This window comes from Paraburkholderia sp. CNPSo 3281 (assembly GCF_024206515.1).
GTDB classification, from domain to species: domain Bacteria; phylum Pseudomonadota; class Gammaproteobacteria; order Burkholderiales; family Burkholderiaceae; genus Paraburkholderia; species Paraburkholderia nodosa.
The window spans coordinates 1-51,845 of record NZ_JAMBPS010000054.1; the positions used below are offsets into that span (position 1 = coordinate 1).

General features: G+C 64.7%; 41 protein-coding genes and 3 pseudogenes. 12 read left to right on the top strand and 32 right to left on the bottom strand.

All coding sequences use genetic code 11. The annotated features are described in order from the left end of the window. Positions 1 to 177: pseudogene (locus M3I56_RS33095) on the top strand (IS256 family transposase); the annotation flags it as partial. A gap of 206 nt (positions 178 to 383) precedes the next feature. On the opposite strand, the gene M3I56_RS33100 reads toward M3I56_RS33095, so the two are convergent. Then, positions 384 to 1,799: an FAD-binding oxidoreductase gene (locus tag M3I56_RS33100; protein WP_254357584.1), complete on the bottom strand. Its 1,416-nt coding sequence runs from the start codon at positions 1,797 to 1,799 to the stop codon at positions 384 to 386. A gap of 330 nt (positions 1,800 to 2,129) precedes the next feature. Between M3I56_RS33100 and M3I56_RS33105 the strand changes: the two genes are divergently transcribed. From M3I56_RS33105 to M3I56_RS33115, 3 genes are all read left to right on the top strand, one after another. Next, entirely contained in the window at positions 2,130 to 2,993 is an 864-nt protein-coding gene (locus tag M3I56_RS33105; protein WP_254357585.1) for an IclR family transcriptional regulator, read from the top strand. Positions 2,994 to 3,190: 197 nt separating this feature from the next. Then, the gene (locus M3I56_RS33110; protein WP_254357586.1) at positions 3,191 to 4,828 is read left to right on the top strand and encodes a GMC family oxidoreductase; all 1,638 of its coding nucleotides are present in this window, start codon (positions 3,191 to 3,193) and stop codon (positions 4,826 to 4,828) included. A 138-nt stretch (positions 4,829 to 4,966) separates the two neighbouring features. Further along, entirely contained in the window at positions 4,967 to 6,286 is a 1,320-nt protein-coding gene (locus tag M3I56_RS33115; RefSeq protein WP_254357587.1) for an MFS transporter, read from the top strand. A gap of 52 nt (positions 6,287 to 6,338) precedes the next feature. Here M3I56_RS33115 and M3I56_RS33120 read toward each other — a convergent pair whose 3' ends face one another. The 4 genes from M3I56_RS33120 to M3I56_RS33135 all read right to left on the bottom strand — a co-directional run bounded on the left by M3I56_RS33120 (position 6,339) and on the right by M3I56_RS33135 (position 10,724). Next, positions 6,339 to 7,346 (bottom strand): GTP-binding protein, encoded by a 1,008-nt coding sequence (locus tag M3I56_RS33120; protein ID WP_254357588.1) that lies wholly within the window; start codon positions 7,344 to 7,346, stop codon positions 6,339 to 6,341. Beyond that, positions 7,343 to 9,019, bottom strand: coding sequence for an amidohydrolase (locus tag M3I56_RS33125; protein ID WP_254357589.1), 1,677 nt, complete (start codon positions 9,017 to 9,019; stop codon positions 7,343 to 7,345). The genes M3I56_RS33120 and M3I56_RS33125 overlap by 4 nt, the downstream gene beginning before the upstream one ends. A gap of 15 nt (positions 9,020 to 9,034) precedes the next feature. Continuing rightward, positions 9,035 to 10,447 carry a sodium:solute symporter gene (locus M3I56_RS33130; protein WP_254357590.1) on the bottom strand — a complete coding sequence of 471 codons (1,413 nt, stop codon included), beginning with the start codon at positions 10,445 to 10,447 and terminating at the stop codon, positions 9,035 to 9,037. A 73-nt stretch (positions 10,448 to 10,520) separates the two neighbouring features. Continuing rightward, positions 10,521 to 10,724 (bottom strand): DUF3311 domain-containing protein, encoded by a 204-nt coding sequence (locus M3I56_RS33135; protein ID WP_254357591.1) that lies wholly within the window; start codon positions 10,722 to 10,724, stop codon positions 10,521 to 10,523. Between the two features lie 253 nt (positions 10,725 to 10,977). Between M3I56_RS33135 and M3I56_RS33140 the strand changes: the two genes are divergently transcribed. Further along, positions 10,978 to 11,895: an NAD(P)-dependent oxidoreductase gene (locus M3I56_RS33140; protein WP_375541830.1), complete on the top strand. Its 918-nt coding sequence runs from the start codon at positions 10,978 to 10,980 to the stop codon at positions 11,893 to 11,895. 97 nt (positions 11,896 to 11,992) lie between these two features. Here M3I56_RS33140 and M3I56_RS33145 read toward each other — a convergent pair whose 3' ends face one another. From M3I56_RS33145 to M3I56_RS33155, 3 genes are all read right to left on the bottom strand, one after another. Beyond that, positions 11,993 to 13,375, bottom strand: coding sequence for an MFS transporter (locus M3I56_RS33145; protein WP_254357593.1), 1,383 nt, complete (start codon positions 13,373 to 13,375; stop codon positions 11,993 to 11,995). 77 nt (positions 13,376 to 13,452) lie between these two features. Then, positions 13,453 to 15,114: an AMP-binding protein gene (locus M3I56_RS33150; RefSeq protein WP_254357594.1), complete on the bottom strand. Its 1,662-nt coding sequence runs from the start codon at positions 15,112 to 15,114 to the stop codon at positions 13,453 to 13,455. Then, complete coding sequence (locus M3I56_RS33155) at positions 15,111 to 16,556, bottom strand: aldehyde dehydrogenase family protein (RefSeq protein ID WP_254357595.1); 1,446 nt, start codon at positions 16,554 to 16,556, stop codon at positions 15,111 to 15,113. Before M3I56_RS33155 ends, M3I56_RS33150 begins: the two co-directional genes overlap by 4 nt. A gap of 217 nt (positions 16,557 to 16,773) precedes the next feature. On the opposite strand from M3I56_RS33155, the gene M3I56_RS33160 reads away from it, so the two are divergent. Next, a complete protein-coding gene (locus tag M3I56_RS33160; protein ID WP_254357596.1) occupies positions 16,774 to 17,538 on the top strand; it encodes an IclR family transcriptional regulator in 765 nt (254 codons plus the stop codon). Positions 17,539 to 17,558: 20 nt separating this feature from the next. Here the strand turns inward: M3I56_RS33160 and M3I56_RS33165 are convergent, their stop codons facing one another. From M3I56_RS33165 to M3I56_RS33230, 14 genes are all read right to left on the bottom strand, one after another. Beyond that, positions 17,559 to 18,512 (bottom strand): DmsC/YnfH family molybdoenzyme membrane anchor subunit, encoded by a 954-nt coding sequence (locus M3I56_RS33165; RefSeq protein ID WP_254357597.1) that lies wholly within the window; start codon positions 18,510 to 18,512, stop codon positions 17,559 to 17,561. A gap of 54 nt (positions 18,513 to 18,566) precedes the next feature. Beyond that, the gene (locus tag M3I56_RS33170) at positions 18,567 to 19,301 is read right to left on the bottom strand and encodes a 4Fe-4S dicluster domain-containing protein (RefSeq protein WP_254357598.1); all 735 of its coding nucleotides are present in this window, start codon (positions 19,299 to 19,301) and stop codon (positions 18,567 to 18,569) included. A gap of 15 nt (positions 19,302 to 19,316) precedes the next feature. Beyond that, the gene (locus M3I56_RS33175) at positions 19,317 to 22,253 is read right to left on the bottom strand and encodes a molybdopterin oxidoreductase family protein (protein WP_254357599.1); all 2,937 of its coding nucleotides are present in this window, start codon (positions 22,251 to 22,253) and stop codon (positions 19,317 to 19,319) included. Positions 22,254 to 22,694: 441 nt separating this feature from the next. Next, positions 22,695 to 23,591: a LysR substrate-binding domain-containing protein gene (locus M3I56_RS33180; RefSeq protein WP_254357600.1), complete on the bottom strand. Its 897-nt coding sequence runs from the start codon at positions 23,589 to 23,591 to the stop codon at positions 22,695 to 22,697. A 32-nt stretch (positions 23,592 to 23,623) separates the two neighbouring features. Then, positions 23,624 to 24,349, bottom strand: a complete 726-nt coding sequence (locus M3I56_RS33185; protein WP_028207075.1) for an amino acid ABC transporter ATP-binding protein — start codon at positions 24,347 to 24,349, stop codon at positions 23,624 to 23,626. Between the two features lie 39 nt (positions 24,350 to 24,388). Next, positions 24,389 to 25,045, bottom strand: a complete 657-nt coding sequence (locus M3I56_RS33190; RefSeq protein ID WP_028207074.1) for an amino acid ABC transporter permease — start codon at positions 25,043 to 25,045, stop codon at positions 24,389 to 24,391. After that, complete coding sequence (locus tag M3I56_RS33195; protein ID WP_254357601.1) at positions 25,045 to 25,803, bottom strand: amino acid ABC transporter permease; 759 nt, start codon at positions 25,801 to 25,803, stop codon at positions 25,045 to 25,047. Before M3I56_RS33195 ends, M3I56_RS33190 begins: the two co-directional genes overlap by 1 nt. Positions 25,804 to 25,845: 42 nt before the next feature. Next, complete coding sequence (locus M3I56_RS33200) at positions 25,846 to 26,640, bottom strand: transporter substrate-binding domain-containing protein (RefSeq protein ID WP_375541833.1); 795 nt, start codon at positions 26,638 to 26,640, stop codon at positions 25,846 to 25,848. A gap of 87 nt (positions 26,641 to 26,727) precedes the next feature. Further along, positions 26,728 to 27,801, bottom strand: coding sequence for an ABC transporter ATP-binding protein (locus M3I56_RS33205; RefSeq protein ID WP_254357603.1), 1,074 nt, complete (start codon positions 27,799 to 27,801; stop codon positions 26,728 to 26,730). Positions 27,802 to 27,843: 42 nt separating this feature from the next. Further along, positions 27,844 to 28,686, bottom strand: a complete 843-nt coding sequence (locus M3I56_RS33210) for an ABC transporter permease (protein WP_254357604.1) — start codon at positions 28,684 to 28,686, stop codon at positions 27,844 to 27,846. After that, on the bottom strand, positions 28,683 to 29,609 hold the full coding sequence (locus M3I56_RS33215) for an ABC transporter permease (protein WP_254357619.1): 927 nt from the start codon (positions 29,607 to 29,609) through the stop codon (positions 28,683 to 28,685). Before M3I56_RS33215 ends, M3I56_RS33210 begins: the two co-directional genes overlap by 4 nt. A gap of 5 nt (positions 29,610 to 29,614) precedes the next feature. Continuing rightward, positions 29,615 to 30,712 (bottom strand): PotD/PotF family extracellular solute-binding protein, encoded by a 1,098-nt coding sequence (locus tag M3I56_RS33220; protein WP_254357605.1) that lies wholly within the window; start codon positions 30,710 to 30,712, stop codon positions 29,615 to 29,617. A 146-nt stretch (positions 30,713 to 30,858) separates the two neighbouring features. Next, on the bottom strand, positions 30,859 to 32,364 hold the full coding sequence (locus M3I56_RS33225; RefSeq protein WP_254357606.1) for an aldehyde dehydrogenase family protein: 1,506 nt from the start codon (positions 32,362 to 32,364) through the stop codon (positions 30,859 to 30,861). Continuing rightward, complete coding sequence (locus tag M3I56_RS33230; protein WP_254357607.1) at positions 32,361 to 34,055, bottom strand: 5-guanidino-2-oxopentanoate decarboxylase; 1,695 nt, start codon at positions 34,053 to 34,055, stop codon at positions 32,361 to 32,363. The genes M3I56_RS33225 and M3I56_RS33230 overlap by 4 nt, the downstream gene beginning before the upstream one ends. 326 nt (positions 34,056 to 34,381) lie before the next feature. On the opposite strand from M3I56_RS33230, the gene speB reads away from it, so the two are divergent. Then, the gene (gene speB / locus M3I56_RS33235; RefSeq protein WP_254357608.1) at positions 34,382 to 35,335 is read left to right on the top strand and encodes an agmatinase; all 954 of its coding nucleotides are present in this window, start codon (positions 34,382 to 34,384) and stop codon (positions 35,333 to 35,335) included. Positions 35,336 to 35,414: 79 nt separating this feature from the next. On the opposite strand, the gene M3I56_RS33240 is transcribed toward speB, so the two are convergent. Next, a complete protein-coding gene (locus tag M3I56_RS33240; RefSeq protein WP_028207065.1) occupies positions 35,415 to 36,197 on the bottom strand; it encodes an amino acid ABC transporter permease in 783 nt (260 codons plus the stop codon). A gap of 62 nt (positions 36,198 to 36,259) precedes the next feature. Further along, the gene (locus tag M3I56_RS33245; RefSeq protein WP_375541831.1) at positions 36,260 to 37,021 is read right to left on the bottom strand and encodes a basic amino acid ABC transporter substrate-binding protein; all 762 of its coding nucleotides are present in this window, start codon (positions 37,019 to 37,021) and stop codon (positions 36,260 to 36,262) included. A gap of 361 nt (positions 37,022 to 37,382) precedes the next feature. On the opposite strand from M3I56_RS33245, the pseudogene M3I56_RS41770 reads away from it, so the two are divergent. Next, positions 37,383 to 37,739: pseudogene (locus tag M3I56_RS41770) on the top strand (ABC transporter permease); the annotation flags it as partial. A 129-nt stretch (positions 37,740 to 37,868) separates the two neighbouring features. On the opposite strand, the pseudogene M3I56_RS41775 reads toward M3I56_RS41770, so the two are convergent. The 7 genes and pseudogenes from M3I56_RS41775 to M3I56_RS33285 form a co-directional block, all read right to left on the bottom strand. Next, positions 37,869 to 37,973 (bottom strand): annotated as a pseudogene (locus M3I56_RS41775) (alpha/beta hydrolase); the annotation flags it as partial. Between the two features lie 26 nt (positions 37,974 to 37,999). Next, positions 38,000 to 39,268 (bottom strand): FAD-binding oxidoreductase, encoded by a 1,269-nt coding sequence (locus tag M3I56_RS33260; RefSeq protein WP_254357609.1) that lies wholly within the window; start codon positions 39,266 to 39,268, stop codon positions 38,000 to 38,002. Positions 39,269 to 39,330: 62 nt separating this feature from the next. Beyond that, the gene (locus M3I56_RS33265; protein ID WP_254357610.1) at positions 39,331 to 40,920 is read right to left on the bottom strand and encodes an amino acid permease; all 1,590 of its coding nucleotides are present in this window, start codon (positions 40,918 to 40,920) and stop codon (positions 39,331 to 39,333) included. Positions 40,921 to 41,176: 256 nt separating this feature from the next. Next, on the bottom strand, positions 41,177 to 42,412 hold the full coding sequence (locus M3I56_RS33270; RefSeq protein WP_254357611.1) for an aromatic ring-hydroxylating dioxygenase subunit alpha: 1,236 nt from the start codon (positions 42,410 to 42,412) through the stop codon (positions 41,177 to 41,179). A 15-nt stretch (positions 42,413 to 42,427) separates the two neighbouring features. Beyond that, positions 42,428 to 43,417, bottom strand: a complete 990-nt coding sequence (locus tag M3I56_RS33275) for a LysR substrate-binding domain-containing protein (RefSeq protein ID WP_254357612.1) — start codon at positions 43,415 to 43,417, stop codon at positions 42,428 to 42,430. Beyond that, entirely contained in the window at positions 43,417 to 44,562 is a 1,146-nt protein-coding gene (locus M3I56_RS33280; RefSeq protein WP_375541832.1) for a porin, read from the bottom strand. The genes M3I56_RS33275 and M3I56_RS33280 overlap by 1 nt, the downstream gene beginning before the upstream one ends. Before the next feature lie 24 nt (positions 44,563 to 44,586). Beyond that, positions 44,587 to 46,032, bottom strand: a complete 1,446-nt coding sequence (locus M3I56_RS33285) for a cytosine permease (protein WP_254357613.1) — start codon at positions 46,030 to 46,032, stop codon at positions 44,587 to 44,589. Positions 46,033 to 46,430: 398 nt separating this feature from the next. Here M3I56_RS33285 and M3I56_RS33290 point away from each other — a divergent pair, with 398 nt between their 5' ends. From M3I56_RS33290 to M3I56_RS33305, 4 genes are all read left to right on the top strand, one after another. Continuing rightward, positions 46,431 to 47,579, top strand: a complete 1,149-nt coding sequence (locus M3I56_RS33290) for an aromatic ring-hydroxylating dioxygenase subunit alpha (protein WP_254357614.1) — start codon at positions 46,431 to 46,433, stop codon at positions 47,577 to 47,579. Positions 47,580 to 47,588: 9 nt separating this feature from the next. Further along, positions 47,589 to 49,049 (top strand): NAD-dependent succinate-semialdehyde dehydrogenase, encoded by a 1,461-nt coding sequence (locus M3I56_RS33295; protein ID WP_254357615.1) that lies wholly within the window; start codon positions 47,589 to 47,591, stop codon positions 49,047 to 49,049. Positions 49,050 to 49,129: 80 nt separating this feature from the next. Further along, positions 49,130 to 50,101 (top strand): PDR/VanB family oxidoreductase, encoded by a 972-nt coding sequence (locus tag M3I56_RS33300; protein ID WP_254357616.1) that lies wholly within the window; start codon positions 49,130 to 49,132, stop codon positions 50,099 to 50,101. Positions 50,102 to 50,323: 222 nt separating this feature from the next. After that, positions 50,324 to 51,421 (top strand): PAS domain-containing protein, encoded by a 1,098-nt coding sequence (locus M3I56_RS33305; RefSeq protein ID WP_254357617.1) that lies wholly within the window; start codon positions 50,324 to 50,326, stop codon positions 51,419 to 51,421. Positions 51,422 to 51,508: 87 nt separating this feature from the next. Here M3I56_RS33305 and M3I56_RS33310 read toward each other — a convergent pair. Then, positions 51,509 to 51,845 (bottom strand): isocitrate/isopropylmalate family dehydrogenase (locus tag M3I56_RS33310; RefSeq protein WP_254357618.1); only part of this gene is annotated, 337 nt, incomplete at its 5' end.

The window sequence follows — 51,845 nt, forward strand, 5'->3', positions numbered from 1 at the left end:
CGCAAGATCGTCAAGACGCGTGGGCACTTCCCCACGGACGAGGCCGCGACCAAACTGCTGTGGCTGGCCTTGCGCAATATCACGGCTGACTGGAGCCGTGCCGCACATGACTGGAAAGCCGCGATGAACCAGTTCGCGATCCTCTACGAGGATCGCTTCACCAGGAATCATTTGTAGAATGCAATTGATGACCTGCCAGACGGCAGGTTTTTATCTGCCTTGCACACAAAAATTCAGACACTTCCCAACCATGTCCCCATACACCTGTCAATCATGTCTCCGGTCTGTACACCGCGGCAAAGAAAAGTAGGTGCCGCCCCGCACAGGGGCAACGCCGCATACCGACGCGAAAACAAGGAAAAGCCAACAGCAAACGCACACCATCAAGCCTTCTCATCCCGCCTGAAATACTCCAAATAAAGCAACCTCTGCCCAATCCGCCGGAAAGGCGCAAACGGATGCCCAGGCAGCGGCGACGTAAAAATCGGCAGCGTGTGCTGTGCGCCCTTACCCGCGATGCGCTCAGCAAGCCGCCGCCCCGCCTGCTGCGAATAGGACACGCCATTCCCCCCATAGCCAAGCGCGTAAAACACCGATTGCCGGGGATCCGGCTGACACACACGGGGCATCATGTCGTGGCTCACATCCACCCAGCCCCACCACGAATAGTCGATCTGCACCCCGCGCAGCGCGGGGAACTTACGCGCCATACCTTCCTTGAGCAGATCGAGATGACGCGGATTAGGCGCATCATCGCCAGTAATCGCGCTGCGGCTGCCGATCTGCAACCGGCCGTCGGGCAAGAACCGATAGTAAAAGCGTAGCGTGCGCGTGTCCGTGAGCACCTGAGTCGTGCGAAAGCCGCACGCGGCGATCTCGGCTTCGGTGAGCGGACGCGTGACCATCGAATTCGAAAGGATCGGCATGACCTTGCTGCGCAGCGTGGGATGCAGCGTCTGCGCCGTGTACGCGCCGGTCGCGATGCCAACCGCGCGCGCCCGCACCACGCCGCCCGGCGTGCGCAAGTGATGCACGCCATTGATGGTCTCCCATCCCATCACCGGGCTGCTCGTGTGGACCTTCACGCCAGCGGCGCGTGCAAGGCGCAGATACCCGAACGCCAGCTTCAGCGCATGGATGCCGATCCCTTCGGGCTCGTGCAGCGCGCCGGCCGCCTCGTGGTCGTCGATGAATTCGCGGCGAAACGTCTGCGCGCTCAAAAGCTCCGACGGGTAGCCGAATACGTCCTTCCACACCTTCGCCTCGGCGGCGAGCTTCGCCATGATGCGCGGCCGGTGCGCGATCAGGAAGTGGCCGCCCGGCTGAGGATCGCAATCGATCTCGGCAACGAGTTCCTTGAAATGATCGAAGCCCTGCTGGATTTCGTCGTGCATTTTCAGGGCGACATCCTTGCCCCAACGCTCGATCCATTGCGAGCGCGAGAGGCGGCCCGAGGCGTTCTGCCCCTGTCCGCCATTGCGGCTGCTGCAGCCCCAACTCGTGCGGTTCGCCTCCAGCACCACGGCCTTGATGCCATGCTCGCGCGCGAGGCAGAGCGCCGCGGCGAGCCCCGTGTAGCCCGCACCGATGATCGCGACGTCCACGTCGAGATCTTTCGTGACGGGGCCGTCGTCGGGCGGCGGGCTGCCCGCCGTCGCGACCCAGTAGGTCGGTGCGTAATCCTTGCCGACCCCGGGGCCCGGCGAGACGAGCGGGTCGTACGTCGGGTCGTACTTCGTGGAGCCGGACTCGCTCGCGGCAAAGCCGGCGGCGGCGGAATCGACTGTGCTGTATCCCATGATCAATGCTCCACAGGCTTCGTGAAGACGCTTGCACGCTCCGCTGCGAGAGCGGTTCCTGCCGACTGCCTGTTCGTCATGCCTGTCTCCTTGCAAAGCTGTCGTCGTTCTTTGGCGCTCTGTTAGGAAAAATTCTAGGCAGACCAGAATTGCGCAGGTAGAGCCAGTGGACCGGTATCGCCTGGTACAGCGCGCGAATCACTCGCATGACGTATCGGGGTAATCCGCTACGTAACCCCGCGAACTTTGCGCTCATACTGAAAATGTGCCGGGAAACTCGAACAATTCGTTTCATTTCCACTGCCCTTCAGGACCTTCAGGAGGAAGCCGATGCGCGAGACAGCGCGAGAGACGACGCAAACCCCAACGCAAAACAGGGCGCAAGACAACGCCCCCGCGCTGCGCGAAGAATCGTCAGGGGACGACGCCCGGGTGCTGCGCGCGCTCGTGGTGCTGGAGCAACTGGCGTCCGCGGGCCAGCCGTATACGCTTTCGCAGTTGTCCGCCCGGCTGCATATTCCCAAGGCGACGCTGCTGCGGCTCATCGATTCGCTGGAAGCGCGCGGCTATGTGATCCACATGCCCGATTCGCGTGGGCACGACCGCAGCATCGCGCTGGGCCCGCGCGCAGCGCAGCTCGCGCTCGCCACACTCGCCAACAACACCTTCACGCGCTCGTGCCGCGTGCTGCTGCGCACCCTCGTGGAGGCGCTTGGCGAAACCTGCAATCTCACCGCGCTCGACGGCGACCGCGTGCTCTATATCGAGCGCGTCGAAACGACGGAGCCGCTGCGCATGGAGATGCGTCCGGGCATGCACGTTCCGCTGCACTGCACCGCGAGCGGCAAGCTCTTTCTCTCGCAGATGAGCGTGCTCGAGCGCAACGCGCTGCTCGAACGCCTCGTGCTGACAAAGATGACGCCCCGCACCCTGACCGCCCCCAGGGCGCTCGCTGCCGAGCTCGAACAGCTCGCGGTGCGCGGCATCGGCATCGACAACGAAGAGTTCGTGCGCGGCATGGTGGCGATTGCGGTGCCGGTGCGCGACCCCGCCAGCAAACGCGTGCTCGCCGCGCTCGCCGTGCATGCCCCGACTGCGCGCGCGACCCTCGAGGAACTGCTGGAGTCGGTGGGCCGCATGAAGCAAACGGCGACTAGACTCGCGCCGCTGCTCCAGGGGCTCTCGCTCGCCTGAGCGGGCGCCGGTGCGTCGCCGCTTCGGCGGCAAAACGGGCGCGCTGCGCCGTGGACTTCTGATTCCGTTTCGGCAGTTTCCGTTTCACTTTCGGCCCGTGCGCACGATCCCCGCTTGCGGTCGGCATCCCCTTCCCCGACATTGATCCGAAAACGCGGCGCATCATGCCGCTCCTGGATTTCGAGGAGACGGGATTCATGGACCATGAGGTCGACTACCTGATCGTCGGCGCCGGATCGGCCGGTTGCGTGCTTGCCCACCGGCTGAGTGCCGACGCGCGCAACGCCGTGCTGCTGCTCGAAGCGGGTGGCGAGGACAACAATCCGTGGATCCACGTCCCGGTCGGCTACTTCAAGACCATGCACAACCCCGCGCTCGACTGGTGCTACCGCACCGAGCCGGACGAAGGTGTGGCCGGCCGGCAGATCGACTGGCCGCGCGGCAAGGTGCTCGGCGGATCCAGCTCGCTCAATGGCCTGCTCTACGTGCGCGGGCAGCGTGAGGATTACGATCGCTGGGCGGAGCTCGGCAATCGCGGCTGGAGTTATGCCGACGTTCTCCCGTATTTCAGGAAGTCCGAGGACCAGGAGCGCGGCGCGAACACCTGGCACGGCGTAGGCGGCCCGCTGAAGGTCTCCGATCTGCGCTTGCGCCGGCCCATTGCCGATCATTTCATCGCCGCCGCGCAGGAAATCGGCATCCCGTTGAATGAGGACTACAACGGCGCGGTCCAGGAAGGGGTCGGCTACTTTCAGCAGACGGCCTATAACGGCTTTCGCTGGAGCACTGCGAAGGGTTTTCTCAAACCCGCGCGCAAACGCAGCAATCTGACCGTGGAAACGCGGGCGCAGGCGAGCCGGATACTGTTCGAAGGACGCCGTGCGGTCGGCGTGGAATATCTGCAGGACGGCGTGAAAAAGCGTGCGCGTGCGCGCGTCGAGGTCATTCTCGCTTCGGGCGCGATCGGCTCGCCGCAGATTCTTCAGCACTCCGGAGTTGGCCCGGCGCACGTGTTGCGCAACGCGGGCGTTGCCGTGCTGCACGACTTGCCGGGCGTCGGTCAGAACCTGCAGGATCATCTTCAGGTACGGCTCGTGTTCCGCACGCGCGAACGCACGCTCAACGACGAGGTCAATCATCCGTTGCGCAAGGCGTGGATCGGCTTGCAATACGCGCTCTGGCGCACCGGACCGCTCACACTGGCGGCCAGCCAGGTGGCGATCTTTACGCGATCGAACCCCGCGGCCGAGCGCCCCGACATCCAGTTCCACATGCAGCCGCTGAGCGCGGACAAGCCCGGCCAGGGCGCGCATCCGTTCTCGGCGTTCACGGCGTCCGTCTGCCAGTTGCGGCCCCATAGCCGCGGCAGCGTCGAAATCCGCGGCTCCGACCCGCTCCAGTATCCTGCCATTCGCGCCAACTATCTGTCCGATCCGCGCGACCATCCCGTCGTGATCGGCGGCATTCGCGTGGCGCGCCGCATCGCCGCCGCGCCCTCGCTGGCGCCGCACATCGTGTCCGAGTTCGTGCCCGGCGAGCGGTATCAGAGCGATGCCGAGCTGCTGGATGCGGCGCGCCAGTTCAGCCAGTCCATCTATCACCCCGCGGGCACCTGCAAGATGGGCCGCGACGCGACCGCGGTCGTCGACGAGCGCCTGCGCGTGTATGGCCTCGCCGCGCTGCGCGTCGTCGATGCGTCGATCATGCCGGAGCTCGTCTCAGGCAACACCAACGCCCCCGTGATCATGATCGCGGAGAAAGCCGCCGACATGATTCTCGAGGACCACGCGAGCCTTTCCCGGCTGCAACGGGAGCATGCCGAAGCCTACCCCTGAAGTCACCCGGCGCAAGGGCTCGAGTAAGTAGTATGCGCAGCACGGCAACGACACGCAGCAAACAAAGGATACCTTACGAAAATACCTGCTTTGCAAGAGACCGCATCGCTCCAGGTGCGCCCCAAAAAGGAGACAGCCATGAACGCATTGCCCCGCACCGACGCCCGGCAGATGAGGCGCGTGGTCGTCGCGAGCCTGATCGGCGCGACCATCGAGTGGTACGACTTCTTCCTCTACGGCGTCGTCGCCGGCATCGTCTTCAACAAGCTTTATTTCCCGAGCGGCGATCCCCTCATTTCGACGATGTTCGCCTACGGCACCTTCGCGGTGGGCTTCCTGAGCCGTCCGCTCGGCGGCATCGTCTTCGGGCACTTCGGCGACCGGCTCGGCCGTAAAAGCATGCTGATCATGACGCTTTCGATCATGGGCGTCGCCACCGTGTTGATCGGCACCGTACCGACCTACGCGCAGATCGGCCTGTGGGCACCCGCGCTGCTGCTTGTCCTGCGCATTGCGCAGGGCCTGGGCCTCGGCGGCGAATGGGGCGGCGCCGTGCTGATGTCGTTCGAATACGCGCCCGAAGGCAAGCGCGGCCTCTATGCGAGCATTCCGCAGATCGGTCTCGCGATCGGGCTCTGCCTCGCGTCGGGCGTGGTCGCCCTGCTCTCCTCCGTGCTCAGCAATGCGCAGTTTCTCGCCTGGGGCTGGCGCGTGGCGTTCTTCCTTTCCTTCGCGCTCGTGGCGATCGGCATGTATATCCGCCTGCGCGTGCTGGAAACGCCCGAGTTCGAACGCGTGAAGCAACAGGGCGCCGAGGTCCGCGTGCCGATCGCCGAGGTGCTCGGCCGCTATCCCGGCAACGTGCTCGCCGGCATGGGCGCCCGTTTCATCGACGGTGTGTTCTTCAACGTCTTCGCCGTTTTCACGATCGCCTATCTCACGCAGACGCTCAAGCTCTCGCGCACCGACGCCCTGCTTGCCGTCATGGCCGCCGCGTTCACGATGATCTTCACGATTCCGTTTTTCGGGCGACTTTCGGACCGCATCGGCAGAACCCGCATCTACTTCTGGGGCTCGCTCTTCACGGGCTTGTCGTCGTTCTTCGGCTTCTGGCTCATGAAGCACAGCGGCGGCTCGCCGGTGCTCGTGTGGATCGCCGTGATCATTCCGCTCGGCGTCATTTACGCTTCTGTCTATGGGCCCGAGGCGGCGCTCTTTGCCGAGCTGTTCGACGCCAACGTGCGCTACTCCGGCATCTCGTTCGTCTATCAGTTCTCCGGCATTTTCGCGAGCGGCATCAGCCCGATCATCGCGACCTGGCTTTTGCAGCGCAACGGGGGCGATCCGTGGCTCATTTGCCTCTATACGATGTTCGCGGGTCTCGTGAGCGCGCTCTCCGCCGCGTGGGTGGGCCGTCGGCATCACTCGCGGCAACTTGCCATGAGCGGGGCGCGGTGAATGGCTCGCCGCGCTTCACGCGCGGCATTGAATGCGGCACTACATGGCAACACTACGCGGCGGCACGCACGCAACACGCGAGCAGTCCGTCGCGCAACATCGCTTCGGTTTCCGAATCGATGAAGCCGATGAAGACGATGACGCTCTCCGTCCCGTTCGCCGCCTGCTCGCCCTGTGTGGGCGGCGTCATGCGCAGCCGGCGGCCCGCGACCTGGCACACGCGCGTGCTGACGCAACCTTCTGCATCCACCACGCGCACGAAGCCTTTTGCACGCAGGATCGTGCGCGGCAGCGCCTTGAGCCACGCGCGCAGGCGCCCCTTCTCCAATACGCCGGACGCGGCGAGCGCCACGCTCGTGAAGGTGGGGAACACGCTGGCGCCTTGCCCGAGCCGCCGGTGCTGCCAGCGGCCGGCATCGGCGAGCGCGCGTGCTTGCGGCACGCTCGCGTCGAACAGCAGCGCGAGCGGCACGCGGCCGTGATCCGCGGCCACGACGATATCGGTCGCGGCGAGCGCGCGCACGTCCGAGATGGCGCGCTCGCGCGACTCGGGCGCGATGAGGTCGAGTTTCGCCACGATCACCGCGCTCGCGCTGTCGATCTGCTGCTGCGCCATCGCGCCGACCAGCGGATCGACTAGCGTGCGCACCAGTTCCGGCGCGTCGACGACCACGAGCACGGCCGTGAGACGAAACGCGCTGTTGAGCAGGCCCACCTGGGCGATCTTCGCCGGGTCCGACACACCGCTCGCTTCGATCAGCAGGAGGTCCGGGCGATCCTCGCGCGCGGCGAGGCGCGCGAGTGCATCGACGAGCGCGCCGCCGATCGTGCAGCAGATGCAGCCGTTGTCGAGTTCGATCACGTCGTCGCTGCGCGCGCGCACGAGCCGGGCGTCGATATTCACGGCGCCGAAGTCGTTGACGAGCACCGCAATGCGCTTGCCGTGCGGCGCCTCCAGCAGATGGTTGACCACCGTGGTCTTGCCCGCGCCGAGGTAGCCGCCGATCACCGCGAGGTCGATTGGCGCGCGCGCGGTCGGCGACGTCGCATTGGCGTTCATCGCGGCGCGCGCATGACGCGTCCGCCGAGCACCGTGCCCCACACCGGCACGTCTTTCAGGCGCTCGGGCGCACAGGTGCTCGGGTCTTCGTCGAGCACCGCGAAATCGGCGAACTTGCCCACCTCGATGCTGCCGATCAGGTGATCGAGGCGCAGCGTGTACGCGGCGCCGAGCGTGATCGCATGGAGCGCCTCATCGACCGTGAGCCGCTCCGCCTCGCCCAGCACGCGTCCGCTGGCCGTTTCGCGCCGCACCGCGCACCACGCGGTAAAAAGCGGGCTCAACGCCGTGATGGGCGCGTCCGAATGAAGCGCGTAGGGAATGCCCATGCGCTGCGCCGAACCGGCCGGGTCCATGCGGTTCGCACGGTCCGGGCCCATGGTCTGGCTGTAGTGAGCGTCGCCCCAATAGTAAATGTGGTTCGCGAAGAAGTTCACGCACAGGCCCAGCGCGCGGATACGCCGCAATTGCGCCGCGTCAGCCATCTGGCAGTGCTGCAGCGTGTGCCGGTGATCGGGCCGTGGATGCCGCGCGAGCAGCGTCGCAAGCGCGTCGAGCACCACTTCGGTCGCTTCGTCGCCGTTCGTGTGGATATGCAGTTGCAGGCCTGCGCAGTGGTACGGCTCGAACACCTCGACCAGCTGCTCGGGCGGAATCAGCCACAGGCCGTTGGGCTGCCCGCCCGCGTAGCCGGGCCAGCGCACGCGCGCGGTGAAGCCCTGGATCGAGCCATCGACGATGAACTTGACGGGCCCGAAGCGCAGCTTGTCGGTATTGCCCGCCATCGCCTCCAGCACGCCGGCCGCGCGTTGCGCGGGATTACGCTGCGGCGCGAACGCGGGCACGATGCGCACCGGGTAGTCGGGGTCGGCAGTGACGCTGTGCAAGGTCCGGTTGCCCTCGGGCGAAAGGTCGTTCACGAGATCGGTCGCGGTCGTCACGCCCGCGAGCTGCGCGACGCGGCCAAAGTTCCAGACCGCGTGCGGCTTCTCGCTGGCCGCGATCGCGAGCTTGCCGCCAATCACCTGGTAGATCGGGAACATCGCCGCGAATTCCTGCAGCTCGCCCGTGGGCTGGCCCCGCGCGTCGCGCGCGATGCCGTCCACGTCCGTGTCCTCGTCGATGCCCGCGAGCGCGAGCATCGCGCTGTTCACGTTCATCAAATGCACGCTCGCATGGAGGATCGCGATCGGGCGGCGCGCCGAGACCGTATCCAGTTCGCGTGTCGTCAGACGGGCCGCGCCGAAGTAGATCGGATCGAAGCCCCACGCGAGCAACGGGCCGTCGTCGCTCATGGCGCGCTCGGCTTCAGAGAGGCGTTCGAGCACCGCGTCGAGCGTGCGCAGCCCGTGCCACAGCTTGCCGTCCGGCCCACGACGGTCGTAGTAGCCCACGTAGACCGCATCCCATACCGCGCCTTCCATCAGGTGGCAATGGCCTTCGACGAGCCCGGGCATCAGCACCTTGTCGCGTAGCGTGTCGTCGCGCGCGCAGGCGCCGAACTGCGCCTCCCAGCGCGCGGCGTCCTCGCTCGTGCCAACCGCGAGAATGCGCCCCTCGCGCACGGCCACGTGCGTTGCATGCGGCTGGCCGGGGTTGAGCGTGAGGATGCGGCGCGCCGCGAAAACCGTCACCGGCTGACCGGCAGAAGAGGACGAGGCTTGCGGATTCATTGACAGGCTCAACTCCTATGAATGACGGTGCAGCGGATCGGGCATGGCATAGCGCCGCCCGGACGGCCGCAACAGGCTATGTCCCACGAAGACGACGAGTACGTTCACACCGAGGCATACGAGCCCGAGATTGATGCCGCCGAAGCCGATATGCAGCGCGTAGCACACGATCGCGAGACCCTGCCCGCAGACGATGCCGGCCGCCACCGCGCCCGGCCGCACCTGGCGCCCGGCGAGCAGGATCAGCATGCCGGGCAGGAACTGCGTGATGCCATAGTAGGTCGTGTTGATGAGCGAGAGCATGAGGTTCGGCGTGAGCAGCGTGGTGGTGATCGACACCACCAGATAGGCCACGATCACGAATTTCGCGGTGCGCTTCTGGCGCGCCTCGGGCAGGTTCGGAATGAGGTTGCGCGTGACGATCGGCCCGATCGCGAGACAGATGCCCGCCAGCACGAGCAGCCCCGAGAGCGCGGCGCCCGCCGCGACGAGGCCGAGCAGCCAGTCGGGCAGCAGATGGACGGCGGCCACGAAGAACGCGTCGTTGGGCGAGGCGAGCTTGAGGTTCGCGCTGATCGCATAGTACGAGGCCACCACGAGGAACGGGTACATCATCATGTAGAGCGGCATGGCGATCTGGGTCCGGCGGATCGTGTTGGGCCCGCGCGCGGTGAAGAAGCCCTGTGCCGCAAACGGCATCATGTAGAAGCCGAGCGACTGGAACAGCATCGTGCTCATGGAGAAGCGCAGCTGAGGCGTCGTCATCGCGTTACTCACCTGGTGGCTCGCGGCATGGAACACCTCGTGCGTGCCGCCGGCCATCCACGCGGCGGCCACGCCCGTCACGACGATCGCGAGCAGCATCAGGATGTCCTTGAGCACGGCGATCCAGGCGGAGGCGCGCACGCCGGAAATGGCGATGTAGGTAAACGCGAGCGCGGCGCAGACGACGATCAGCCAGAACGGCTGAACGTGCCAGCCGAGTCCCTTGAGCGCGGAGACGAGGCCCGTAAACTGCAGTTCGCCCCAGGGGATCAGGAACAGGATGGACGAGCCCGCCACGATCAGCTCGAGCACGCGGCTGCGATAGTGACCCTTGAAGAGGTCCGCCTGCGTAATGGCGTTGTGCTGCTTGCCGACCTCCCAGATGCGCGGCCCGATGAAATAGCCGATGGGGTAAGCGAGCAGGATGTAGCCGAGAAACCAGATGCCATAGGTCGGCCCTTTCGCATAGATGCCGCCCGGAAAGCCGACCATCGTGCCGATACTGTAGATCTCGCCGGCCGTGAGGAAGAACACGAGCGCGACGCCGAACTGGCGCGACGCGACGAAGAAGTCGTGCACGCTCTGCTTGCCGTGGCCGCGCCGGGAGCGGATGGCGAGATACAGCGAAAAGGCGATCAGGAGCGAGAAGACGAATGTGGACATGCGCGGCTCTCCAGGGGGGAGGCGGTGGGAGGGGAGGCGGAGGCGCGGATGCGGTCTGCGCAGCCGGCGCTCACTAGTTCTCGTTCGCGTAGCGGTGCCGGTCGAAGAAATGCCAGCAGGCAAAAAGGCACCCGGAGGTCACGAGGAACCACGCGAAGATCCACGCGTAGATGAAGGGCACGCCAAAGACGTAGCGGTCCTGCTGCGCGGCCACCCAGGGCAGCGCGCCGATGACGCCCAGAAAAGGCAGGCCGATTCCGATCAGATACCTGAGCATCCTTGTCTCCTTTTGCGGGCCTGGACGCCCTGCTCCGGTCGCGAGCAAGGCCAGCCAGGCCGTCTTGTTGTACCGAGTATCGGCTGACAAAAACGCGCGAGGCTAGTGCCAGTTGCGCCCTATCGTTGAGTCCAGGCTGAGTGCAGATCGCGTCCCGGACGGCGCAGCCTTGTGCGGACGCCGCTCAAGCGCCGCGCCGATAGCTGAGATAATGAAGCCGCCCCAGCCTCAAACCCCACCCCAAGGAGCCACTGTGAGCCAATCCGCATCCTCGTCCGCCCCTAATCAGGTACGTCGTGTCGCGTTCCTGGGCCTCGGCGTGATGGGCCATCCCATGGCCGGTCATCTCGCCAAAGCCGGGCTCGACGTCACGGTCTACAACCGCACCGCCGAAAAGGCCGCGCAATGGGTCGCCGAGTACGGCGGCCGCGCGGCCGCCACGCCGCGCGAAGCGGCCCAGGGCGCCGATCTGGTGCTCGCCTGCGTCGGCAACGACGACGACCTGCGCAGCATCACGCTCGGCGCGGACGGCGCCTTCGCCGGTATGACGCGCGACGCCGTATTTGCCGACCACACGACCGCCTCCGCCAACGTGGCGCGCGAGCTTTCTGCGAGCGCCGCCGAACATGGCCTGCATTTCATCGACGCGCCCGTGTCGGGCGGCCAGGCGGGCGCCCAGAACGGCAAGCTCACGATCATGTGCGGCGGCGAAGCCGCGGCCTTCGAGCGCGCGAAGCCCACGCTCGCCCATTACGGGGCGGCCGTGACGCTGGTGGGCGCGGCGGGCGCCGGCCAGCTCGCCAAGATGGTCAACCAGATCTGTATCGCGGGCCTCGTGCAGGGGCTGTCCGAGGCGATCAACTTCGGCGAGCGCTCGGGGCTCGACATGGCGCTCGTGCTCGACGTGATCGGCAAGGGCGCCGCCGCGAGCTGGCAGATGGACAACCGCGGCCAGACCATGATGGCCAACAAGTTCGACTTCGGTTTCGCCGTGGACTGGATGCGCAAGGACCTGGGCTTCTGTCTCGACGAAGCGAAGCGCAACGGCGCGGCGCTGCCGGTCACGGCGCTCGTCGACCAGTTCTACGGCGACGTGCAGCGTCTCGGCGGCAGCCGCTTCGACACGTCGAGCCTCATCTGGCGCCTGCGCAAGCTCGACGGCGGCGCATAAGGCGTACTTCGGCGGCGGCTCCCTCAAAGCCCCGGAAGCCCCCGGAAGCCTTCAGGGCCGCCGCATGCACTGCCTCACGCCTCGCACCCTGCGGGGCTCAGCGCCACCAGCGCAGCGGGCGCCGCAGCGTGTGCCGTTCGAGCCGCACCGTCGGCATGCTGTCGAGGAACGCGAAGGCCCCCGCCTCTTCCGGGCCCATGCGCCGCTCGCGTTCCTCGTCCGCCTCGACCGTGCGCGCGGTATCGATGAAGAGCGCCGCGACGATGCCCAGCGCCAGCAACCCGGCCGAGATCATGAACGGCACGTTATAGCTGCCGGTGTGCTGGATCAGATAGCCGAACACGACCGGCGACAGCATCCCCGCAATGCCGAAGCCCGTGTTCATCATGCCGCCCGCCGTACCCGCGTACTTGCCGGCGATATCGAGTGGCAGCGTCCACAGCACCGGATTCGTGATCTCGAGGAAGAAGAACGAAGCGGAGAGGAAGAGCACCGCGACCATCGGGTTCGCGACGGACACCATCGGCAGCAGGAAAGCGAGCGAGCCGCCCATGCCGGTCACGAGCACCGCGCAGCGCGCGAAACGCAGCCGGCCTGTCCACTTGAAGAGCCGGTCGGAGACCACGCCGCCGAGCGTGTCGCCCACCACGCCGGCGAGCAGCGGCAGCGCCGTGAAGAGCGCAATCTGCTTGAGGTCGAAGCCGCGCGACTCCTTCAGATACGACGGCAGCCAAGTCAGATAGACCCACAGCAACCAGCCATAGCAGAAGTCGACGAACGTGACGAGCCACATGCGCCGCACGAGCTTGCGCCACGGCGTCGCCGCGCGCTTCGCGCGGTCGCAGTCGCCCTTGCAATAGCCGATCTCGGCGGTCTCTTCGGGCGTGACGCGCCGGTTCTGCTCCGGCGAGTTCGTGAACACGAAGAGATAGAGCACCGTCCACATCAGGCTCACGATGCCAAGCAGGATGAACGCGTCGCGCCAGCCGCCCGCCACCACCACCGCGAGCACGAGCGGCGGCGTCACCGCGCCGCCCAGGCGCGCGAAGCTGTGCGTCACGCCCTGCGCGAAACCGCGTTCGCCCACCGGCATCCAGTACGTGAAAGCGCGTGTGGCCGTCGGAAACGCCCCGCCCTCGCCCACGCCGAGCGCGAAGCGCAGCCCGACCAGCATCGCGACGCTGCCGGCAAAGCCCGTGGCGAGCGTGGCCGCGCCCCAGATCAACGAGAGCACGGTGAGCACGAGTTTCGGTCCGAACTTGTCCGAAAGCCAGCCGCCGATGATCTGCATGACGGCATAGGGATAGGCGAATGCGGAAAATACCAGGCCGAGCTGCACCGCGCTCAGGCCCATTTCGTGGCGGATCAGCGGTCCCGCGACCGCGATGTTCACGCGGTCGATGTACGAAATGAAATACATCAGACACATGACCGCGAGAATGATATGGCGCGTCTTGACGCGCTGCGCGTGCTGCTTCATGTCGTCGTCTCCTGAGTCTCTCTTTTGTGTCGCCGGGTCGGATGCGCGCGTCGGCGCGCGAGGCGCGTAGTCGTGTATCAGCCCGAGGGCGTCACGAGCTTCAGCCGTTGGACCTTGCCCGAGGGGCCGCGCGGCAGTTCGTTCACGAAGCGGATCTCTTTCGGCGTTTTGTAGCGGCCCAGTTCGCGCAGGCAGTGCTCGCGCAGCTCGTCCGGGTCGGGCGCGCCCTGCCAGTGAGCCTCGCGCGCAACCACGAACGCGACGATCTCCTGCCCATAGGCGGGATCGGGCACGCCGACGGCCGCCGCGTCGAGCACGCCCGGATGGCGCAGCAGCGCCTCGTCGATCTCGCGCGGCGCAATGTTCTCGCCGCCCTTGATGATCAGTTCCTTCGAGCGGCCGTTGATATAGAAGTAGCCTTCTTCGTCGCGATAGCCGAGGTCGCCGGTGCGCAGCCAGCCATCGGCAGTGAACGCCTTCGCCGTGTCCTCGTGGCGCTTGTAGTAGCCGCACATGACCTGGGCGCCGCGCAACACGATTTCGCCGCACTCGTTCGGTCCGCATTCGCGGCCGTCACGATCGATCACGCGCGCTTCGCCGCCCGATGGCAGGCCGATGCTGCCGATCCGGCGCCGCGATGCATCGTACGGATTGCTAAAGACCGGCGCGGCGGTCTCGGTCATCCCCATCGTTTCGATGACGCCAATGCCGAAGCGCGCTTCGAATGCGCGATGATGGTCGGCAGGCAGCGCGGCAGACGCGCTGCGGCAGAACTTGAGCGCCGAGAGGTCAAGCCCGCGCGGTTCGTCGCCGTTGAGGAGATAGGCGACGATGGTCGGCACCACGTTGATCCACGTGCAGCCGTAGCTGGCGGCGTCGCGCCAGAACGTGCGCCCGGAGAAACGCGCCGTGAGCACGACCGAGCCCGCGTGCCAGAGCGGCGCAAGCAAGGTCACGACGAGGCCGTTGATGTGATAGAGCGGCAGCGATGCCAGCACGCGGTCATCGTCGGCGAGCCGGTGCTCGAGGCTGATGTTGCGCGCGTTCGCATGGAGGCTTGCGTGGCTGAGCAGCACGCCCTTCGGCGCACCGGTCGTGCCCGAGGTGTACATCAGGAGGGCGATGTCGGCAGCATCGGGCCTGGACTGGGTTTCCACGGGCGGTGATTCCAGCACCGGGAGGCTCGCGAGGCTCGACGCCGGCACGGCGCTCGCCACATCGGCGGCCGCGATTTCGAGCGCGGGCAGCACCGGCAATGCGACGGCATCCGGCTCCGTACGCACGAGCGCAATGTTGCGCGACATGCCCTGCTCGCGCAGCGCGGCAAGCGCCGCCGCGAGCGCGCCGCTGGTCTGCGCGCTCGCGAAGATCATCCGCGTATCCGAATGCTCGACGATATAGGCGAGCTGGGACGCCTGGCAAAGCAGGTTGAGCGGATGCGCGATCAGTCCGCTGTACATCGCGCCGAGCAGCAGCGTGGCAGTCTGGATGCCGTTGCCCATCAGGACCGAAACGACGTCGCCCGGCTTGAGGCCGGCGTCGCGAAAGCGGCTCTCGAGCGCGCGGCAACGCTCGAGCAGCGCGCCGAAGGTCAGCGTCGCGCCGGCCGTGGCGCGCTCCGCGGCTGCGCCGGCGTCTTCCGTGGCGCCTTCGTCGGGCGCTGCCAGCAGGAAGGGCTTGTCCGGATACTGTGCGGCGCGTGCTTCGATCAGCGCGCGGATCGTGGCGGGCGCGCTCATTGGCCGAACCTCCGGAAATAGTCGCCGAGCAAGGTGTCGAGTTCGGGAACGTGCTCCGCGATCGGGTACGCGACGCGCGTGATGTTCAGGTACCGGCGAAAGCCGAGATTGTCCGAAAAGTTGTTGCGCCCCCAGGTCCCGCAGCCCATCGAGAGCGAGAACGGCAGGCCGTTGTCGAAGTTGCCGCCCGTCGCGAAGCAATGCGCCTGGTTGACGATCACGCGCGCCACCGGCAGCGTCGAACCCAGCGTCACGGCTTCGTTCGGCTCGCCCGTGTGCAGGCCCACCGAGTGACCCGCACCCATGTACGCGTACAGGCTGCGCACGATATCCGCCGCTGCGCCGAAATCGCGCGCGCGGTAGACCGTGAGCACGGGCGCGAGCTTTTCGCCCGAAAACGGATGTGCCGCGCCGAAGCCGCTCTCCTCGACCATCAGGAACGCGCTTGCGCGCGCTGCTACGTCGTCGAGGCCGGCGGTATGCGCGATCTGCGCCGCGGATTTTGCGGTGCAACGCGACGAGAGCTTGCCATCGGTCCACATCGCCGCCTGCAATAGCGCCTTTTGCTGCGCGTCGAGCAGCACGCCGCCACAGGCGGCGAGTTCGTGCAGCATCGCGTCGTAGACTGCCTCGTCGATCACGACGCTGTTCTCCGACGAGCAGCTCGTCGCGTAGTCGAAGGTCTTCGACGCGGCGATCTTGTGCGCCGCATCGCGAAGGTTCGCCGTGCGCGTGACGATCGACGCCACGTTGCCGGCGCCCACGCCGAAGGCCGGCGTGCCGCTGGCGTAGGCCATGCGCACATTGGCCTGCGAACCCGTCGCGACCACGAGGTCGGCTTCGCGCATCAGCGCGGCGGTTGCGGCCTTGTCCACGGGCGCGGGCAGCATCTGCACGAGCGCCGGGTCCAGCCCCGCTTTGGCGAACTGCGCATGGATGAAGCCGATGAGCGCGTCGCACGCGCCATAACCCTTCGGCGAGGGCGCGACGATCACCGCATTGCCGCATTTGAGCGCGTTGATGATCTTGTTGGCGGGCGTCGCGGCCGGATTGGTGGATGGCGTGATTGCCGCGACCACCCCGACCGCGCGCGCGATTTCGACGATGCCCGTGGCCTCGTCTCGCGCAATCACGCCACAGGTCTTTTTCCCATGCAGGTCGCGCAGCAGCCCGAGCGTCTTGCGGTAGTTCTTGCGGAACTTGTCGTCGGCGTTTCCGAGCCCTGTGTCGCGCACCGCCAGCTCGGCAAGCTCGCGATTTCGGCCGGGCTCCATGATCGCCCACGCGGCCGCCGCCGCAGCGGTATCCAGGGTTGCCTGCCCGGCGAACTCGAAGGCTTGCTGCGCTGCACGCGCACGCGCCACGAGCGCGGCGATCTGCGGCGCGGGCGCTTCGGGTTTGCCCGCACCGGCGGCATTGGCAACGGTCTCTCTCACATTCATCGGCGCGCTCCGATCAAATAATTGGCTGTACTGCCAATCTATTCATCGGCGCGTGAATGCGAGTCCCGATTCCCGCACAATCGGTGACACACGGCTAGGGAGCCGCGGAATATGCGATTTTCGGGACTTTCACCAGTCCCGAAAATCGCACCGGGCGATGCACAATAACGGGAAAGCTAGCGTCGACCACACAATGCAACCGACGCAGGAGACAAGCGTGTCCACATCGAACCAATCGAATGCGGCGGCAGTCCGCGCGTTCCGCGTGCTGGAAACGCTAGCCCAGGCGGGCCATCCTTTGGCGATGATGGATCTGGTGGAGGCGCTCGGTTTGCCCAAGCAGACGGTGCACCGCATCCTGACCCAGCTTACCGACGCGTGGCTCGTCACACGCGGCGCCAACGACAAGCTGTACGAGTGTTCGCCACGCGTGAGAATGATGGCGGTGAACGTGCTGATGCATGCCGGGCCGGCGGCGGCGCGGCATCTGCTGCTCGAACAGCTCGTCGAAAAAATCGGCGAGACCTGCAATCTCACCATGCTCGCCGGCAACGACGTGGTCTATGTCGACCGCGTGGAGACCGAATGGCCGCTGCGCATGCCTCTGCAGCCGGGCTCGCACGTGCCGCTGCACTGCTCGGCAAGCGGCAAGCTGCTACTGAGCTTTCTGCCCAAGGAGCGGCGCGACCGCATGATCGACACGCTGCCGCTGCGGGCCCACTCGGAGCAAACGATCACCGACCGCGAAGCGTTGCGCAAGGAGCTGGCGGTGACACGCCGCCGGCAGCTCGCGATCAACAATCAGGAGCATTTACAGGGCTTGATCGCGATCGCCGTTCCCGTGATGCTGGACCGCAACCGTGCGTGCGCGGCGATCGCCGTCCAGGCGCCGGTCGGGCGCGTCGCGCTCGACGACCTGCTCGCCTTCGTGCCCGACCTGAGGCATGCCGCAACGGAAACCGCAAAGACGTTCCGCGAGTAGAGGGACGTGGGGCGCTCGATTTACGAACGCTGATAGTAGAGATTCTGCGGATGCCGCGCTTCAGCAAAGAAAAACCAGCGCTCCGCCACCAGGCCAGCGTACTGGATCACAGCCGCCACGCAAAACACCGCGAACGATAGCCCAACGGATCGGATGCCGCCTCCGATCGCCACGAGGCAGAAGGGAGCGAGGAACGCCGCGATCAGGAACGTCCACTTGATGCGTCTGAGCGCGCGGGGCGTCTTGCCATGAAAGAACTCGCGCAGATTGAAGGCACCCGCCGTAAACCCGCGCGACTTCTGCTCGACATGTTGCGCGCGAATGCCGGTCGCGCTTTGCACGGTCGATTTCGGGCGCAGGCGCGCATTGCGGACCAGCGAGGCCGTGCGCGACGCGCAGCCCGCCAGCGTCAACACGCATGCGCAGACGGCAAGCGGCACCGCCATGGCCGGTGCGAATCTCGCGGCGCATGCGGTCGCGAGCGTGAAGCCGGACGCGCAGCCGAGCAATACGAAATTGACCAGCGTGAGCGGCGTCGCCCATTCCTGGAGAAAGCGCAGGCACGCGTAGATCATCGCGGTGCACACGAACAGCAGCAGGCTCGCGACGACAGCCACGCCCCCTATTGCCAGGGAATACGAGGCCCCTAGCAGGTGCGCGAGACCATAGGCGAACGTGCAGGCCAGAAACGCGGGAAGACAAAGGCATTCGCGCGACAGCCACGAGGTGCGCCACATCGCAATGGCCCGCCATGCCCGCTCGGGATGGCCGAGATGAAAGAACGACGCAACGAGCCCCAATGCGCCCAGTGCGCATGAAAGCGCCGCACCGACGACATAGAACATCGCCGGAACCGCCGCCACATCGCCGAAGCCAAGCCGTTGCGCCAGCTCCACGCCGACGAGCGCGATCAGCAACCCCTGGCCCGCCCCGCTCAGCGTGGTGAGAAACACCACTGAAAATGCCGGATTCATACCGTTCTCCACTTTTCGATTCGGCGCGCGCCATGCGAGCACGCGCAGACGTGCTCACACGCGCGTAGCGATCGACGCGAGATTGAGCGCGCCGTGTTCGGCCTGCGTTTCCAGCGTATCGGTCTCTCCCGCGCCCGATGTCTTGCACGAACACGAGCCGCTGCCGCAGGACGTCACTGTTTGGCGCGGCAAATAGTGATTCGACGGCCGGGTTCCCCACTCGGGCATCAGCTGATAGCCGCCCCGTTCGCGGATCGCCTTCGACACGACCGACTCAGGATCGTGAATGTCGCCAAAGAGGCGCGCCGAGGTCGGGCACGCCAGCACGCACGCGGGCTTGCGGTCGCGCTCCGGCAGGGCTTCGTTGTAGATGCGGTCGGAACACAGCGTGCACTTGGTCATTTCCTTGCGCGCTTCGTCGATTTCCCGCGCGGCGTAGGGGCAGGCCCACGCGCAGTACTTGCAGCCGATGCAGCGGTCGTAGTCGACCAGCACGAGGCCGTCTTCCTTGCGCTTGTAGCTTGCCCCGGTCGGACAGACCGGCACGCACGGCGGGTCCTCGCAGTGCAGGCAGGACTTGGGGAAATGAATGGTGTCGGCAAGCGGAAACTCGCCGGCTTCGAACGTCTGCACCCGGTTGAAGAACGTGCCCGATGGATCGGCGTCATACGGGCGAAAGTCGGCGAGACTGCCCGCCTCGCCCGACGTGTTCCATTCCTTGCAGCTCGTCACGCACGCGTGGCAGCCCACGCAGACGTTCAGATCGATCACGAGCGCCATCTGTGTCATCGCATGCTCTCCGTTTCACTTGCGTTGCGCGGCCTTCGCAAGACGCGCGGCAAACTCGCCGCGCCCGGCGAAATACGTCTGCACGACGCGATGGATGAGGCCCCCCGCCCCCGTGCCGACGGAGCCGGGCAGCGCGGGCATGGGGGCGAACTGCGGCAGCGTGTGGTCGGCGTGAGCCTCCGCCGGATAGATGCGCACGCGCACGTCGTACCACGCGGCTTGCCCCGTGATCGGATCGGAGTTCGACGTGCGCGTGTGATCGGCGTGCTTGACGGGAATTTCGTCCGCGATCAGGTGGTTCAGCAGGAAGCCGCGCTGCGACTCATTGGCCTCGGGTCCGAGATTCCACGCGCCCGCCGACTTGCCGATGGCGTTCCACGTCCAGACCGTGCCCGGCTCGACCGCTTCGCTGTAGCGCGCGAGGCAGCGCACCTTGCCCCATTGCGATTCGACGTAGATCCAGCCGCCGTCCTCGATGCCCTGCGCCGCCGCCGTGCGCGGATTCATGTACAGATAGTTCTCGCCATGAATCTGCCGCAGCCAGGCGTTCTGCGAGTCCCACGAGTGGTACATCGCCATGGGACGCTGCGTGACGGCCGCGAGCGGATACTGCGCGTGATCGGTCGTATCGTGCTCGAGCGGCGGATGCCAGAACGGCAGCGGGTCGAAGTACCGTTCGATGCGCGCGCGCAAATGCTCGGGCGGTTGCCGGCCTTTCGTCTTGCCCTGTGCCGCGAGCCGGAACTTCTGCATCACGTCCGAGTAAAGCGCGATGACGATCGGCTCGTTGAACTTGCGAAAACCCTTTTCGACGGCGAAGTCCAAATAAGGCCCGTTGCAGTTGCGCATGTACTGCAGCGACTCGGGCAGCGTGTAGTGGTAGACGCAGTTGTGCTTCGCGTACTCCTCCCACTGCCGCGGGTTCGGTTCGCCAACCAGCGCCTTGTCGCCGTCCTTGCCGCGCCAGCCGATCAGGAAGCCCACGCCCGAGCCGGGCGCCGTCTGGTGATTGATGATGAAGTCCGGATAGTCGCGGTATTTGCGCGTGCCTTCGGGCGTCGTGAACGCCGGCAGTTTCAGGCGGCTCGCCAGCTCGACTAGCACTTCCTGGAACGGCTTGCATTCGCCCGTCGGCGGGACGACGGGCACGCGCACGGAGTCTACCGGACCGTCGAATTCGGAAATGGGCCGGTCGAGCATCGACATCGCGTCGTGGCGTTCGAGGTAGGTCGTGTCAGGCAGAATCAGGTCGGCGAATGCCGTCATCTCCGACTGGAACGCATCGCACACCACGATGAACGGAATCTTGTACTCGCCGTTCTCGTGCTTGTCCGCAAGCATCTTGCGGACTTCCACTGTGTTCATCGACGAATTCCACGCCATGTTGGCCATGAAGATCAACAGCGTATCGATGGGATACGGATCGCCCCGCCACGCGTTCGTAATGACGCTATGCATCAAACCATGCACGGCGAGCGGGTACTCCCACGAAAACGCCTTGTCGATGCGCACGGGCTCGCCCTTGGCGTCAATAAACAGATCTTCCGGCGCGGCGGGCCAGCCCAGCGGACCGTTCGCGAGCGGCGTGTTCGGCTTCACGTCGTCGGGGCTGTTGGGCGGCTTCGCCGAGGGCGGCACGGCGCGCGGATAAGGCGACTTGTGCCGGAAACCGCCGGGCCGGTCGATGGTGCCGAGCAGCGACATCAGCACGGCGAGCCCGCGTATCGACTGAAAGCCGTTCGAGTGAGCGGCGAGCCCGCGCATGGCGTGAAAGGCAATGGGCGCGCCCGTCACGGATTCGTGCGTCTCGCCCCAGGCGTCGGTCCACTGAATCGGCAAGGTGACCTTCTGATCGCGCGCGACATCGGCCATTTCCTGGGCCAGCCGGCGGATCGTGGGTGCGGGAATGCCGGTGATCTGCGCCGCCCACTCAGGCGTGCAGTCGGCAACCTGCTCACGCAGCAACTCGAACGACGGCGCGACGGGCGTGCCGTCTGCGAGCGTATAGCGCCCTTCCAGCGCGGGGCGCACGCCCGGCGCGTGATGCGGCACTTCGCGCTGGCTCGCGGCGTCCCACCACAGGTGGTTCTGCGGAAAGAGCCGATTGCGCGCTTCCACTGCCGGGTCCTGCACGAACAGGCCGTACGTATCGCTGTCGGCGCGCATGTCGAGCAGTTCACCGGCGTTCGTATAGCGCTCGACGAACTCGCGGTCGTACGCATTCCGTTCGATCAGCTCACGCATGAGCGCCATGAACAGCGCGCCATCCGTGCCGGGACGGATCGGCACCCATTCATCGGCGATTGCCGCGTAGCCCGTGCGGATTGGATTGATGGCGATGAAGCGGCCGCCCGCGCGCTTGAACTTCGAAATCGCAATCTTCAGCGGATTCGAGTGATGGTCCTCTGCCGTGCCGATCATGAAGAACAGCCGGGCGCGGTCGAGGTCCGGTCCACCGAATTCCCAGAACGAACCGCCCATCGTATAGATCATGCCGGCCGCCATGTTCGCCGAGCAGAAGCCGCCGTGCGCCGCATAGTTTGGGGTGCCGAACTGTTTGGCGAACAAACCCGTCAGCGCCTGCATCTGGTCGCGGCCCGTGAAGAGCGCGAATTGCCTCGGGTCGGTCGCGCGCAAATGCGCGAGGCGCTTTTCCAGCATGTCGAACGCGGCTTCCCAGGAGATGGGCTCGAACTGGGCGGTGCCGCGCAGGGCGTCCGGTTTGCGCAGCAGAGGCTGCGTGAGGCGCGCCGGCGAATACTGCTTCATGATGCCCGACGAGCCTTTGGCGCAGATCACACCCTGATTAAGCGGATGGTCGGGATTGCCGTCGATATAACGAACCTCGCCGTCGCGAAGATGCACGCGTATGCCACAGCGGCACGCGCACATGTAGCACGTCGTGGTCTTGACCTCGAGCTTCTCATTCTGCGTGCGGGGCTGATGTTCCATCGCTCCTCCAGATACGCTTGCGGTGCGGCTGCACAAACTCTGTGCCGACAATGAATATCGTATAAATGTGTGGCCAATAGAAAAACTCGCAATTTGCGATCTCATTCATCAGCCCGCCCGATAGTTGCGGGCGGCGCGCGTGGCTTGACGTCTGGATTCGGGACTGGACGGGGCTGCGGGGAGCGAGGCCGCTCGGCGGCAGAGCGCGTTACGCGCGAACGAGCGTGGGTTGCTTCACTTCATGACCGAACAGGAGATTGACGATTTCCCGTGTCTCATGACAGACGCCATCTGTATCGTATGAGCCGATTGTTGCCCGCCCCTGTGCGCCCGTTCGATCGCCTGGCACACCCGTGGTTGGGGCAGCAACGATCGAGCCCGAAGTGAGGGCGATACGGGGTCGGTACTAAAAAGTGCATCGCGCCGCTCGCGAGGCGGTTCTTATACGGGCGCGATAGCCGGTTGTGGTTGGTGATTCAGTGCCATCCACTCGCTGAAGCGCTTCACCTTCGGCTGATGCGCCACGCACTCGGGATAGACAAAGTAATAGCGGGCGCCCGTTTCGATCACTCTGTCGAACGGCATGACAAGCCGCTTCGCCACGAGGTCGTCATCGACCAGCGTCCGGTCGCCGATCGCAATGCCGAAGCCTTGCATGGCCGCGTTTGTCGCCAGATCGAGAGTTTCGAAACTCGGCCCCATGTTCGCGTCCACCTGGGTCGCGCCGACCTGATCGAGCCATTGTCTCCAGTCGCGATGGTCTCGCGTCGGGTGCAGCAGCGTGAATTGCGAGAGATCGTCGAACTGTGCGAGCGGCTTGCTGTTCAGCAGTTCCGGCGCGCAGACCGGCGTAATCTGCTCGTCGAACAGCGGCACCGCGTGAACACCGGCCCCTGGGGACGAACCGTAGATGATCGCGGCGTCGAACGGCTCGGCCTGGAAGTCGACGTCGTGCTGCCAGGTTGCCGTGATCTGCACCAGCAAGTCGGGGTGTTCGCCCTGAAACCGCATGATTCTCGGCAACATCCAGCGCATGATGCAGGTCGGCACCTTCATGGCGAGATCCGTGCGCTGCCGCGTCAAGCGCAGCGACATCTCTTCGATACGCGCGAGCCCCTCCTTCACGACGGGCAGCAGCATCTCGCCCTCGGTCGTCAGGGTGAGTCCCTTCTTTCCTCTGATGAAAAGCGGAAACTTGTAGTAGTCCTCCAGCGCGAGGACCTGGCGGCTCACCGCTCCCTGCGTGAGACACAGATGTTCCGCAGCACAGGTGAAGCTGCGGTGGCGGGCAACCACTTCGAATACCTGCAGTGCGTTGAGTGGAGGAAGGCGTCGCATGGGATTCGCGTATCCGGTTTGATGGAAACGGGCTAGTGAAGGATCTTTGAAAGGAAGTCCTTCGCACGGCTGGACTTCGGCTGTGCAAAGAACGCCTCCTTGAGATCGTCTTCGACGATACACCCCTGGTCCATGAAGATCACGCGATTCGCCACCTTCTTCGCGAAGCCCATCTCATGCGTGACGCACATCATCGTCATGCCTTCCTGAGCGAGTTCGACCATGACGTCCAGCACCTCGTTGATCATCTCCGGATCGAGTGCCGAGGTTGGTTCGTCGAACAGCATCGCGATCGGGTCCATCGACAACGCCCGGGCGATCGCGACACGCTGCTGCTGACCGCCGGAGAGCTGGCCGGGAAACTTGTCCGCATGAGCGCGCAAGCCCACGCGTTGCAGCAGCCCCAAGGCCTTTTGGGCGGCCTCGTCCTTGCGCCGGCCGAGCACCTTCACCTGTGCGAGCGTGAGATTTTCGGTAATCGACATATGCGGGAATAGTTCGAAATGCTGAAAAACCATGCCCACTTTCGAGCGCAGCTTCGACAGATTGGTCTTCCTGTCGCCAACCGACTCGCCGTTGATCCTGATCTCGCCGTTCTGAAACGGTTCGAGGCCATTGACCGTCTTGATGAGCGTCGATTTTCCCGAGCCCGACGGGCCGCATACCACGACGACTTCGCCTTTTTTCACTTCCGTCGTGCAGTCGGTGAGCACCTGGAACTGACCGTACCACTTCGATACGTTGCTAATGGTAATCATGTGGAAACCTGCTTCTGAAGAGCGTTGAAGTTCATGCGTTCAGCGGTGCCGGGCACGCTGGTAGCGGCCTTCGAGCACGCGCGCATACCACGTGAGCGGAAAGCACATCGCGAAGTACAGCAGTGCGACCATTGCGTAGATCGGGAACGGACGAAACACGGCGTTCGTGATCATGGTTCCGGTCTTGGTCAGCTCGGTCAGGCCGATGATCGACGTGAGCGCCGTACTCTTCACCACCTGGACGAGAAAGCCGACCGTGGGCGGCACGGCGATCTTCCATGCCTGCGGCCAGACGACGTAACGCAGTTGCTGAGGCCATGTCATGCCGAGACTGGCCGCGGCGCTCCACTGCCCTCGCGGCACGGCTTCGACGCACCCGCGCCAGATGTCGGCCAGATAGGCGCTCGTGTAGAGGGTCAGCGTCACCGTTGCGGCCAGCCACGGCGAAACTTCGATTCCCACGAGCGGCAGCCCGAAGAACGCGAGAAAGAGCTGCATCAGCAGTGGCGTGCCTTGAAACAGCTCGACGTACAGCACGGCGATGCGGCGCAGCCACGCCAACGGCGACACGCGCATCGCCAGCAGCACGAGACCCGCGATGCCGCCTCCAACGAACGCGCAAAGCGAGAGCAGAACGGTCCAGCGCGCGGCGAGCAGCAGATTGCGCGCGATATCCCAGAGAGTGAACTCGACCATTACGAACGCTCCTTCGAAAGGCTGGATGCAGCCATGCGGGCGCGACCGGAAAGCCACGCACGCAGGGGGGCGCGCGAGGCGCCGGCGCCGCGCGCCGTGCGCCCGGCGAAGAGGCCTTTGCCAAGCCGGTTGATGAGCAGCCGCAGCACGATCGACAGCAGGAGATAGATCACCGTGACGATCACGTAGCTCTCGAACGAGCGGAAGTTGCGCGACTGGATGAAATTGGCTGCGTACGTCAGGTCGGGCACGGAGATCTGCGAGACGACGGCCGAGCCGAGCATGACGATCAGCACCTGGCCCAGCAGCGCCGGGAAGACGTTGGCGAGCGCCTGGGGCAGCACGACGTGGCGGAACACCTGCCGCCCCTGCAAGCCGAGCGCCATTGCCGCCTGGCGCTGGCCGCGAGGGATCGAGTCGATGCCGGCGCGCACGATCTCGGTCGCGTAGGCCCCCAAATTAACGGTCATCGCCAATACCGCCGCCTGCATCTCGTTGATCTGCACACCCAGACCCGGCAGCCCGAAAAACACGAAAAAGAGCTGCACGAGAAAAGGCGTATTGCGGATCAGCTCGACGTAGGACGCAACCAGCGCGCGCACCCACTTCGGGCCCGCGACGGCAAGGCTCGCGCCGGCAATGCCGAGCAAGCCGCCCAGCACGGTCGAGACCGCCGTCAGGCCTAGCGTCACTTCCACGCCGCGCGCCAGCATGCCCGCGTAAAGACCGAAGTCACTAAAGTCGAATGTGTAGGTCATCGCTGCGCCGTCTGTCGTTAGGTAAGCGGAAGCCGGAGCGCGTCAGAGACTAGCCGGCAGCGGAGCACGCAGCCACTTGAGCGAGATGGCGTTCATCGAGCCGTCCTTCTTTGCGGCCGCGATGGCGTCGTCGACCTTCTGCTTCAGGCGCGGCTCGTTCTTGTTCAGGCCCACGTGATCTGGAGAGCTGAACAACGAGAACTTCTGCTCCGGATCGTTGGCGGGATGACGGGCCATGATGGTCGCGCCAACATCGTTGCCAACCACGAGCAGTTGAGCCTGACCGGACAGGAATGCGGAAATCGCGCCGTTCGGGTCGTCGAAGCGCTTGATGACCGCCGAGGGCGGCGCCACCTTGGACACACTCAGATCTTCGAGCGTGCCGCGCGCGACGGCGACCGTCTTGCCAGCCAGATCGCCCGCATTCTTCACCGCCAGCGATTTCGGTCCGAATACCGCGAGATAGTACGGCGCATACGGCTGCGAGAAGTCGATTACCTTCGCGCGCTCAGGCGTCTGGCCAACCGAGAGCAGCATGTCCGCCTTGTGATCCGCCAGATAGGCCATGCGGTTGTCGCCCGTCACCTGCACGAGTTCGACCTTCGCGTTCAAGGCCTTGCCGATCAGGTTGGCCACGTCGATGTCGTAGCCCTGCGGCTTCATGTCGGGCCCGATCGACCCAAACGGCGGATAGTCCTCGAATACGCCGACACGCACGACGCCCGATTTCGCAATCGTGTCGAGGGCGTCCGCATGTGCGAGCGGTGCGAACGCGCTGAGGGCAGCCGTGCCGGCAAGCGCGAAGGCTGCGATGGTGCGAGCCGCCAGGCGCTGCATGGGGCTCGTGGTGACGTGAGTGGTGTTCATGACGGGTATCTCCTTCCAACGGCTTCTCTGGGGGGTAAAAAGGTTCATTGCGGGGTTTCAATGTCCGGTGTGCGCCGGAATCAGCCTGCACGCGTGGGCCGGCATCTCGGCGAGCACTGGCCGCCCCACTTCGAGGTCCGGCGTCTCGCGGGGCGTGGTGGCGGCGGTGAGCGTGAAGCCGTCGCAATCGATCGTCGCTTCGATCTGCGCGCCCACGTCACGGACAAACGTCACCTTGCCGGCAACGACGTTCGGACCGCGATTCGCACTCATGGGCCGCACACACACGTCTTCCGGGCGAATCAGCAGGCGGATGTCGCCCGAGCGCTCCGGCGTGCGCATGGCGGCATTGACGGCGATCCGCTGGCCGCCCGGCAGCGCGATGCCAGTGTCGGCTTCGAGCGTCACGGGCAAGATGTTGCCGAGGCCGATGAAGTCCGCCACGAATTCGTTCACGGGGTCCCGGTAAATGTCGAGCGGCCTGCCGACCTGGGCGATACGCCCTCTCTGCATCACGACGATCTCGTCGGCCATCGTCATCGCTTCGCGCTGGTCATGCGTGACCATGATCGTCGTGATGCCAAGCCGCTGTTGCAGCAGGCGAATCTCGACCTGCATCGCTTCACGCAGCTTCGCGTCCAGCGCCGAGAGGGGCTCGTCGAGCAGCAACAGTTTCGGCGACGAGGCAATCGCACGTGCAATCGCCACGCGCTGGCGTTGGCCGCCGGAAAGCTGCGTAACGGGCCGGTTCGCCATGTGCGGAAGCTGGATCAGTTCGAGCAGTTCCGCCACGCGCTTCGCTTGTGCGCTCTTGTCGACACCGCGCAAGCGCAGCGGATAAGCGACATTGCCGGCAACGGTCATATGCGGAAACAACGCGAGCGACTGAAACACCATGCCGAAGTCGCGCCGGTTGGCCGGCACATGCGTGAGGTCGCGGCCCGCGAACATCACCGATCCGGAAGTCGGCGTCTCCAGGCCCGCGATGATACGCAGCAGGGTTGTCTTGCCGCAGCCGGATGGCCCGAGAAAACACACCAGCTTGCCGTCCGGAACGTTGAGATCGACGTGGTCGACCGCGCACGCGTTCTGAAAGCGCTTGGTGATGGCCTGCAAAGACAGATGGGTCATGAGAGTTCCTTTGTGCCCCGGGGGTCGCGTGAGAGGCGGCGATCAGAGCGCCACGCCTTCGTCGCCGACGAGCTTTTCGAGCAGCCAGATCAAGGCAAAGTCGATCAGCACGATGAAGACCGCGAACGAAAACACGGTTGGGTCGAGCGACGAAACGGTGCGGCTATAGAGCCAGACAGGCAGCGTCATCGTGTTGATGCCATAGAGGAAGAACGTCACCGTGAATTCGTTAAACGAAATGATGAACGCGAACAGCATGCCGGCGAGAATGCCGGGGCGCATGAGCGGCAGCACGACGTCCACGAGCGCACGCCGCGGACTCGCGCCCATCACGCAGGCGGCTTCCTCGAATTCCGGTCCGATCGACGCAACCGATGCCGCGCAGTTCTTCACCGTGAACGGCAGCGCGAGGATGACGTGCGCAATGACGAGCCGCCCCACGCCCAGTTCCACCGGCAGGACATTGAAGACGAGCAGCAGCGAAAGCCCCAGCATCACGAGCGGATAAACCAGCGGCAGCGCGACCAGTTGCTCGATCACGGCCTTGCCGCGAAAGCGATAGCGCGAGAGCGCATAAGCAGCGGGCACGGAGACGGCGGTGGCGATGAACATCGTTGAAACCGCTACGACGAGGCTCGTCGTAAGCGCGGTGCCCATGGACAGCACGTCGCTCGCATCGGGCGACACGAAGGTGTGCCATGCGGCCCGATACCAGTGAAAGCCGAAGCTCTGCGGCGGAAATTCGAGCGTGTCGGAATTGCCGAACGACATCGTGATCATCGTCAGAATCGGCAGCGCGGCGAGAACGAGCACGATCGTCGCAAACAATCCGGTCACGCGACTGAGGCGGCCGGGCATCGTCAGGGGGATACGCAAGGCATTCATGAGCGGGACTCCGCGTGGCGTTGCAGGTTGCGCACGAGCCGCTGCGAGATGGCCATCACCGCAAGCGTCGCGGCCATCAGAACGACACCCGAGGCAGACGCGGCGGGCCAGTTCAGCAACGGCGCGACCTGATCGTGCACCAGCACGGCGAGCATCGGCACCCGGCGTCCGCCCAGCAGCAACGGCACCGCGAAGGCGCTCGCGTTATAGGCGAACACGAGCAAGGCACCTGAGACGATGCCAGGCATCGCCAACGGCAGCATCACGTGGCGCAGCGTCTGCCAGCGGCTTGCGCCGAGGGTAGCCGCCGCTTCCTCGTAAGAGCGCGACACCGCGCGCATCGCGCTCGATATGGGAAGCACGGCGAGCGGAAAGGCCGTTTGAATCAGTCCGAGCAGCACGCCGTTCTCGCGATACAGCCACAACACCGGACGCTCGATCAGGCCGGTGGCCATCAGCGTGTGATTGACGAGGCCCGCGGGCCCCAGTATCACGAGCCATCCGTAGCCCTGCAGCAGCAGGTTGACCAGCAGCGGCAGCAGCACGCCGGCCAGCAGGAGGCGCCGCGCGGTGCGCGACTGCGTACGCGCCATCGCGAGTGCCACGGGAATCGCCAGCACGACGGCAACGATCATGCTCTGGAAGGCGAGCCGCAAGGTCAGCCAGAGCGAGCGCAGGAAGTAGGCGTCCCCGAGATCGACGTAATTCTGCAGCGTGAAGGCATGCCACTCGTTGCCTGGGAGACCGAAGCTCATGCGCAGCACGGCGAGCGCCGCCGCGATCAGCACGGCGAGAAACGCGAGGATCGGTGCGAGCAGCAGCAACGGCGGCACGCGCGGCAGCGCCGTTGCGGTACTGTGCTGGGCCGTCGATTCCCCGGCAGGCGCAGGCGTGCCCGCGCGGCGTGAAGAGAGGGCTGACATGGCGCTCACGCGGAAAATATCTCGGTAAAGCGCTTGATCCACGCAGGCTGCAACGCGGCGAGCGCCTTGTCGTCGTGAAGCACGGCCTTCTCGGCGATCTGCTGCGGCGACGGCACGAAGGCGCGGCTTTCGGCGGGAATGACCGCGCGCGAGTTCACCGGACCGTTGAGCACGTCGGCGGCCATGCGGCCCTGCACGCCGGCATCGAGCGAATGATTGATGAAAGCGTGGATGAGATCGATATCGCCGGGATGTGACTTCGGAATCACCGTAAACATCAGCTGTGTCGCGAAGCCCTCTTTCATGCCGTAAGTCACGGCCATCTTGTACTCGGGCTTGCGGATCTGCTCCGGGAAGAACGCCGGTGCATAGATGCCGCCAATGTCGAGCGAGCCGGTGCGGAACAGATCGGCGACCTGGTTCGGGTTTTCGCCGAGTGTCAGCACGCGGTCCTTCAACTGGGCGAGCTTCTTGAAGCCCGGATCGATATTCTGCTGCGAGCCGCCCGCCATCTTCGCCGCGATGATCGCCAGATCGACCGCTTCCGCCCACTCTGGCGGCGGCAGGAACAGGCGTCCCGCATACTTCGGATCCCAAAGGGCTTCGTACGTCGAGGGTGCGGTCTTCACGGTCGACGTGTTGTAGATGAGGCCGTCCGACCACAGCAGGTAGCCGACGCCGAATCCGTTGGCGCCCGTGCGGTATTGCGGCGCGACGTCTTTCAGGTTCGGCAGCTTGTTCAGGTCCGGCTTCATCAGCAGGCCCGCATCGGCTAGACCCGAGGCGCCGACGCCGGCAAGCGTGATCACGTCGTAGGTCGGCCGGTCGCCGGCAGCCTTGAGTTTCGCGACCATGCCGGAGGTACCATCGGCGCGGTCGGCGATGACCTGTGCGCCGGTCTTCTGGCTGAACGTGGCGGCGATGTTGCGCAAGGCCGCCGCGCCGGTATCGTCGGACCAGGTGAGCAGCCGCAGGGTCTTGCCCGCGTAGCTCTTCTCCTGTGCCCTGGCAGTACTGATGAACGGCATGGGCAACGCCGATGCCGCCAGAGCCGTGCCGATTGCCTGAATGGCCTGCCTTCTCCCCAGCTTGATCCCCTGCATGGTCATCTCCTGATTGAACCGTATGGGCGCTGCCCAATGCGCGCTGCCATTACCAAAAATCACGCGAGCGTGCTGCGTGAATGGACTCTACGTGCGTCAAAAACCCGCAACAAACGAAATCTCTGCATGCGCGCCATGACAAAAGCTCATGCACCGCGAACGCAATCCGGAGCGCCGGTGGCCCCGGCGGGCATGAGCACCTGCTTGACTTCCTGGAAGGCCGCGAGCCCGAACGGACCCAGTTCGCGCCCGATGCTGCTGCGCTTGTAGCCACCCCATGAGGTCTGAGGAAAGATGACCTGCGGCGCGTTGATCCACACGACGCCCGCTTCCAGCTCGGCCGCCACTCGCCTGCCCCGCCCGGCGTCGCGCGTGACGACCGTGGCGACCAGGCCGAACTCGGTATCGTTGGCCGCGCCGATGGCCTCGTCTTCGGTATCGAAGCTGCGCAGGCACAGCACGGGGCCAAAGATTTCCTCGCGCCACAGCGGGCTTTCGGCCGGGATATCGACGAACATCGTCGGCTTCACGAAGTAGCCGGGGCCGGCCGGCGCCTCGCCTTCGATCACGAGGCGCGCGCCGTCGGCCTTGCCGCGCGCGATATAACGCTGCACACGGTCGTACTGCGCGCGGTTGGTGAGTGGCCCCATTTGGACGCCGGGGGTGAATGGATCGCCAACAACCGTGCGCGTTGCGCGGTCGGCGAGACGCGCGGCAAGTGCCTCCGCTATCGGTCGTTCGACCAGCACGCGCGAAGTGGCCGAGCACATCTGGCCGCCATTGAAGAACGCGCCGCCCGCAACGAGGTCGGTGGCGAGATCGAGATCGGCATCGGCGAACACGATGATGGAGGACTTTCCGCCCAGCTCCAGACTCACGCCCTTGATCGTGTCCGCGGCGGCTTTCATGACCTGCGCGCCAACGGCCGTGCTCCCGGTAAAGGAAACCTTCGCGACGAGCGGGTGTGCCGCCAACGGCGCCCCGACTTCGGTGCCCGTGCCCGTCACGACGTTGACCACGCCTGCCGGCACACCGGCGTCCGCGATGATCGCCGCAAGCTCCAGTTCGGGCAGCGGCGTTATTTCGGAGGGCTTGAGAATGACCGTGCAGCCGGCCGCAAGCGCGGGCGCGAGCTTCCACGCCGTGGTGACCATCGGGAAATTCCACGGCACGATCAGCGCGACCACGCCCGCCGGCTCGCGCCGGACGGTCGCCTGATAGTCGTCGTTGGGAAGCGCGACCCCGGATGCGCCGATTGCGTCGAGTTCTTCGGCGAGGCCCGCGTAGTACTCGAACGTCGCGATGACGTCGCTCACGTCGATTCGCGCTTCGTCCAGCGGTTTGCCGTTGTTGAGCGACTGGAGCGCCGCAAGACGCTCGCGCCGCTCGCTCACGCCGCTCGCGATCGCACGGAGCAAGATGGCACGCTGCGCGCCGGTGGTCTTTTTCCAGCTGCGGAAGGCCCGCGCGGCGGCACGCACCGCGCAATCGACATCGGCGGCGTTGCCGGCCTCGACCTGGGCAATCGTTTCCTCGGTCGATGGGTTGACGACCGGCAGACGCTGCCCGCCCTCACTCGCGCACCAGAAGCCGTCGATGTAGAGCTGCGTACGCAGCGCGACGCCAGGCTCGAACCCTTCGTGCTGCTTCATGACGGCACCCGTGCAAACCAGTCGGCTTCGTTCACTTCGATCACGGTGGGGATTTCGCGCGATACGGCCTGCTGCAGCTCGGCGGCAAGCGCATCGGGCGTATCCACGCGAGCGCCCACGCAGCCGAACCCGCGCGCCAGCGCGAGAAAATCCGGCGTATGGATATCGACGCCGACCGGCACGATGTCGCGCGCCGTCATGTACCGCCGTATCTCGCCATAGCCAAAGTTGTTCCACAAGAGAACCACCACGGGCACCCTGGCTTCGACGGCGCTGGCGAGTTCCGGCAGCGTGAACTGCAGCCCGCCGTCGCCGATCAGGCAAACCACGGGGCGATCAGGCGCGGCGAGCTTCGCGCCAACCGCCGCGGGAAGCCCGTAGCCCAGCGTGCCGTAGCCGGTCGACGAGTTGAACCATGAACGCGGTTGCGGTGCGTCGTGCACGAAGTTGCCCGCATACACGGGGCTGGTCGAGTCGCCCGCGATGATGACGTGTGGCAACGCGGCGGTAATCGTATCGACAAGGCGCTTCTGCGAGCGCGTCGGCGCGTCGTAGCTGGCCTCCACGGCCTGCCGCGCGAGCGCAACCCGCTGCGCGCCCCAGTCATGCTGACGCGCCGCCGTGATACATTCATGCAGCCGTGTCGACAGGCTGCCAAGCGCTTGCCGCGAATCGGCGGCGATAGCCACATCGGGACTGAAGTTGCGCATCAGTTGCTGCGCGTCGATGTCGATGCGGATTAACCGGCCTTCGATCGAAAAGCCGCCGTCGAACACCACGTCATAGTCGGTTTCGCCCAACTCGGTGCCGACCGCGAGCACGACGTCCGCTTCGCGGGCCAGCGCCCGCGTTGGCGGCAGCGATTGCGTCGAGCCGAGCAGCAGCGGGTGTCCCGGCGGCAGCAGTCCCTTGGCGTTGATCGTCAGCGCGATCGGCGCCTGCAGGCGCTCGGCGAGTTCCTGCAGTTCGGCCGCGGCGTGCAGCGCGCCACCGCCTGCGAGAATCAGCGGCCGTCGGGCCGAGGCGAGCAGGTCTGCCGCCGCAGCGAGGGCGGCCGGGCAGCCTGCCGGCTTCGCTGGCAGCACGGCTGGCATCAGGTTCATGCCGCGAGCGGGCGCGACGATCACGTCCAGCGGAATCTCGATGTGCACGGGTCGCGGCCGCGCGCCGCCGAAAACGGCAAATGCCCGGGCCAGCACCTGGGGCAGTTCCGCGGCATCGAGCAGCGTGTGCGAGAACGCGGTGAGCCCGGCGAACACGCCGCGCTGCGACGGCAGTTCGTGCAGGCGCCCGTCTCCGTTGCCGAGTTCGCGGCGTGCATTGACGCTCGAAATCACCAGCATCGGAATGGAGTCGGCATAGGCCTGCGCCATCGCGGTCGCGATGTTCGTCATACCCGGCCCGGTGATGATGAAGCACACGCCCGGTTTTCCGGTCACGCGTGCATAGCCGTCCGCCATGAAGCCCGCACCCTGCTCATGGCGCGGCGTGACGTGGCGAAGGGACGAAGCGGCTAGACCCCGATAAAGCTCGACCGTATGCACGCCCGGGATGCCGAAAACGTACTGGACGCCGTATCCTTCGAGCAGGGTGACGAGCGCCTCTGCGCAGGTCAGGCCCGTTGTATGGGGCCATTGAATTGGCCGCGCGCCGGCTTCCTCGAAGCTGGCGGTAAATTCCGGATAGTTCATGGATGGTCGCGTTCCTGGTTGGTACCGCCCGATGCAGATGCCGGCCCGGCTGGCCTATGCACACGCATCTGCGTCGTTGTCCAAACCATTCTCGGCGGCGCCACGCGGCGCGGACAATCGATATGTTTTCATGAGGTGCATGAGCTTCTTGCATGACCTGAGGAAAACCCACATCCGCACGACGGCGTGCAAGGGTTTACGCCGACCCATGACTGGGGGACATGCGTCGCATGAAATTATTTCGATTGTTCGTGTCCCGCCCTTGCGCAGAAAATGCATTCAGTGAATGCTTTTAAGCGTCTAACCGAATGCAACTGGAGCGAATCATGGACATGGAATATTTCCAGCCCCTGGGCGGCAATGCGATGCCGCGCTGCGGCGGGATCGCGACGATGATGCGGCTGCCCAACGTGCAGAATGCCGAAGGGCTCGATGCATGCTTCGTGGGCGTGCCGTTCGATCTGGGCACTTCGAATCGCACTGGCGCGCGCTACGGGCCGCGCCAGATTCGCACCGAATCGGTGTTGCTGCGCCCGTACAACATGGCGACACGCGCCGCACCGTTCGATTCGCTGCGTGTCGCGGATATCGGCGATGTCGCGATCAATCCGTACAACCTCCCCGATTCGATCGCGCGGATCGAGACCGCCTACGACGCAATCCTGAGCCACGGCGCAACGCCGATCACGCTCGGCGGCGACCATACGATCACGCTGCCGATCCTGCGTGCCATTCATCGCAAGCACGGCAAGGTCGGCCTGATTCACGTCGACGCGCACGCGGACGTCAACGACACGATGATGGGCGAGAAGATTGCGCATGGCACGCCGTTTCGCCGCGCGGTCGAGGAAGGGCTGCTCGACTGCCAGCGTGTGGTGCAGATCGGTCTGCGCGGCACCGGCTACGCCGCCGAAGACTTCGACTGGTGCCGCGAACAGGGTTTTCGCGTCGTGCAAGCCGAGGAATGCTGGAACCGCTCGCTCGAACCGTTGATGGCAGAGGTGCGCGAGCGCGTTGGCGGAGGGCCGGTGTATTTGAGTTTCGATATCGACGGGATCGACCCGGCTTACGCGCCCGGTACCGGCACGCCGGAGATCGCGGGACTGACGGTCCCGCAAGCCCTCGAAATCATTCGTGGCGCATGGGGGCTCGACCTCGTGGGCGCCGATGTGGTCGAAGTCGCGCCGCCGTACGATCCGTTCGGCACCACCGCCCTGCTTGCCGCCAATCTCGCATACGAAGCGCTGTGCGTTCTCCCGCGTGTGAAGCGCCGCGCGTGAATCGGGATATTGCCAGCTTTGGCGGCGACCCCGCTTTGCTCGAGCTGACGGATGCGCTACTCGATCAAAACGGGGTGCGTTACCGTGCGACGCGATCGGTTCGCGCCAGGTGATCCTCCAGCCTGCGCAGGCCCATTGTCAGCGCCAGTGTCATCAGCCAGTATGCTGCCGCAATCGCCAGGTAAGGCTCCCAGTAGCGACCGTAGGCACCGGCCACAGTGCGTGCAGCATAGGCCATCTCACCGAGACCGATTGCCGAGATCAACGACGTGTCCTTGAGCAGCGAAATCACGTTGTTGCCCAGTGGCGGCAGCATGCGCCGGAACGCCTGGGGAATCACAACGTAACGCATCATCTGTCCGTGCGTCATGCCGAGCGACTGGCCCGCCTGCCTCTGGCCGATCGCAATCGACTGGATGCCTGCGCGAAACACCTCGGAGATATAAGCGCTGGAGTTCAGCGTCAGCGCCGCCACGCCCGAGATCAGCGCCCCGTGATTCTGCTTCAAGGTTCGAGCCAGATCGCCGCTAATCAGGAGCCCGTGCACAGGATGGATGAACACCGGCATCACCGCGAAATGCATCAGCAAGATCTGCACGAACAGCGGCGTACCACGAAAGAAACTCACATAGGCCGTAGACGGCCAACGGAGCACATATTTGCACACCGTCCGCCATGGCTGATGCCTCGCGTCGGCAAGCCGCGCCAGCGCCAACAACAGGCCCAGGGCGCAGCCCATCAGCACGCAGGCCACCGTCGTGCCAACGGTGACCAGTGCCCCCTCCCAGAACAGTTGCCTGTACTCCACCAGGATGTCCGGGCGGAACCAGCCGAACCACATGACCGGATTGCTGTCTTCCATGCTCGCTTTCAATAAAAGGCTGAAGCGCGGGCGGGCCCGGCGCGCGCCGGGGCATCACGCCATTATTGCGGCTTGAAGTCCTGGTTGAACCACTTCTTGTAGATCACGTTGTAGCTGCCATCTGCGCGGATCGCAGCCAACCCGGCGTTAATCTTGTCCAGCAGGGCCTTGTCGCCCTTGCGGACGACGATTCCGTAGTATTCCTTGGGGAAATTCGCGTCTTCCACGGTCTTGAGGCCAGGATTCTGCGATACCCGGTACGCAATGACACCGTTGTCGCCAATTGCCGCGTCTACTCCACCTGAAGCCAGCTCGGAAATGATGAGCGGCGTGCTCTCGAAACGGCGGATATTCGGGTTGGTCTTGCCCACCTCACGGCTCATGACATCGTCAGCCGTGGAACCGCTCACCACGGAGACCTTCTTGCCATCCAGGTCCTTCAGCGACTTCACCGAACTGCTCTTCGGCACCGCGATCAACTGGCGCGCATCGAAATACGGCGCCGAGAAGTCAAAACTCTGCTTACGCTTGTCGTTGATCGTGACACCGGAGATGACCAGGTCCACGTCGCCATTGTTGAGCGACGCGAAGATGCTGGTGAACGGCGTGTTCACAATACGCAGTTTCATATGCTGCTGTCTGGCGATCGCATCGATGATGTCGATGTCAAAACCTACGATCTGCTTGTCCTTGTTTTCAAACGCGAACGGCGTATAGGTCGCGCTCGATGCCACAACCAGTTCGCGGTCTTCCGCGTGTGCGGCGACAGACCAGATAGCACAGGCGGCCACCGAGGCGGCAAGGGTGAGGAAGAATTTTTTCACAGCGTCGTCGCCCCGAGACAAGAAAAGTTGGAAAAGTATATAGCAATCCACTAAAAAGCCTACCAGCCAAAATTCGTCTACATACCGTGGTCGCGCGCCGCGCCGCCGCCCGCACTTTGGCGACCATCCGGCGCATCTTTGCCGAGCGGGCTGCGCTGAACATGGCATACGTCGCCGACGTAGATCGACCGGCGCGTGTCATTAGCATTCGACAATCCATTCGTAGTGCCACGCAGATCTACGTTCCTATAATTGCCCCGGAAGTCAGGCACTTTATCCAGACACACTTCAATGGCTCCTCGATTCCCGCATTCTGATACTTCGCATGCCTGCGCATGTTGCCATCTCGAGGTGAAAGGTTATGTCGCCAACCCTGGCTGACCGCTACGTGCAGGCCCTGCTGCAGACCCTGCTAATGGTGGGTGCATCCATGCTGATCGCGATCGTCGCTGGCATGCTGCTCGCGATCGTGCTCACAGTGAGCGCACCGGGCGGGCTTTATCCGCGACCGCTACTGCACAAGACGCTCTCGACCGCCATTAACATGTTCCGCGCGATCCCCTTCGTCATCCTGCTGGTCGCGCTGCTGCCCGTCACGCGCTTCATTGTCGGGACGACGCTGGGCGCGTGGGCCGCTGTCGTGCCGTTGAGCGCGAACCTGATTCCGTTCTTTGCGCGCATCGTCCAGGTCAATCTCGGCGGTGCGGAGCCAGGGCTGGAAATGCGCTATCGCTTCGACAAAAGCCTTATACAGTTGTGCAGTCTCGGGACAACTCTGCAGCGCACGCATGCAGCCATGCAGCAATCCGCGTCCGAGATGAAACTGCGCGGCAGCGCCTGCTGCATGCAACCGCTCGGCGTACACATTGCCATCGTCACGCAAGGGATCGAATTCGGCCGAGCAGCATGCCGATGGCCTCACGCACGGGCAACCCGGCCTCGAAGCAGGCATCGGGTCACGCGGAGCGAATATGAGGCTTAGTGGCGGTATGCGGCAAGCGCATCGCGCGCCTGGAAAGCACTGTACGTCAGTTGTGCGGCCGCGAGGCCCGCGAGACCGAAGGTGCGCGTCAGGCTGAATGCGGAAAAGCCTTCGGGCACCGGCACGCCCAGCGCCAACGCGTCGGCCAGCGTCTCGCCCGCGACCGTGGTGGGCGCCATGCCGTGGCCGCCGAATGCGATGGCATGCCAGACGCCGTCGGCGTCTCGACCGATTTGCGGCATCTTGTGCCGCGCGTAGCTCATCAAGCCACCCCAGGCGTGCTCGATCTTCACATCCGCCAGTTGCGGATACACGCGTGCGAGGTCGCGCTTGAGCAGGCGCGCGATGGCGTCCGGACCGCGGTCGAGCACCGAGATCCGGCCACCCCAAAGAATGCGCGTGTCCTTCAGCGGCCGGTAATAGTCGAACGCGAAGCGCGTGTCGTAGACCGCATAGGGCGCGTCGATCGCATCGGCAAGACGAGCGCCAAGCGGCTCGGTGGCGATCACGTAGGTCGCGATCGGCAATACCGCGCGCTCGATACGCGGTGCGACGCCGCGCGCATAACCGCCGCCGGCGAACACGACATCCTTCGCGGTGACGGTGCCGTGCGATGTGCGCACGACGAAGCCCGCGCCGTTCCGCTCGATCGCGCGCACCGGCGATCGTTCGTAGATTCGGGCGCCGCCCTGCGCAGCGGCGTTCGCAACGCCGAGCACGTACTTCAGCGGATGGAAATGAAAAGCGTTGGGCTCGAACAGGCCGCCGTGATAACGCGTGGTCTTCAACTGCGCGCGCAACGCGTCCTTGGTCACTGGCTCCCAGTCGACGCCAAAGTCGCGGTTCATCAGCGTGCGCGTTGTGTCGAGCCGCAACGGATCATCGAACCAGTTCGCGAGCACGACGCCACGATCGACGATCTCGCAATCGATTCCGTGGCGTGCGATGCGCGTGCGCATCAGCTCCACGGCGTCGACCGTGAGCTGGTACAGGGAGCGCGCCTGGCTGTGCCCGAGCGTGCGCAGCAGATCGGCATTGTCGAGGCTGTAACCGCCGAACACGAAGCCGCCGTTACGGCCCGACGCGCCAAAGCCCACGCGCTCGGCATCGAGCACGACAATGTCGCGCACGCCGCGCTCGACTAGCCCGAGCGCGGTATTCAGGCCGGCGAGGCCGCCGCCGACTATGCAGATTTGCGTATCTGTCGTGCTGGTCAGTTGCGGGTAGGACGGACGAGAGACGGTGGATTCGTAGTAATTGTTCATGCGATTACAGAATTTCGATGTGCGAAGGGAAAACAGGAGAATATCGACGTTGCAGCGCTGGATCACACGTCCGAAGCCGCCTTCACCTGATTCACCTGGCTGGCGATGCTGGCCGGATAGCCGGCGCTCAACGAAGTCTCGGAGGACGCCGCCATCTGGCGTTCAATCCACGGCGCGATCTCCATGTCTTCGTAGCGAACCAGCCGGCATCTGCGCACGATCGAGTAGCCCAACCAGACCACGAGAAAGAGCGGCAGGCCGATATAGGTCGCAGCCACGTCTACCCAGTCTATCTTATTGGCAAGCAAAGCCTGATAGTTCTGGCCGATCGTGACGACGGTACAAAGCACGGCGGCGAGAATCGGGCCGAACGGGAACCATTTCGCGCGATACGGCAATTGCTCGAGGCGATAGCCCTGCTTCAGGAATCCCTTGCGGAACCGATAATGGCTGACCGCGATGCCGAGCCACGTGATGAAGCCCGCCATTCCCGACAGATTCAGCAACCACAGGTACATCGTCTTGTCGCCATAGAGCGACGAGAGAAAGCACAGTGCCCCGACCGCGGTCGTCGCGTACAGTGCGTTGCGCGGCACGCCGCCCGGCGAAAGCTTCGCAAACAGCCGCGGCGCGCGGCCTTCCATGGCGAGGTTGTATAGCATGCGGGTCGACGCGTACATGCCGGAATTGCCGGCGGACAGCACGGCGGAGAGGATGACCGCATTCATCACGCCGGCCGCAAACGCAAGACCGGCACGCCGGAATACGAGCGTAAACGGACTCACGCCGATATCGGTCACGTCGCTTTTCAGCAGGTTGGGATCTGTATAGGGAACGAGCACGCCAATGACGAAAATCGCGAGCACGTAGAAAAGCAGGATGCGCCAGAAGATCTGTTTGACTGCACGCGGAATCGTCGCGCCCGGGTTTTCTGCTTCGCCCGCCGCGACGCCGATCATCTCCGTGCCCTGGAACGAAAAGCCCGCGATCATGGCGACGCCGAGCATCGCGCTCCAGCCGCCGGCAAACGGCGCGTCCTTGATCGTGAAGTTTTCCCAACCGTTGCTGGGCCCGCCTTGCAGGATGCCGAAAATCATCAGGAGACCGATCGCGATGAACGCAAGCACGGTCAGCACCTTGATCAACGCGAACCAGTACTCGGCCTCACCGAAGCCGCGAACCGACAACGCGTTGAACGAAAAAACCACGGCCAGAAAGAGCGCGCTCCACCACATGCCCGGCACGTGCGGGAACCAGTAGCCCATCACGAGTTGCGCCGCGACGAGTTCGACTGCGATCGTCACGGCCCAGCTATACCAGTAGTTCCAGCCGATGGCGAAACCGAAGCCCTCATCGACGAACTTTGCACCGTATGCGGCGAACGAGCCCGAAACTGGCATGAACGCCGCCATCTCGCCGAGGCTCGTCATCAGGAAATAGACCATCAGGCCGATCACCATGTACGAAAGGATCGCGCCTCCGGGGCCCGCCTGCGAAATCGATGCGCCCGTGGCCACGAACAGGCCTGTGCCAATGGAGCCGCCAATGGCGATCATGCGCAAGTGGCGCGCTTGCAGGCTGCGATGGAGTTTGGGCTTCCGGGGTCTCGAGCTGGATAGATTCTCAGAATGTTTGCCGGATTGTGAACGCATGACGTGCGTTGTCTCCATGTCGACTTTCAGAGGCGAAGCACGTCTGGCCTTCCCGCTACCCTCTTGCGGGATTCACGCACGGGACCGATCGACGTACGTGCCGTCTTCATTTTTTTGGGGTGACCGCACGCCTGAAACGAAGCGGCCGGGAATACGCCAGCGGTGTGCAGCACACACGCGACGCCGGACCGAGTATATGGATTGGGAAACGAAGGCTACAAACGATATTTAAGAACTAATTGATGCACTTTTTTCATCAAGCCTGCGAAATCGCCAACCGTGCTCCCTTTACATAGGCCGCCAGCTTCCGCGCGTACCAGTTGGTGAAGTTGGTCAGCATGAACTCCGAAGGCGCATAGGGCCCCGGCGCGTAAGCCTTCGAACTTGTGCCGCGCTGATTGTGCATCACCAGCGTGGCATCCTGCTCGTTCGTCGCGCGCCATATCTGTGTGAGCGTCTCTACGTCGTAATCCACGCCTTCTACGGCATCCTCGTGCACGAGCCAGGTCGTCTTGAGCGCCGTCTGCGTGGCGGACAAGGGCAGCACACGAAAATGGATGATATGGTCCGAGAGGAAGTGGTTCCAGTTGTTCGGAACCCTGAACATCCGCACCGAGCCGAGATCGGGCTCGGTCAGGCCGCCCAGCAGCCTCTTGCACGCAGGGCGGCCGTCGGCGGTGAACGAGACCGCGCCGCGATGGAACGGCAAGCGGATGCAGCGGAATTCCGTCCCACCGTCCGCGGGCAAATGCGGCAACGCGAGACGCTCCCAGAGCGCCGTCTTTTCCTGCATCAGGAGCTGGAAATCGCGGTTCGCGCGCGGGTCGTCCGGCAGCGCGAATTCAATCAGCGTGGCGAGCAGTTCCGGGTGGCTTCCCACGCAGTGATAGCACTCGCGATTGTTCTCGATCACGAGTTTCCAGTTCGCCTCTTCCACGATCGTCATGGAAAACGCGACCTTGGTGCGATCCGGCCGGTGCGGCGCGATATATGGCGTGACCGCCGCCTTGAAGCGTGCGATGTCGGGTGGCGTGTCGGCAATGCAGACATAAACCATTCCGCAGATGACTTCGACATGAACCGGCCGCAGGCCATGGGTGCCACGATCGAAACCGGCGGGCATCTGGCGCGCGCTCAGCAAGCTGCCGTCGAGTTCATAGACCCACTGATGGTACGGACAGACCAGCCGCTTCGCATGCCCCGCTGGCTCGGTGCAGAGGACCGAACCGCGATGGCGGCAGGTGTTGAAGAACGCACCGACGTCGCCGCCCTTCCCGCGCAGCACGACCACCGAGGTCTTGCCGATATCGAGCGTGACGTAGTCGCCTTCGCGCGGAATTTCGGCCACGTTGCACGCGAACAGCCATTCGTTCGAGAAGACCGCCTCGATGTCGAGTTCGTGCATTGCAGGGTCCGTATAGAAGTCACCTGCGAGGCTGTAGCCTTCGCGCCGCGCCTCGAGCAACGATCGAACATGCGCAAAATCGATCACGCCAAACACTCCTTTTTAGTCGGATTCCACGAACCGTTCGCTTGCACCCACATCGCGCCAGGTGTTGTCGGCAATGTCCGGCACCGGCGGCGCACCGCCGAACCCGGCCTGTGCAAACGTTTCGACCAGAAAGTCCACGCACACTTTCACTTTCGCCGACTGCGCGAGCCGCTCCGGAAACACCGCCCACACATTGGCGGGCTGCGTGACGTCGGGCAATACGCGCTGCAGCCGCCCTTCGTCCAGCAGCGGCCCCACGTCCCAGATCGAGCGCAACACGATGCCGCGCCCGGCCAGCGCCCATTGCACTGCAGCTTCGCCGTGATTCGTCGAAAGCGGGCCCGTCACCTTCACGGCAGTCGTCTTGCCACCCGCATCGAGCCGCCAGACGCCGAACGGATGATCACGCTCCTTGATCGCCAGGCAAGCGTGCGACTCCAGCTCCGCGATGGTCTGCGGCGAGCCATGTTGCGCGAGGTACGAGGGCGCGGCGCAAAGCACCCGGTAGTTCGTCGCGAGCCGCTTCGTGATCAGATGGCCCGCGATGTCGTCGCCGATGCGCACATCGAGATCGAAGCCCTCGCCCACCACATCGATTACACGGTCGAACAGATCGAGCTGCACGTTCAGTTGCTGATACCGGTCCGACAACGCCGCCAGCGCCGGCGCGACGAACTTGCGCCCAAAGCCGAAGCTGCTCGACACGCGCAACGTGCCGCGCGGAATGCGCCGCGTGCTGGAGACGTCCTCGACGAGCTGGTCCACGTCGTCGAGGATTTTCTCGGCCCAGGAAAAAACGCGCTCGCCCGCCGCTGTCATCGCCACGCGGCGCGTCGAGCGATGCAGCAAACGCGTGCCGAGCCGCGCTTCGAGTATCCCGACGCGCTTGCTCACGTATGCCGCCGAGGCGCAAAGCGCGTCGGCGGCCGCACTAAAGCTCGACTTGCGGGCGACCGTGCAGAAGACCCGCAGGTCGTCCAGCTCGGGGGTGGTAGCTGCTTTCATTAGAACGTATGGCGCATGCCGATGCGCACATCGGCCTGCGTGGTCGTGGAAGAGGGCGTGAAGCTGTAGCCGATCACCGCATCCACGCCTTCCGACGCCTTCAGCCAGTCGCCCGAGATATAGACGTCGGTGCTCTTCGAAAGCAGGTAGTGCATCGCCGCCGAGAGCTGATTCCAGTGGTGGCCGTCGAAGTGCGTGTACTGGTAGCCGCCCACGAGACTCGCCGCGGGCGTGATCTGCCAGTTCGCGCCGCCCTCGGCGACCTGCATGTGCTCGCTCTCGCCGAACGCCTTGATCTGCGTGTACGTGAACGCGCCCATCAGCGTGACCTTGTCAAGTGCGTAGCTCGCGCCTACGCCGAAGGCACCCTGCTTGTCCACCGGGAAAGGCGTGTTTGCATAGAGCGAGCTGACGGCGCCCGTGGCGGGATCGACGCTCACGGTCGGCCTGCCGAAGAACGTGCGCACGCCGATCATGTTGTATGGGTCGAACGCGTAGATGCCCGACGGGTTGTTCAACTGCGTATAGGCCGTGCCCATCGAGAACGCGCCGTGCTGATACTGCGCGCCCACGCTCCACGCGCTGCCCGTGTGGAAGTCCCCCGGCGTATTGCTGAACGAGTACATGCCGCCGAACTGGAAGCCTCCGAACGTGTTCGACACGAACTTCACGGCGTTCGGCAGATGGTCGCCGTTCATGCGGTCGAAGTCGCCCTGGTTGATCGCATAGCCACTCGCCCATGACGAGGCGTTGTACAAGTAGACGAACTCCTGCGTCATGTCGATCTGGTTGCCGAACGTGAGCGTACCCCAGTCGTTTTGCAGACCTACATAAGCCTGGCGACCGAAAAGCGATCCTCCGTTCGTGAGCTGCCCGCTGCCAATGTGAAAGCCGCTCTCCAGCTTGAAGACGGCCTTCAGGCCGCCGCCCAGATCCTCGGTGCCTTTCAGGCCCCAGCGGTTTCCATACGAAACGCCGTCGTCGAACTTCACCTGATACGAACCGCCAGCGTTGCTCACGTAGGTAACGCCCGCGTCGAGCACGCCGTAGAGCGTGACGCTACTTTGTGCACGGGCTGCCACCGGAAGCATGGCGAGCGCGAGCGCAGCCTGCGCGGCAAACCGCATTGTGTTCATCGATTTCATGTTGTCGTCGCTGTTGTGGCGCAATCAGTTCAGGCCGCGGTCGGCTTCGCGCACGAGTTGGCGTTCTTTTTCAATGTCGAGCGAGCGGCAGGTCCACAGATAGACCAGCGCGGCGACAGGCAGGCCCACGAGCATCGCGATGTCGGTGCCGCCAAGCGCATTGGCGACCGGGCCGGTGTAAAGCTCCGTCTTGAAGAACGGGATCATCGCGACGAAGCCTGCCGCGTAGGCGGTCAGGCCGCGCCAGTTCCAGCGGCCGTAGATGCCGCGTGGGTTGAATATCTCGCGCACCGAGTAATGCGAGTGGCGCACGATGAAGAAGTCGACCAGGTTGATCGCGGTCCACGGCGTGAACAGGTAGCCGAGAATGCCGAGAAAATCGCCGAACTTGCCCATGAAGTTGTCCGACGCCGCGAACGCGAGCGATGTCGCCGTGAGGGCTACCACGATCAGGCTCAGCACGCGCTTGGTCGCGTTCGATTTGAGCGGCTTGAACGAGTCGGTGATGCTGAGCAACGTGAGCGAGGCGCCGTAGAAGTTCAGGCCGGTAATGGCGAGCAGCCCCAGCAGCGAAAGCAGCAGCGTCACCGTGCCAAAGCCCGGAAAGATCATGTCGCCCGCGCGCTGGACCGCATCGGAAATCTCGATCTTCGCGTTGAGCGCCGCCGCCGCGGTGCCCACCAGCATCATCCAGACGCCACCGATGAACGCGCCAAGGAAGGTCCACCAGAAGGTGGCACGCACACCGGTATTGGGCGGAAGATATCGCGAGTAGTCCGAAACGTAGATCGACCACGAAAGCTGATAAGCCGCCGCCGAGAAGAGCTGCACGAGGAACGGCGTGGTCTTGAAGCCGGCGAGGCTCAACTGGCCCGCGGGGAACGGCACCTTCACGCACATGCCGATACTGAAGATCGTGAGCGCCGCGAGCAGCGCGAACGCGAGCCAGCGCTGCGCCTTGTGGATCAGGTCATAGCCGAATACTGCGAGTGCGACCGCAATCACGGTGAAGACGATGTAGCTCAGATGCGGTTCGGTACCGAGCAGATGATGCGCGGTCTGCCCCGCCATCAGCTGGTTGAACGAGTTGTAGCCGATATAGGTGACGAGCGCGACCACCCACACGAGCAACGCGCCCATGTAGCCGAACTGCGGGCGCGACTGGATCATCTGAGGCAGCCCGAGCTGCGGCCCCTGGCTCGAATGGAACGCCATGAAGAAGGTGCCGAGCACGTTGCCGAGCACGATGGCGATCGCGCTCCACAGCAGGTTGCCGCCCATGCTGATGCCGATCGCGCCGGCCGCGATGGTCGCGAGGTTGGCATCGCCCGTGAACCATACGGGCCACAGATGCCACGCCCGGCCCTTGCGTTCGGCGAGCGGCACGTAGTCGATCGAGCGTGATTCGATACGCGATTTGGCGCGCGACGGCTCATTGGCCAGCGCTTCGGCTATTGCCTCTTGGGACATGTCTCCTCCAGTTGTGGGGTGGCTCGCGCGGCCCGGCATGACGCGGCTGCGCTTCCCACGCCGGCCCCGATACCAGAGGTTCCAGTTTCCAGACACGGCGCGGTTATCCTGCGGTTAATCTAAAACCTTCAGTTAACAATGGTACGCACCGCAGAGGGTTTCGTCGCACTATCGCATCCTCCTATTGACGTCCGCGAAGAAATCGATTTGCTTTGCCAAACGTCAATGAACGTTGATTTATAAGAACAAGAATACGGCATATGCATCAACGAAAGAGGCGCCTCCGTCAGCGTCGAGGGATAACCCTGATCCACTGCCGTCGAAATTTCACTTATATTTTCGTTAACCTTTAGTTTCATCGTAACTGATAGTTAACCAACCCCAGTACGGCGGACACCATGACCTACCTCCCGATCGAATTCCACAAGAAACCCGAACAGCCGAAACTGCCGGCCGACTTCTGCGCCAACCCGGAACTCGCCTGGACCATCCCGGCGAGCTACTACACCTCCGAGGCGGTGTACAAGGCGGAAGAACAGAAGATCTTCGAGAACGCGTGGATCTGCGTCGCGCACCGCAGCGAACTGGCCGAAACGAACGCCTACGTGACGCGCGAGGTGGTCGGCGAAAACATTCTGCTCGTGCGCGGCAAGGACAGCGTCCTGCGCGCGTTCTATAACGTCTGCCCGCACCGCGGCCACCAGCTGCTCGAAGGCAGCGGCAAGGCGAAGAACGTCATCACCTGCCCGTACCACGCCTGGGCGTTCAAGCTCGACGGCGCGCTCGCGCACGCCAACAACTGCGATCACGTGGAGTCGTTCGACAAGGAGAACTCCACGCTCGTGCCGGTGCGCGTGGAGGAATATGCGGGCTTCGTGTTCATCAACCTGAACCCGGACGCACAAGGCGTGGAGGCGCAGCTGCCCGGCCTCGAAGCCAGCCTGCGCCGCGCCTGCCCGGTGATCGACGACCTCAAGCTGGCTGCCCGCTTCGTGACCGAAACGCCGGCCAACTGGAAGTCGATCGTCGATAACTATCTGGAGTGCTACCACTGCGGCCCGGCTCACCCCGGCTTCTCGGACTCCGTGAAGATCGACCAGTACACGCACTCTCTGCACGGCAACTGGACGGTGCAATTCGGTCATGCGCAGTCGTCGGAGCGCTCGTTCAAGCTCGATCCGTCCGTGAAGGACCCGAGCTTCAGCGGCTACTGGGCGTGGCCGTGCACGATGTTCAACGTGCCGCCGGGCAGCGACTTCATGACGGTCATCTACGAATTCCCGATGAGCGCCGAAGTCACGCTCCAGCACTACGACATCTACTTCCTGAACGACGAGCCGACCGAAGAGCAGCAAAAGCTGATCGAGTGGTATCGCACCGTGTTCCGCCCGGAAGACCTGCGCCTCGTGGAAAGCGTGCAGAAAGGCTTGAAGTCGCGCGGCTATCGCGGCCAGGGCCGCATCATGGTCGACAAGCAACGTAGCGGCATCAGCGAGCACGGCATCGCGCACTTCCACAATCTGCTCGCGCAGCAGTATCAGGACTAAGAGGCCAGCATGACGAACCTTCAACATCCCGGCCTGCTGCGTGAGCAGGCCTATATCGACGGCCAGTGGCGCGGCGCCGACGACGGCGCCACGCTCGAGGTCCACAACCCCTCCACGGGCGAGCGCATTGCGAACGTGCCGAACATGGGCGCGCCGGAAGCCCGCGCGGCCATCGAGGCCGCGCACCGCGCCTTCCCCGCGTGGCGAGCCACCTCCGCGAAGGAGCGCGCGCGCCTGTTGCGCAACTGGTTCGAGCTCATCATGGCGAACCAGGAAACGCTGGCCCAGATCATGACGCGCGAGCAAGGCAAGCCGCTCGCGGAAGCACACGGCGAGATCGGCTACGCGGCCTCGTTCATCGAGTGGTTCGCCGAGCAGGGCAAGCGCATCGACGGCGACGTGATCCCGAGCCCGAACCCGGACCAGCGCCTCGTCGTGACGAAAGAGCCGATCGGCGTGTGCGCCGCCATCACGCCGTGGAATTTCCCGGCCGCGATGATCACGCGCAAGGCCGCCCCGGCGCTGGCCGCCGGCTGCACCATCGTCATCAAGCCCGCCAACGAGACGCCGCTTTCCGCGTTCGCACTCGCGGCACTGGCAGAACAGGCCGGCATTCCGGCCGGCGTGATCAACATCGTCACGGGCAAGTCGCGCGAGATCGGCCTCGAAATGACGTCGAGCCCGCTCGTCAAGAAGCTCACGTTCACGGGCTCGACCGAAGTGGGCCGCCTCCTGATGCGCCAGTGCTCGGACACGGTCAAGAAGGTCTCGCTGGAGCTGGGCGGCAACGCGCCGTTCATCGTGTTCGACGATGCGGATCTGGACGCCGCCATCGAAGGCGCCCTGCTCTCGAAGTACCGCAACGCCGGCCAGACCTGCGTGTGCGCGAACCGCTTCTACGTGCACGATTCGGTGTACGACGAGTTCTGCCGTCGCTTTGCTGAGCGCGTGAGCGCCTTCGAGGTGGACGACGGTTTCGCCGAAGGCGTGAACATCGGCCCGCTCATTACCGAAGCCGCGCGCGACAAGGTCGACGGCCTCGTGCGCGACGCCGTGGCACAAGGCGCACGCGTGGTCACGGGCGGCGCGCCGCATGCACGCGGCGGCAACTTCTACGCGCCCACCGTGCTCGCCGACGCGAAGCCCGGCATGGCCGTGCTCGCCGAGGAAATCTTCGGACCGGTCGCGCCCATCGTGCGCTTTTCGAGCGACGCCGAAGTCGTGCAGCTCGCGAACGATTCGATCTATGGCCTCGCCGCGTACTTCTACAGCCGCGACATCGGCCGCATCTGGCGCGTGGCCGAGCAGCTCGAGTACGGCATCGTCGGTATCAACACGGGCCTGATCTCCAACGAGGTCGCGCCGTTCGGCGGCGTGAAGCAGTCCGGCATCGGCCGCGAAGGCTCGAAGTACGGGATCGAAGACTATCTGTCGATCAAGTACCTCTGCATGGCGGGTGTCACGCGCTAAGGCGGGCGCCCAGCTTCGAGCGGATGCGGGCCGTGCCGCATCCGCTGCTTTTTCCGGATTCAGAAGTCAAGGAAGTCAACATGAACGCCCGCGAATCGATCACTGTCGACGTCGTCGCCGTCGAACAACTCACTCCGCTCATCAAGCGCTTCACGCTCGCGCTGCCCGATGGCGCCCCGCTGCCCGAATTCAGCGGCGGCGCCCACGTGCTCGTCTCGATGCAGGACGGCGAGCAGTGGCACCACAATGCGTATTCGCTCCTGAGCTCGCCGCACGACACGCGCCAGTATCAGATCGCCGTGCGCCGCGAAGAGGCTTCGCGCGGCGGCTCCGCCTTCATGCACGACAAGGTCGAGGCAGGCACGCGGCTCGCGATCGGTTCACCCGCCAATCTGTTCGAACTCGCGAAAGACACCAACGGCCCCAAGCGCCACGTGTTCATCGCGGGGGGCATCGGCATTACGCCTTTTCTCGCGCAGCTGGCCGAGCATCGCCCCGAGGATATCGAGCTGGAACTGCACTACGCGTACCGCAGCCCCGAGCACGGCGCCTTCGTCGACGAACTGAAGACCGGCCCGCACGCGGCCAACGTGCACTGCTATGTCGACAGCGAAGGCCAGAAGCTCGATCTCTTCAAGCTTTTCCATCATCTGCCCGGCGACGCGCATGTCTACGTCTGCGGCCCGCAAGGCCTCAACGACGCGGTCTACGCGAACGCCGCGCTGCTGGGCTGGCCGAAGGCGCAACTGCACTCGGAGCAGTTCGCCGCGACGGACACGGGCGGCAAGGCATTCACGGTCGTACTGGCGAAGTCCGGCATCGAACTCGAAGTGGGCGAAGACGAGAGCATCCTCAAGGCCATCGAGCGCGCGGGCGTGACGGTGGAGTCGCTGTGCCGCGAAGGCGTGTGCGGCACCTGCGAAGTCCCCATCCTCGAAGGCGAGGCGGATCACCGCGACCAATATCTGGACGACGACGAGAAAGCCGCGCAAAAGACCATTTTGCTGTGCGTGTCGCGAGCACGCACGCCGCGCCTCGTGATCGACCTCTAGGCCGGCTGCGTATGCGGGACACCATGAGTCGTCCGTCCGGCACGGCCCGCTTGCCGATCCGTTAAACTACCGGGAGTTATGGAGCGGACGAAACGTCCGGGCCGCGCGCCCGATTCATCAGAGGCGGCATATGCCCGGCCCCGATCGGCGGCCATGGAGTGTATGCCGCCCTTTTGCGCTTGATTCTTTCGACCGCGCCAGATTCGTCACAGAGGGAATTGGATGTCCGAGGATACGTTCGCGTTCCGTCTGAAAGTGCTGCTCGAGCACAAGAAGCTGAACCTCCAGCAAGTCGCCGACGCCGTCGGCATTTCACGCCCCGCCGTGCACAAGTGGACGCGCGGCGGCGAGATCGACTATTCGAACCTGCGCCGCCTCGCCGCGTTTCTCGACGTGAACTGGGTCTGGCTGCGCTACGGCGACGAAGCCGTGAAAGACCTCGGCATCGTGGGCAATATCGAGCTGCCGATGACCGATCTGCGCCGCCGCTACACCGCCGAGATCATGTCGAACGAGGCGCGCATGAAGCAGGCGCAGGAACTGGCGGGCATCGTGACGTGGGAATGGAATCTCGTCACCGACGAGCTGATCTATTCGAGCAACTGCGCGAAGCTTTATGGCCGCGAGATTCACAGCAACGCCGAATTCTGGGAAATCCTCCATCCTGAGGATTCGATCTGGCTGAACGACGCGACGCTTAGGGAGCTGGTCGCGAGCACGGCGCCGCGCGTCTGGGACTTCCGCATCATCTTGCCGGACGGGCAAACCCGCTGGATCGAGTCGCGCGTCGCCACGCTGCTGGACGACGCGGCGCGCCCAGTGCGCGTGGTGGGCACCACCATCGACATCAGTGCGCGCAAGGAAGTGGAATCCGCAGAGCAACGGCGCCTGCAGCTGCTCAACGATGCCGCTCGGATTGCGGGCTTCGGCGCCTGGCGCTGGCTGCGGGCGCAGGACGAGCTGATCGTTTCGGACGAATGGTGCCGTCTGTTCGGCGTCGATCCGGGGCACGCGCCGCGCCATTACGTCGAACTTTCGCGGCACATTCATTCGGACGACCGCGCGGCGCGCGAAGCGGCCGTGAACGAAGCGCTCGCGCACCGCGCCGACTATCGCGTGCTGTATCGGGCGGCGCTGCCCGACGATACGTGGCGGCTGGTGGTGGAGCAAGGCTACGCGCGCGTGGCACCGCATGGCGAGGATGTGTGGCTCACGGCGCTGTGCCGCGCCGCGCAGCCTGCCGACATGGCGGCAGGCGCCTCTGCGGCTGCCCAGCCGGGCGCGGAAGAAAACGCGGCCACCGGAGCCGCGCCGCACTGAGTGCTGCGCAATCCTGCGCTGAATTCAAGTGTGAAAAGCTCGTGAGAAGTGCGGGGTGTCCCGCAGGAACACCCCGAGCCTTTGCGCTTAAAGCGCAGCGGCGACTGCCCTGCCGATCTCGGTCGTGTTCGCCGTGCCGCCCATGTCGGGTGTGCGCGGGCCTTCCACCAGCACGTTCTCGATGGCCTGCATGATCGCGTCGTGCGCGGCCTTGTATTGCGCGTCGCCGTTGCCGAGGAAGTCCAGCATCATCGCGCCCGACCAGATCATCGCGATGGGGTTGGCGATCTGCTTGCCGAAGATGTCGGGCGCCGAGCCGTGCACAGGCTCGAACAGCGACGGAAACTTGCGCTCGGGATTCAGGTTCGCCGAAGCCGCCAGACCGATCGTGCCCGTGCATGCGGGGCCGAGATCCGAAAGAATG

Bases quoted from the DNA above. Each gene is read 5' to 3' on its own strand.
- M3I56_RS33190 (WP_028207074.1), bottom strand. From the start codon at position 25,045: ATGGTCGAGTTCACTCTCTGGGATATCGCGCGCAATCTGCTGCTCGCC.
- M3I56_RS33150 (WP_254357594.1), bottom strand. From the start codon at position 15,114: ATGAGCGCGCCCGCCACGATCCGCGCGCTGATCGAAGCACGCGCCGCA.
- M3I56_RS33110 (WP_254357586.1), top strand. From the start codon at position 3,191: ATGGACCATGAGGTCGACTACCTGATCGTCGGCGCCGGATCGGCCGGT.
- M3I56_RS33210 (WP_254357604.1), bottom strand. From the start codon at position 28,686: ATGAATGCCTTGCGTATCCCCCTGACGATGCCCGGCCGCCTCAGTCGC.
- M3I56_RS33100 (WP_254357584.1), bottom strand. From the start codon at position 1,799: ATGGGATACAGCACAGTCGATTCCGCCGCCGCCGGCTTTGCCGCGAGC.
- M3I56_RS33205 (WP_254357603.1), bottom strand. From the start codon at position 27,801: ATGACCCATCTGTCTTTGCAGGCCATCACCAAGCGCTTTCAGAACGCG.
- M3I56_RS33175 (WP_254357599.1), bottom strand. From the start codon at position 22,253: ATGGAACATCAGCCCCGCACGCAGAATGAGAAGCTCGAGGTCAAGACC.
- M3I56_RS33165 (WP_254357597.1), bottom strand. From the start codon at position 18,512: ATGAATCCGGCATTTTCAGTGGTGTTTCTCACCACGCTGAGCGGGGCG.
- M3I56_RS33295 (WP_254357615.1), top strand. From the start codon at position 47,589: ATGACGAACCTTCAACATCCCGGCCTGCTGCGTGAGCAGGCCTATATC.
- M3I56_RS33170 (WP_254357598.1), bottom strand. From the start codon at position 19,301: ATGACACAGATGGCGCTCGTGATCGATCTGAACGTCTGCGTGGGCTGC.
- M3I56_RS33290 (WP_254357614.1), top strand. From the start codon at position 46,431: ATGACCTACCTCCCGATCGAATTCCACAAGAAACCCGAACAGCCGAAA.
- M3I56_RS33135 (WP_254357591.1), bottom strand. From the start codon at position 10,724: ATGCTCAGGTATCTGATCGGAATCGGCCTGCCTTTTCTGGGCGTCATC.
- M3I56_RS33115 (WP_254357587.1), top strand. From the start codon at position 4,967: ATGAACGCATTGCCCCGCACCGACGCCCGGCAGATGAGGCGCGTGGTC.
- M3I56_RS33215 (WP_254357619.1), bottom strand. From the start codon at position 29,609: ATGTCAGCCCTCTCTTCACGCCGCGCGGGCACGCCTGCGCCTGCCGGG.
- M3I56_RS33185 (WP_028207075.1), bottom strand. From the start codon at position 24,349: ATGATTACCATTAGCAACGTATCGAAGTGGTACGGTCAGTTCCAGGTG.
- M3I56_RS33265 (WP_254357610.1), bottom strand. From the start codon at position 40,920: ATGCGTTCACAATCCGGCAAACATTCTGAGAATCTATCCAGCTCGAGA.
- M3I56_RS33305 (WP_254357617.1), top strand. From the start codon at position 50,324: ATGTCCGAGGATACGTTCGCGTTCCGTCTGAAAGTGCTGCTCGAGCAC.
- M3I56_RS33200 (WP_375541833.1), bottom strand. From the start codon at position 26,640: ATGCAGCGCCTGGCGGCTCGCACCATCGCAGCCTTCGCGCTTGCCGGC.
- M3I56_RS33155 (WP_254357595.1), bottom strand. From the start codon at position 16,556: ATGAATGTGAGAGAGACCGTTGCCAATGCCGCCGGTGCGGGCAAACCC.
- M3I56_RS33220 (WP_254357605.1), bottom strand. From the start codon at position 30,712: ATGCAGGGGATCAAGCTGGGGAGAAGGCAGGCCATTCAGGCAATCGGC.
- M3I56_RS33180 (WP_254357600.1), bottom strand. From the start codon at position 23,591: ATGCGACGCCTTCCTCCACTCAACGCACTGCAGGTATTCGAAGTGGTT.
- M3I56_RS33260 (WP_254357609.1), bottom strand. From the start codon at position 39,268: ATGAACAATTACTACGAATCCACCGTCTCTCGTCCGTCCTACCCGCAA.
- M3I56_RS33120 (WP_254357588.1), bottom strand. From the start codon at position 7,346: ATGAACGCCAATGCGACGTCGCCGACCGCGCGCGCGCCAATCGACCTC.
- M3I56_RS33240 (WP_028207065.1), bottom strand. From the start codon at position 36,197: ATGGAAGACAGCAATCCGGTCATGTGGTTCGGCTGGTTCCGCCCGGAC.
- M3I56_RS33125 (WP_254357589.1), bottom strand. From the start codon at position 9,019: ATGAATCCGCAAGCCTCGTCCTCTTCTGCCGGTCAGCCGGTGACGGTT.
- M3I56_RS33130 (WP_254357590.1), bottom strand. From the start codon at position 10,447: ATGTCCACATTCGTCTTCTCGCTCCTGATCGCCTTTTCGCTGTATCTC.
- speB (WP_254357608.1), top strand. From the start codon at position 34,382: ATGGACATGGAATATTTCCAGCCCCTGGGCGGCAATGCGATGCCGCGC.
- M3I56_RS33300 (WP_254357616.1), top strand. From the start codon at position 49,130: ATGAACGCCCGCGAATCGATCACTGTCGACGTCGTCGCCGTCGAACAA.
- M3I56_RS33285 (WP_254357613.1), bottom strand. From the start codon at position 46,032: ATGTCCCAAGAGGCAATAGCCGAAGCGCTGGCCAATGAGCCGTCGCGC.
- M3I56_RS33195 (WP_254357601.1), bottom strand. From the start codon at position 25,803: ATGACCTACACATTCGACTTTAGTGACTTCGGTCTTTACGCGGGCATG.
- M3I56_RS33275 (WP_254357612.1), bottom strand. From the start codon at position 43,417: ATGAAAGCAGCTACCACCCCCGAGCTGGACGACCTGCGGGTCTTCTGC.
- M3I56_RS33225 (WP_254357606.1), bottom strand. From the start codon at position 32,364: ATGAAGCAGCACGAAGGGTTCGAGCCTGGCGTCGCGCTGCGTACGCAG.
- M3I56_RS33105 (WP_254357585.1), top strand. From the start codon at position 2,130: ATGCGCGAGACAGCGCGAGAGACGACGCAAACCCCAACGCAAAACAGG.
- M3I56_RS33280 (WP_375541832.1), bottom strand. From the start codon at position 44,562: ATGAAATCGATGAACACAATGCGGTTTGCCGCGCAGGCTGCGCTCGCG.
- M3I56_RS33145 (WP_254357593.1), bottom strand. From the start codon at position 13,375: ATGAAGCAGCACGCGCAGCGCGTCAAGACGCGCCATATCATTCTCGCG.
- M3I56_RS33230 (WP_254357607.1), bottom strand. From the start codon at position 34,055: ATGAACTATCCGGAATTTACCGCCAGCTTCGAGGAAGCCGGCGCGCGG.